This window comes from Streptomyces sp. MA5143a, from assembly GCF_900290235.1.
Classification (GTDB): domain Bacteria; phylum Actinomycetota; class Actinomycetes; order Streptomycetales; family Streptomycetaceae; genus Streptomyces.
In genome coordinates this window covers 1-56196 of sequence record NZ_OLMK01000020.1, presented here as the reverse complement: position 1 = coordinate 56196, position 56196 = coordinate 1, and the positions used below count along the sequence as shown (strand labels likewise).

Sequence of the window (56196 nt, the reverse complement as noted above, 5' to 3'; positions counted from 1 at the left end):
CGCGTCCACCGAGGTCGTCATCGAGGCCGCCCACTTCGACCAGGTCTCCATCGCGCGCACCGCCCGCCGGCACAAGCTGTCGTCGGAGGCGTCCCGCCGCTTCGAGCGCGGCGTCGACCCGCTGGCCGCGTCCGCCGCCGCCCAGCGCACCGTCGACCTGCTGGTGCTCCTCGCGGGCGGCACCGCCGACGCGGGCGTCACCGAGGTCATCGCCCCGTCCGCGCCGCACACCATCGCGGTCCCGGCGGACCACCCCGACAAGGTCGCGGGTGTCGTCTACGGCCGCGAGACCGTCGTACGCCGCCTCCAGGAGGTCGGCTGCGACGTCTACGGGCAGGACGAGCTGATCGTCACCGTGCCGTCGTGGCGGCCCGACCTCGCCGACATCAACGACCTGGCGGAGGAGGTCATCCGCCTGGAGGGCTACGAGAACCTGCCCTCAACGCTGCCCAAGCCCCCGTCGGGCCGCGGCCTCACCCACCGGCAGCGGCTGCACCGCCGGGTCGGCCGGGCGCTCGCCGGCGCCGGGTACGTCGAGGCGCCGAACTACCCGTTCATCAGCGAGCAGGTCTTCGACCAGCTCGGGCTGGACGCCGACGACCCGGCCCGCCGTGTCGTCCGGCTCACCAACCCGCTGAGCGACGAGGAGCCCGCGCTCCGTACGACGCTGCTCCCGGGCCTGCTCGGCGCGCTGCGGCGCAACGACGGCCGCGGCTCGCACGACCTCGCCCTCTTCGAGACGGGGCTGGTCTTCCAGCCGCGCGCCGAGCAGGGCGTCGCCGTCGCGCTGCCGGTCGACCGCCGGCCCACCGACGAGGAGATCGCGACGCTGGACGCCGCGCTGCCCGAGCAGCCGCGCCATGTCGCGGTCGTCCTCGCCGGGGCCCGCGAGCAGGCCGGCTGGTGGGGCAAGGGCCGTCCGGCCGACTGGGCCGACGCGGTCGAGGCCGGGCGCGCCGTCGCCCGCGAGGCCGGCGCGGAGCTGATCGTCCGCAAGGGCCAGTACGGGCCCTGGCACCCGGGCCGCTGCGCCGAGTTCGTGGTCGTCGTCGACGGCGCCGAGCGCGTCGTGGGCCACGCCGGTGAACTGCACCCGCGTGTCGTGAAGGCCCTCGGGCTGCCCGCGCGCACCTGCGCCGCCGAGCTGGACCTGGATGTGCTGGAGCGGGTCGGGGACGACACCCCGCAGGCGCCGAGCATCTCCTCGTTCCCGGTCGCCACGCAGGACGTCGCGCTGGTCGTCGACGAGTTCGTGCCGCACACCGAGGTCGAGGCCGCGCTGCGCGAGGGCGCCGGTGAACTGCTGGAGGCCATCCGGCTGTTCGACGTCTACGAGAACGCGGAGCAGCTCGGCGAAGGGCGGAAGTCGCTGGCGTACGCGCTGCGGTTCCGGGCCGGGGACCGGACGCTGACCGTGGACGAGGCGTCCGCGGCGCGCGACGCGGCGGTCGCTCTCGCCGGTGAGCGTACGGGGGCGGTTCTGCGGAGCTAGGGCGCCGTGGGCGCCTGGGGTGCTGAGGGTGCCTGGGGTGCCTGGGGTGCCTGGGGTGCTGAGGGTGCCTAGGGCGCCGAAGGGGCGGGGAGCTGCGCGTGTTCGGCGGCTGCGGGTGGTCCGTGGCTGGTCGCGCGGTTCCCCGCCCTCCTTTCACGTCCCCCTCCCTTCTTCTCACTCATTCGAGTGAGAACTTCGGGCGATCTGGCCCGAACGGGGCATTCGGTCGACAGAATCGGACCGGCCTCTCTGGGCCGTACCGCTGTCAGGGCCTGATGGGGGGCCAACGGCATGATTCGAATCAGGACTGGGGCACCTCCACGGGCATGGGTCCGAAGGCGCCGCCCGTCCGACCGGCGGTCTGTCCGACAGGCCCTCGCCATGGGGTTGCCGGCGGTGTGGGGCGCGACGGCCGTCACCTACAAGTGGGCCTGCCCGATGGCGCGGAACAACGGGCTCGGGGCCCGGCTCGCCAACAGCGCCGTGTTCCTCGCGGTCGGCGCCGGGCTCGTACTCCAGGTCAGACAGGTGATGCGGCAGGAGGTGCGGCAGGCGCGCCGGATCGCCGGTGCCGCGCAGAGCGTACTGCTGCGGCCGCTGCCCGCCCGGATCGACGGACTGGCCACCGCCGCCGCGCAGCTCTCCGCCGACCGGGGCGCGACCGTCGGTGGCGACCTCTACGAGGTGATCGCCACCGAACACGGCGTGCGCGTCGTGATGGGCGATGTGCGGGGCCACGGCCTCTCTGCCATCGGCACCGTCGCCGCCGTGCTCGGCAGCTTCCGCGAGGCCGTCCACGACGAGGCCGAGCTCACCGGCGTCCTCGCACGCCTCGACCGCGCCCTCGCCCGGCATCTGCGGGACCGCGCCCGCGCCGAGGACACCGAGGAGTTCGTGACCGTACTCCTGCTGGAGATCGCCCCCGACGGCGAGGTCCACGCCCTCAACTGCGGGCACCCCTGGCCGTATCTGCTGAGCGCGGGCCGGGCGGAACCGATGGTCGGCGCCGACCCACTGCCCCCGCTCGGGGTGTTCCCGCTGCCGGCGGAACTGCCCGCCACCCCGTGCGGCCGGCTCCTCCCCGGAGAGGCGCTCTTCCTCCACACGGACGGCGTGGAGGACGCCAGGGACGACGAAGGCCGCTTCTTCCCGCTGCCCGCGGCCCTGGCGGAGGCCGTGCGGGGCCGCCCGATCTCGCCGCACTCCGTCCTGCGCGCCGTCTTCACCCAACTCCTGCGCCACACCAGGGGACGGCCCAAGGACGACGTCGCGATACTGATCATCCGCAACGACCGGCTCGTGAGGGCCGCCGCCGCTTACCGATCCGCGGGGACCTGCACGATCGGACCGCCCGGCCCCGCGGCCGACACCCCACCCGTCGTCCCCGGGCCGTAGCCGCCGAGCGCCCTCGGTCCGTTCGTCCCGACGGGGCCACCGCGCTGTACGAGGGGGAGCCGGTGGCCCAGTCGGCCTCTTACGAGGCATTCCAGTCAAGCGGCCAACAACTCTCCGCAACAGCGCGCGTACAGCCCGAATTCGGGCATTCCCTTCACACCCCGTGTGAAGACGGACGCGCTACGCTGCCACACGCCGGCAACGAGCCACCGGAGGGCCCTTCATGCAGCCCAACACCCTGCTCGACGCGATCCTCGACGAGGCCGGTATCTCGCACGCCGGACTCGCCGCACACGTCAACCAGGCAGGGCGGACACGCGGTCTGGCGCTGAGATACGAACACACCGCCGTGGCCCGGTGGTTGAAGGGGCAGCGGCCGCGTGGTCAGGTGCCCGACCTGATCTGCGAAGTGCTCGCCGGGCGGCTGCACCGGACCGTCACCCTCGACGACATCGGTCTCGGCGTGCCGGGCGAGGCGACCTCCCAGCACGGCGCCGGGCTCTCCGGGTTCGTGGAGCGCGCCACCGCCCTGTGGCGCTCCGACGAACAGCAGCGCCCCCATGTCCTCGGCGCCCCCGCCGTCACCGGAACACCCGCCGTGATGCCGGTGTGGGAGTGGGAGAACCCGCCGGAGGACGTCGATGTCTCACGCGGCGGACGGCACCGCGTCAGCTTGGCCGACATCGAGATGCTGCGCGCCGCCCGATCGCACTACGAGCAGCTGTACCGCAAGGCGGGCGGAGTCGCGACCCGCGCCCGTATCGTCGGATTCCTCAACGCGGAGGCGGCGCCCCTGCTGCGCGGGAGCTACACCGACGCCACCGGACGCCAACTCCACCGGGCCACCGGCGGACTGGTCGCCATCGCCGGCATCTGCGCGTACGACTCCGACGCCCACGGGCTCGCGCAGCGCTACTTCCACCAGGCGCTGCGGCTCGCCAAGGCCAGCGGGGACCGGGGACTCGGCGCGTATGTGATCGCGCTGCTCGTCAACCAGTCGCTGTTCATGCGGGAGTACCGGCAGGCCGTCGCCTTCGCCGAGGCCGCGCTGCGGGCCGCGGGCAAGCACATCACCCCGGCACTCGCCGCGGACCTGTACGCGATGCAGGCCAAGGCGTACGCGCATCTCGGTGACGGCACGAGCGCGCTGTCCTGCATCCGGCGGGCGGAACAGGCCGCCGAGCGCATCCGGCGCGGCCATGAACCCGACGAGACCGGCTATGTCCAACCCGGCCTGGTCAATGTGCAGGTGGCGGAGGCGCTGCTCAGCCTCGGCGATCTGACGGCCGCGGCGGAGCACGCGGCGGCGGCCGTCGACACCCCGGCGCACGACCGGGGCCGGGTGCACCGGCTCGCCATGCTCAGCCAGATCGAACTACGGCAGGGCAACGCCGACAAGGCGGTCGAGACCGCCGTGGAAATGGCCGAGCGGGCGCGCGGAATGGAGTCCATGCGCCTGCGCGACAGACTGCGGGCGGTACGCGAACATCTCGTGCGAAACGGCTGCGCGGGGACCACGGAGGCCGCCGAACTCATCGACGGGGCACTGCGCGTACCGCTCTGACACCGCGTCCACGGTCCGGCCGTGCACCGCCTGTGCGCCTGCTGTCACCACGCTCCTGCTGCGATATTGCCACTTACTCGGCGGAAGGTGGCAGAACCGTGCAGTGGACGAAACAGAGCGAACAAACTGTGTATTCGAACCGCTGGTTCAGCGTCAATCTCGCAGATGTCGCATTGCCGGACGGGCGGCATCTCGATCACTTCCTGATACGGCTGCGGCCCGTCGCCGTGGCCACCGTGGTCAACGAGGCCAACGAGGTGCTGCTGCTGTGGCGGCACCGTTTCATCACCGACAGCTGGGGGTGGGAGCTGGCGGCCGGCGTCGTCGAGGACGGCGAGGGCATCGCCGACGCGGCCGCCCGGGAACTGGAGGAGGAGACCGGATGGCGGCCGGGACCGCTGCACCACCTGATGAGCGTCGAGCCCTCCAACGGGCTCACCGACGCCCGGCACCACATCTACTGGGCCGACGAGGGCGCGTATGTCGGTCACCCGGTGGACGACTTCGAGTCGGACCGCAGGGAATGGGTTCCCCTCAAGCTCGTGCCCGACCTGGTCGCCCGCGGCGAGGTCCCGGCCGCCAACATGGCGGCCGCACTGCTTCTCCTGCACCATCTGAGGCTCGGGCAGGACGCGGGGCGCTGATCCCTCCGGGCGTCCCACCCGTGCCGGTCAGCGGCCCACGGCCTGCCAGATGGCCACCACCAGTGCTCCCACGGCTGCGAGCGCCGCGACCGCGGGCAGCGGCCAGCGGGAGTGCTCCAGGGTGACGACCCGTGTGCTCAGGTCGTCCAGCTCCTTGGCGGTCTGTTCGGCACGGTGACTCAGCAGGGTGAGCCCTCCCTCGACGTGGGCGTGCGCCACGTCCAGGCGGCGGCGTAACTCTGCGAGTTCACCGTGGACCACGGGATGCTCGGGGTCGATGGCCACGAGTCCGCTCCTTTCTGTAGTCGTCTCGGTAGTCGTCACATCCCTTGCATGCGCACGGCAAGTCAACTCGCCTGGTGGGCGAGTGGGGAGCGTGTGCGAGCGGCATATGCGTGTCCGTCGCGCACACGGTGTGTGAATGCGACGGGCCCGGCGCCCTTTCCGGCGCCGGGCCCGTACGGGGAGCTGCTTCTCACGTTCCGTAGTCGTGGCGGCGTGCTCGGCCGGAGGAGACGCGACGCTGACTCAGGGATGTCAAGCCGTGTGCCTGTGCGGTACGGAGAGGTGGTGCCGGTCCCGGTGCGGCACCTGGTGATCGCGTGCCGGCAGGCTGAAGACCGCGCGGACGCCGGCGGGCCGGGTGGTGATGCTTGATCGCCGGCCGAAGGTGAGGCTGCCGTTGACCACATGCCGGCAGCCTGCGTCGTCCAGGGCGGTGATCAGCTCCGGGAGTTTCGCGGTCGAACCGGGCCAGAGGTCGCGCCCGTAAGCCGGCTCCCGGACGACGGAAAGACCCGCTCCCGGGAATTCGGGGAAGCGGGTCTCTCTCTTGTCGCGCGGGTCAGTCCTACGTGTCGTACAGGTCAGGGGTACGTGTAGAAGCCCGAGCCGGTCTTGCGGCCGAGGCGGCCCGCGTCGACCATGCGCTGGAGCAGCGGGGGAGCGGCGTACAGGGGCTCCTTGTACTCCTCGTACATCGAGTTGGCGATCGAGACGATCGTGTCCAGGCCGATCAGGTCGGACAGCTTCAGCGGGCCCATCGGGTGGGCGCAGCCCAGCTCCATGCCGTTGTCGATGTCCTCGCGGCCGGCGATGCCCGACTCGAACATGCGGATGGCGGAGAGCAGATACGGCACGAGCAGCGCGTTGACCACGAAGCCCGAGCGGTCCTGCGCGCGGACCGCGTGCTTGCCCAGGACCTTCTCGGCGAACAGCTGCGCCCGGCTGAGCGTGCCCTCGGAGGTGGTGAGGGCCGGGATCAGCTCGACGAGCTTCTGCACCGGGGCCGGGTTGAAGAAGTGGATGCCGATGACCTGGTCCGGGCGCGAGGTGGCGACCGCCAGCTTCACCAGGGGGATTGAGGAGGTGTTCGAGGCGAGGATGGCGTCGGGGCGGGTCAGCACCTGGTCGAGCACCTGGAAGATCTCGGTCTTCACCTGCTCGTTCTCCACGACCGCCTCGATGACGAGATCGCGGTCGGCGAACTCCCCGAGGTCGGTGGTGAAGCTCAGACGCGCCTGGGTGGCGTCCCGCTCCTCCTCGCTGATCTTGCCGCGCTCGGCCGCCTTGGACAGGGAGTTGAACAGCCGGGTACGGCCGATCTCCAGGGCTTCGCCGGTGGTTTCGGCGACCTTGACGTTCAGACCGGCGCGGGCGCACACCTCGGCGATGCCCGCTCCCATCTGGCCGCAGCCCACGACTCCGACTCGCGCGAGATCTCCCGTTGGGAAGTCCGTCACATCGTCCCTTTCACTGGTCTACGTGGCTGGCGGATACCCGGGGTAGGGGCCTGCGCCAAACCTGCACGTTACCTGCGGCCGCTACCGATCAGTATCGCGGGTACCACATGGAAGGCTGGCCCCACGAACGGTCCGCGACGAGGCGGGCACGAAGCGTACGCGGAGGTACGAGGATGCATCGCAAGCCACGGATGTCACGAAGGGCGTTCTGGGCGACCGCGGTGACCACAGTCGTGGCGGTGGGCGGCGTCGCGGCCGGCACCGCCCTCGCCGGTCAGGGTCCCGACCGCCGCAGGCGGGCCTCCGGCGAGCTGCGCGGCATGTGGCTCGCCACCGTCGGCAACCGGGACTGGCCCTCCAAGGCGGGCCTCACCGCCGCCCAGCAGCGCACCGAGCTGCTCGCCCACCTCGACACCGCCGTGGAGCGCCGCCTCAACACGGTGATCCTCCAGGTCCGCCCCACGGCCGACGCGCTCTGGCCCTCCCCGTACGAGCCCTGGTCGCAGTACCTCAGCGGCACCCAGGGGAGGAACCCCGGCTGGGACCCGCTGGGCACGGCGGTCGAGGAGGCCCACGCCCGGGGGCTGGAGCTGCACGCCTGGTTCAACCCGTACCGGGTCGCCAACCACACCGACCCGAGCCGTCTGGTCGCCGGCCACCCGGCCCGCGAGAACCCCGGCTGGGTCGTCCCCTACGGCGGCAAGCTCTACTACAACCCGGGCATCCCCGCCGTGCGCGCCTTCGTCCAGAAGGCCATGCTCGACGCCGTACGGAAGTACCCGGTCGACGCGGTGCACTTCGACGACTACTTCTACCCGTACCCGGTCGCCGGTCAGGTCTTCGACGACGACGCCGCGTACGACACCCACGGCGGGAGCTTCCCCAACCGGGCCGACTGGCGGCGCGACAACATCGACAAGCTGGTGAAGGAGATGGCGGCGCAGATCAAGGCCGTCCGGCCCGGCACCCAGTTCGGCATCAGCCCTTTCGGGGTGTGGCGCAACGCCGCCACCGACGCCCGCGGCTCCGACACGCGGGCGGGCGTGCAGACGTACGACGACCTCTACGCCGACACCCGCAAGTGGGTCCGCAAGAACTGGATCGACTACCTCGTCCCGCAGCTGTACTGGAACATCGGCTTCGCCGCCGCCGACTACGCCAAGCTGCTGCCCTGGTGGGCCGAGACCGCGCGCGACACCGGTACGCGCCTCTACATCGGCGAGGCCCTCTACAAGGCCGGCGACCCGGCGCAGCCCGCCGCCTGGCAGGACCCGGCCGAGCTGTCCCGGCACCTGTCACTGGCCCGTGACATCCCGGAGGTGCGCGGGCATGTGTTCTTCTCGGCCAAGGAGGTGACCGTCGACAAGATCGGGGCGATGGCGCGCGTGGTCGCCGACCACTACCAGCAGCCGGCGGAGCCACCGAGCTGAGCCACCGCCGGTCCGCTCCGCCGGTCTACCGCCGTGCTTCCCTGTGCCGGATCTCCGTGTCCGGGCCGGGCGAGCACACACCCTCGTGCCCGTCCTCGAACCGGACGCGGTACGGAGGATTGCCCTCCTGGCCCATGACTTCGACGATCTCGCCGACCTTGTCGTGTTGCCCGACCACCCTGCCGTGCTGGACAAGCTGGTCGCCCACGGTTGCACGCATCTTCGGGGCCTCCTCACCAGGCGCGGGAGCATCGGTCCGTGGCCTGAGTCTACGGCGGGCCGGTCCGATCGGATCCTGCCCGGACTCCGCTCAGCCCCGCGCCCGTTGGGTGACGGCGATGCACACGAGTACCGCCGCGGCCGTCAGGGGGGCGGCCACTGTCAGGTGCTCGCCCAGCAGCAGGACCGACCACACCAGTGTGAGCAGGGGCTGGGCCAGCTGCAACTGGCTGGCCCGGGGTATGCCGATGGCCGCCATGCCCCGGTACCAGACGACCAGGCCGAGGAACTGGGACCCGGCGGCCACCCACAGCAGCCCCGTCACACTGTGCGCGGTCAGCTGGACCGGCTCGTACGACAGGGCCAGCAGCGCGCCCGGCACGCTGAACGGCAGGCAGAACACCAGCGCCCAGCCGATGACGTGCCAGCCGGGCATCACCCGGGCCAGCCTGCCGCCCTCGGTGTAGCCGGCCGCGCACACCAGGAGCGCGGCGAAGAGGTAGAGGTCGGCGGTGCCGAGGGCGCCGCCGCTCTGCGTCACCGTGAACGCGAGGACGGCGACGGCCCCGGCGAGCGCCGCGCACCAGAACGTGCGCGAGGGCCGCGAGCCCATGCGCAGCGCCGAGAACAGGGCGGTGGTCAGCGGAAGCAGCCCGACGACCACGGCGGCGTGCGCGGTGGTCGAGGTCTCCAGGGCGAGCGTGGTGAGGAGCGGGAAGCCGACGACCACTCCCGCGGCGACCACGGCCAGCCCCGCCCAGTGCCGGCGGCCGGGCAGCGGCACCCGCAGGGCCAGCAGACAGCTGCCCGCGACGACGGCCGCGAGGACACTGCGCACGGCGACGAGGGACCAGGGGCCGAAGCCCTCCAGGCCCCAGGCGGTCGCCGGGAACGTGAGGGAGAAGGCGACCACCCCGAGGGCCGCCTGAAGGGTGCCGCGGCGACCCACGGAACGCGGCACCTCGGCCGGACCGGTGCCGACCGCTACTCTTCGCTGGTCGATAGCGCTACTCTGTGCTCTCATGCAAGAGCGTAGCAGCGTCGCAGAACTGGCGGAACGGCTCAGAAAGGAGCTGGACCGCTACTCACCCGGTGGAAAGCTGCCGTCGAGTCGGGCGCTCGTGGACCGCTTCCGGGTGAGCCCGGTGACCGTTTCGCGGGCCCTGGCCCAACTGGCCGCGGAGGGCCTGGTGGTGACGCGGCCCGGTGCGGGCGCGTTCCGGGCGCGGCCGTGCGAGAGCGGGGTGGCGGCGGTGGGGGACACCTCCTGGCAGGAGGTCGCGCTGAGCGCGGACGGGACCGCCGAGCCGACCCCGCGCACGGTCGACGCCTCGGGCGTCCTGGTCTCCCTCGCTTCCCCGCCGCCCGGCGTGATCGAGTTCAACGGCGGCTATCTGCACCCGGCGCTGCAACCGGAACAGGCCATGGGCGCCGCCCTGTCACGGGCCGGGCGCCGTCCCGGCGTCTGGGCGAGGCCCCCGGTCGAGGGCGTCCTGGAGTTGCGCGAGTGGTTCGCGCGGAGCATCGGCGGGGCGATCACGGCGGCCGAGGTGATTGTGGCGGCGGGCGGCCAGTCCGCGCTCACCACGGCCCTGCGGGCACTGGCGTCGCCCGGCGCGCCGGTGCTGGTCGAGTCGCCGACCTATCCCGGCATGCTGGCCATCGCCCGGGCCGCCGGTCTGCGGCCGGTCCCCGTGCCGGTGGACCCGGACGGGGTGCGGCCGGCCCTCCTCGCCGACGCGTTCAAGGCGTCCGGCGCCCGGGTCTTCGTCTGCCAGCCCCTCTTCCAGAACCCCACCGGGGCCGCCCTGTCCGCCGAGCGGCGGGGCGAGGTGCTGCGGATCGCGCGCGACGCGGGGGCCTTCGTGATCGAGGACGACTTCGTGCGCCGGCTCGTGCACGAGGACGCGGGCCCGCTGCCGCCGCCGCTGGTCGCCGACGACCCGGACGGCGTCGTCGTCCATGTGTCCTCGTTGACCAAGGCGACCTCGCCCAGCTTCCGGGTGGGCGCGCTGGCCGCCCGCGGACCGGTCCTGGAACGGCTGCGCGCCATCCAGGTCGTCGACACCTTCTTCGTGCCGCGCCCCCTCCAGGAGGCCGCCCTCGAACTCGTCGGCTCGCCCGCCTGGCCCCGCCATCTGCGGGCGGTGTCCAAAGAGTTGAAGAACCGTCGGGACGCGATGACCTCCGCGCTGCGGCTGCACCTCCCCGAACTCGCTCTGCCCCACATCCCCTCCGGCGGCTACCACCTGTGGCTCCGCCTCCCCGACGGCACCGGCGGCACCGACCGGGCCCTCGGCTCCGGGGGAGAGTCCGCGCTGGTCGCCGCCGCCCTCCGCGAGGGGGTCGCCGTCACCCCCGGTCGCCCCTACTTCAGCGCCGAACCCCCGGCCGCGCATCTGCGGTTGAGCTTCGCCGGTGTCAGTGGGGCGGGGGAGATCGTCGAGGGTGTCCGGCGGCTGCGGGCGGCGGTAAACGGTTCGACAGCGGGGCTCTGACCTGCGAACGTCCAGCCATGAACGACGCATTCCCCTTGCCCGAGGGCTACGAGATCTCCACCGACCCGACCCGACTCGACGTCGGACGTGTCCACCGCTGGCTGTCCTCCGACGCGTACTGGGCTCTCGGCCGGCCCCGCGAGAAGCAGGAGCGCGCCATCGCCGGGTCGCTCAACTTCGGTGTGTACGAGGCGACTTCGGGCGAGCAGGTGGCGTACGCGCGCGTCGTGACCGACGCGGCGACCTTCGCCTGGCTCTGCGACGTGTACGTGGATCCGGCCCTGCGCGGCAAGGGGATCGGCAAGGCACTGGTGGGCGCCGTCCGTACCCACCTGGAACCGCTCGGGCTGCGCCGTGTCCTGCTCGCAACCAAGGACGCGCACACCGTCTACGAGCAGCTCGGCTTCCGCCCCCTCGTGGAACCGGACCGGTGGATGGCTCTCGTGTCCGAGTGAGACGGGAGGGGGGCCTCCGGGGAGCGCGGGTGACTTCCGGGGAGCGCCCGGGTGGCTTCCGGCGAAGGGTGTGGGCGGCTTCCGATGAAGGGCGCGAGTGGCTTGCGGCGAAGGGCGTGGGCCGTGGCCCGTGAGGGTCCGACGGTGTCTCGTAACCTATGGGTAACACCTCTTGACCTGCTCAGTTTCGGCCACCACGATCACCGCATGCAACTTCGGGTCACGTTCGTCGCCGCGGCGCGCTGCTCCTCGCTGCTCGCTGAGCGTTTCGAGGACGACCGGCCGCTGGACCAGGCCGGCTGGGACGAGGTGCAGCGCGCCGCCCACGAACTGGTGCCGTTGGCGGCGGCCGAGCTGCGCTACTGCTCGCCGACGCCCCGCAGCCGGGCCACCGGCGACGCCCTCGGGTACGCGCCGCTGGCGCAGCCCGCGCTGCGCGACTGCGACATGGGCCGCTGGCGCGGCTTCACCCTGGGCGAGGCCATGGCCCGGGAGCCCTCGGCGGTGGACGCCTGGCTCGCCGACCCGCACTGCACCCCGCACGGCGGTGAGTCCCTTCTGTCCTTCATCGCCCGGATAGGGAGCTGGCTCGACACCCGGCCGAAGGACGACGGCGGCCGAATCGTCGCCGTGGCCGAGCCCTCCGTGCTCCGCGCCGCCCTCGTCTACGCGCTCAAGGCGCCGCCGTCGACGTACTGGCACATGGACGTCCGCCCCCTGTCGACGCTCACCGTCGCGGGCCTGCCGGGCCGCTGGAACCTGCGGCTGGGCGCAGCCTAGACCGACCGCGGCGCGCGGGCGGCGTCACGCCGTCCGCCCGGGGTGGCCGGGGTGCCCGGTCCGTGTGTAGTCAGTGACCAGGAGCTGCTGCTTCGTGGGGCCGCCGACGCGCCACGTCGTCCGCCAGTGGTCCTCGTCGTACACCTCGAACTCGCCCCGGTAGAGGTCGGCGGCGCACGGGTGGTCCGTCCGCCAGCGGCCCGAGGTCAGGTCCAGGTCGTGGAAGGGGCGGCCGTCGGCGAAGCGGACGTCCGCCGAGCCGGGGGTGGGGCCCGGCAGGAAGCGCAGGGTGCGTTCGGCGGGGCGGGGGACGCCCTGCCAGACGAAGATCCCGGCCTCCCGGTGGAGCAGCCCGCCGCCGTCCAGCGGGCCGAAAACCGTCGTCCCGGAGAACTCGCCCGTGGCACCGCTCGCCAGATCCCGCACCGAGCGGGTGACCCGCCAGCTCCCGGACAGATAGACCAGCACATCGGGCACTGACCGGAACTCGCCCATACCGGGCCTCCCTTGAGTCACAGGGGTGGCCGCACGCCCCATTGACGCCTTCCGGCCTCCTCCCTATCTTGCCGTCCGATGCGCTGATCATTGTCTGATATTTCGAACAACTCTCTGACCCCCCACCACGAGCCGCGGAGTATCCATGTCACGCAGCACCCGCACCCGCTGGAGACTCGGTCTCACCGCCACCGCCTTCCTGGTGGCGGCGGCCTCGGTCCCGGCTCCCGCCCACGCCGAGGACGTCAGCGACTACAGGATCACCGTCGACCCCACCGCCCAGGGCGCCAGGATCGACGACACGATGTACGGCGTCTTCTTCGAGGACATCAACCGGGCCGCCGACGGCGGCCTGTACGCCGAGCTCGTCCAGAACCGGTCCTTCGAGTACTCCACCGCGGACAACCGCGCGTACACCCCCCTCACCTCCTGGACGGTCGACGGCTCGGCCCAGGCTTTGAACGACAGCGGCCGGCTCAACGACCGCAACCGCGTCCACCTCTCCCTGGGCGCCGGTTCGACCGTCACGAACACGGGCTACAACACCGGCATCCGCGTCGAGAAGGGCAAGAAGTACGACTTCTCGGTGTGGGCGCGGGCCGCGAGCGGTACGACCCTGACCGTCACCCTGAAGGACGCCGACGGCACGCTCGCCAAGGCCCGCCGGGTGGCCGTCGCGGCCGGCGGCTGGGCGAAGTACCGCGTCGTGCTGAAGGCGACCCGGACCAGCTCCGTCGGCCGCCTCGCCGTCGCCACCTCCGGTGCCGCCGCCCTCGACGAGGTGTCCCTCTTCCCCCGCGACACCTACAAGGGCCGCCGGAACGGTCTGCGCAAGGACCTCGCCCAGAAGATCGCCGCCCTGAAGCCGGGCTTCCTGCGCTTCCCCGGCGGCTGCCTCGTCAACACCGGCTCCATGAAGGACTACAGCGAGGCCTCGAACTGGGAGCGCACCCGCGCCTACCAGTGGAAGGACACCATCGGTCCGGTCGAGCGGCGGGCCACCAACGCCAACGTCTGGGGCTACAACCAGTCCTACGGCCTCGGCTACTACGAGTACTTCCAGTTCGCCGAGGACATCGGCGCGATGCCGCTGCCCGTCGTGCCCGCCCTCGTCACCGGTTGTGGCCAGAACAAGGCCACCGACGACGAGGCCCTGCTCCAGCGGCACATCCAGGACACCCTCGACCTGATCGAGTTCGCCAACGGGCCCACGACCAGCGAATGGGGTCGGGTGCGGGCCCGGATGGGCCACCCGAAACCCTTCCACCTCACCCACCTGGGCGTCGGCAACGAGGAGAACCTGCCGAACGAGTTCTTCGCCCGCTTCCAGAAGTTCCGGGCCGCCATCGAGGCGAAGTACCCCGACATCAAGGTCGTGTCGAACTCCGGCCCCGACGACTCGGGCAGCACCTTCGACACCGCGTGGAAGCTGAACCGCGAGGCGAACGTCGACATGGTCGACGAGCACTACTACAACAGCCCCCAGTGGTTCCTCCAGAACAACGACCGCTACGACTCCTACGACCGCAAGGGCCCGAAGGTCTTCCTCGGCGAATACGCCTCCTGGGGCAACGCCTTCAAGAACGCCCTCGCGGAAGCCGCGTTCATGACCGGCCTGGAACGCAACGCCGACGTCGTCAAACTGGCCTCCTACGCACCGCTCCTCGCCAACGAGGACTACGTGCAGTGGAGCCCCGACATGATCTGGTTCAACAACCACGCGTCCTGGGGGTCGGCCAACTACCAGATGCAGAAGCTGTTCATGAACAACGTCGGGGACCGGGTCGTCCCCTCGACGGCCACCGGCACCCCCGCGGTCAGCGGCCCCATCTCGGGAGCCGTGGGCCTGTCCACCTGGGCCACGACCGCCGCGTACGACGACGTGAGGGTCACGGGCGCCGACGGGGCGACCCTCCTCAGCGACGACTTCAGCGGGGACGCCTCGCAGTGGACCCACACCGGTGGTGGCAGCTGGTCCGTGCAGGACGGGCAGTACGTGCAGACCGACGTGGCCGCCGAGAACACGATGGTCTCGGCCGGTGACCCCTCCTGGCACGACTACGACCTGAAGGTGAAGGCCACGAAGAAGTCCGGCAAGGAGGGCTTCCTCGTCGCCTTCGGCGTCAAGGACACCGGCAACTACTACTGGTGGAACCTCGGCGGCTGGAACAACACGACCAGCGCGGTGGAGCAGGCCGTCGACGGCGGCAAGTCGTCGCTGATCTCCAAGCCGGGGACGATCGAGACGGGCCGCGCGTACGACATCGAGGTCAAGGTGCGGGGCCGCGAGGTGACCCTGCTGCTCGACGGCCAGGAGTGGGGCAGCTTCACCGACGACAAGCCGGCGGAGCCGTTCCGGCAGGTGGTGACACGGGACGCCAGGACCGGTGACCTGATCGTCAAGGTCGTCAACGCGCAGCCGGTCGCGGCGCGTACGGCCGTCGACCTCGGGAGTGCGAAGGTGCGGGGGACCGCGCGGGTGACCACGCTCGCGGCGGCGCCGGATGCCGTGAACACGGAGACGGCCACGCCGGTCGCGCCGGTGACGTCGACGTTCCGTGGGGTGGCGAGGAAGTTCAGCTATACGTTTCCGGCCAACTCGGTGACGTTCCTGCGGATCAAGAAGCGGTGAGGAAGGGAGGCCGCTGGGCTTGAGGTCCGGCCGCCGGTGCGTGGGGGCTGGTCGCGCAGTTCCCCGCGCCCCTTTTCGGGCCTGCGGCCCGATCCAGGGGGCTGCGGTCCAACGTGAGGGCCGCGGTTCGTGGGTTACGAGCGGCGGCGGGGCTTTCCTGGCCTGCCGCCGCTCTTCGACGTTCGGGTGCCGCCTGAGCCGGATCGGGGGTTGCGGGTGGTCGGCTTACCGGTGGTGGGCTGGCGGCGGGTGCCGGCGGCGGGTTGGCGCTTCGGCTTCGGCTGCTGCTTGTCCTCGGCCGGCTTGGAGCGGCCCCGGGAGCTGTTGACCGTGCGGCCCCGCACGATGCCGATGAAGTCCTCGACCATGTCCGTGGTCGCGTCCTGCGGCCAGGACAGGGCGACCCGGGACTCGGGGGCGTCGGTCAGCGGGCGGTACGTCAGGTCCTTGCGGTGGTGCAGGCGGGCCAGTGACTGCGGCACGACGAGGAGCCCGATCCCGGCCGCCACCAGCTCGATCGCGTCCGCCGTGGTGGCCGGGCGCTCGAACGCCGGCTGCCCCGGCGGGCGCTCCCAGTCGAGGGTGTCGTCGAGGGGGTGCAGCACGATCTCGTCCGCCAGATCGTCCGTGGACACCTCGTCGACGGCCGCGACGACATGGTCCTTGGGGACCACCACCACCGTGGCCTCGGTGTAGAGGGGGATCGCGCTGAGGTCGGCCCCGTCCACCGGCAGCCGGACGAACCCGGCGTCCGCCTCGCCACCCCGCAGAGCGCCCAGCGCCTCGGCGGCGGACACCTGGACCAGGGTGAGGGGAATGTCGGGCAACCGCTCGTTCCAGATCCGCACCCACTTCGTGGGCGTCACTCCCGGAACGTACGCGAGCCGGAACGAGGGCGATGCATCCGAACCTGTCACACGACCAGGCTATCGGGCCGGGCCGTCGCCCCCGCTCTCCGGGCGTGGTCAGCGTTGGCGCACATGCTCGATACCCTGGACACCATGACGTCGCACCAGACCGCACCCCAGACCATGAAGCCCGCGACCGCGGCGAAGAAGCTGGGTGTGTACCTCGAAGCCACCCCCGTCGAGTTCCGGGAGGGCGTCGTCTCGCGCGCCGAACTGAACGCGCTCCAGGCCGACCCACCGGCCTGGCTTCAGGAGCTGCGCCGCAACGGCCCGCACCCCCGCCCGGTCGTCGCCGCCAAGCTGGGCGTCTCCATCGCGGGACTGGCCCGCGCCGGTGTCACCGAGGCGCTCACCACCGAGCAGATCGAGGCGCTGAAGGACGAGAGCCCCGAGTGGCTCCAGCGTGAGCGCGCCACCCAGGCCGAGGTCCGCAAGGAAGGCGCCCGCATCAAGAAGCGCAACGCGGAGCGGGCCGCGGAACGCCCCTGAGGACACAGCCGGAGGCACGGCGGCGGGCCGCTCTCAGAGGGTGAGCACCGGCCGTACGGTGAAGTCCTCGTAGAGGTCCTCGCCGTCCTCCCCGTACACGAACTCCGCCATCGACGGGTTGACGTTCGCCGTGGCCAGGGGCAGCCAGCCGAGCAGATGGCCGTAGCCGCCGCACACGGACTCGCCGCCGTCGCCGCCGCGCACCACCGAGGGGTCGCTCGTCAGCTCCGTCGTGTACGTGTCGTACGCGATGCGCAGGCCGAAGGCGTTCGGTTCGTGCTGGGGGCCCGTGGGGTCGTCGTAGGGGACGCGGTCCAGGGGGCAGTCGTCGCCCCAGCGGAACAGGGTGCCGGCCCCGGCACCGCAGGCGTGCTCCCACTCGTCCGAGGTGGGCATGCGCAGACCGCGCGCCGCCAGGACGGCCGGTGTCTCCGCGGGCGGCTCCGTCAGATGCTCGCCCTCCACCGCCATGAGCACGGTGTCCAGCACCACGTCACGGCGGGGACTGAGCACCTGCGCGAGGTGTCCCCGAAGGTCGCTGTCGTACCCGTATCCCTCGGCCACGCTCCGGGCGTAGTCCGCCGACTGCTCGGGCGTCGGCCGCCAGGCGGCGGCGTCGAAGCCGAGCGTGACCCGGCCGCCCGGTATCAAGGCGAACTCCTGCCCGTCCCGCTCGATCAGGGCACGGTTCAGCGGGGCACCGAGGTGCTCGACGCTGTCGACGCGGACCAACCGGCCTCCCACCCGGGCGGCCGCCTCCTGGGCGACCTGCCGCGCGATGGCCGGCGCGAAGGAGCGCCATGCGTCGAGAGTGAGACCGGCGAGAGACATGCGACGCAGTGTGACACGGGGGTCTGACAGCGACAGGAGCATCCATGCCCCGGCGGACGGCTGTGGCCGCGATCGGCTGGTCGAAAAGTCGTTCGGCGGCGACTGTGCTTGGTGACAGCATGATGGCCGGGACCACGGATGAACACGGGGCACGAGGTCATGGGGGGCGCGGGTGGCGGGTTTCGCGGTGGAGGCGTTGGACGACGTGCCGTGGGAGCGGCTGGAGCCAGTGTGGGAGCATCGGACGACGACGACGCGCGCGGTCCTGCGAAGGCTCGCGCTGAAGGGCGAGTCGGCGACCGAGGAGGACTGCTACCCGCTGGACGACTGCTTCGCGTCCGGCACCGGACGCCTGCCCTCCATCAGGACCGCCGCGCTGCCGTTCGTCGCCGCCCTCGCCGGCGATCCGGCCTGCGGCGCGCGCCGCGCACTCGTCGGGACTCTGGTGAGCTTCGCCCGGTTCGCGGCCGAAGCCGAGCCGGACCAGGTCGACGAGGCGTGGCACGAGGCATGGCGGCTCCAGCGGCCGGTGTTCCTGGCGCTGCTGGCGGACCCGGACCCCGAGCTGCGCAGGGAGGCCCTCCCCCTCGCCGGGGACGTCGGCCCGCTGCTGGACCGCTGGCGGGCGGAGACGGACCCGACAGTGCGGCCCGCCGTCCTGCTGGAACTGGGGGCGGCCGCAGGCGCCGCCGGCCCGGAGGCGGCGGACCTGGTACGGGCGGTGGTGACCGAGGTGCTGCGGACGGACGACCCCGTCCTGCGGGTCGCGGCCGTGCACGCCTGGGCCGCGTTCGATCCCGAGGCACCGGTGCGGGAACAGGGCCTGCTGACGGAGATCCTCACCGACCCGGCGGTACGACCGCTGTTCGAGGCCGCGTGGTACGTCTCCGATGTCGAGACGGCCTTCACCCGCGAGGACGTCGTCTCCTGGACGGTGGGCCTGTTCGCCCCCGTACCCCCGACGATGCTCGACTTCGTCCTCGACCTGATCGAGGCGGCCCGCCGCAACGGCGACGCCCTGCTGTGCCGCATCGCGCTCCACGAGGCGTGGCGGCTGCTGGTCCTCCGGCCGTCCGTGGCCGAGCGGCTGCTGCCGCACGCCGGTGCGCTGCTCGCCGACCGGGACGACGGCGTCCGCTACCTGGCCGCCCACCTCCTCGCGGTACTGGGCCGCCGCGCGGCCCCCTACGCCGACGAACTCGCCGCCCTCCTCGACGACCGGGGTGAGGACGAGCCCGACTTCCTGGAGGGCACCGTCGGCGATCACGCCCGCTGGGCCCTGGCCCGCATCGGCGACCCACGCGCCCTGCCGGGCCTGGTCGCCCGGCTGTACGCGCCCTACGAGGGGCAGTACTCGCGCGCCTATTGCTCGGGCGACCCCCGCCTGCCGGAGGTCGAGGACGTCCTGACCCCGCTCGCGGCGCACGCGGAGAGCCTGGTGCCGGACATCCGCGCACTGCTCCGCAAGGACGGCAAGGGCGGCGGGCTGACCGGCTGCCTGCTCGGCGTCCTCACCGCGTGGGGTGAGGCGTCCGCGCCCGCCCTGCCGGAGGTGGTGACCCTGCTGGACGACGCCCGGTACTCGCTGAGCGCGATCGACGCGCTCGTGGCGATGGGACCGGCCGCGGCGTCCGCCGCACCCGAGGTGCGCCGCGCCACCGTCCTCGACCACCCGGCCAACCACCAGAAGGTGGCGTGGGCCGCCTCGGTCCTCGACGGTGACAGCACATCGGCGCTGCGGCTCGTGGGCGAGGCGGTGCTGACCGAGGAGGAGCCCTTCTACGGTCCCGTCCACCTCATCGGTCACTTCGGGCCGGCTGCCGCGCCCTACGCCGACCGGGTACGACAGCTCATGGAGCGCGGCGACGGCTGGCTGCGACTGCGCTCCGCGATCGCGCTCGCGTCGATCACGGGCGAGGCGGAACCGAGCGTGTCCGTCCTCGGGGAGTACCTGCGGCCCCTGGCCGACGGCGACGACTCCTACGGCTACTTCGTCGACGCGCTGCGCGCCCTGGTCGCCATCGGCACGGTCACCGACGAAACCCGTGCGGTGCTGCGCCGGGTGCGGGACACCGACCGGCGACTGGCGCCCCACGGGGACTACCGGACGATCCTGTTCGACGAGGAGATGCGGTCCCTGATCGACGCGGTCCTGGACCTGCCGTGACGCGGGGACGGCCGGAGCTCGCGTTCATGACGCCGCTTCGCTCCAGCGGGCGAGCGTGCCGCTCGTGTCGTCGTAGGTGAGCCAGGTCCCGTCCCCGAGCGGGCGCACATAGCTGTCGACGTGGCCGGTGGGGTACGTGATCGCGCCGCGTATCTCCAGGATGTGCGCGTCGAGCAGCCAGTGGCGGCCCTCCGCCGGGTCGTCGGCGGCGTCGATCGTCGACGCGATGACGGTGTCCGCGTCGACGAAGCCGCCGCCGTGGTCCCAGCAGGGCGACTCGTCCTCGTCGTCGAGGTCGTCTTCATCTTCGTCGCCCTCGTCGCCCTCGTCGCCCTCGTCGCCCTCGTCGCCCTCGTCGCCCTCGTCGTCCTCGTCGTATGCGCCGTCGAGGTCCGCCTCGTCACGGGACTCCGGTCCGGCCTCCGCCGCTGCTCCCTCGGCGAGCACCGTGCCGTCGAGGGCGTGCAGCCGCAGGTCCGTGCCGTGGTGCTCGGCGGTCAGGAAGCCGGGATGCGCCGGGTGGACATCCGTCAGGTCGCGGTCCAGGGTCTCGTTCAGGTCCCAGGCGGTCAGCTCCTCGCCGTCCCAGCGGGCCCAGTGCAGCAGGAGGCCGTCCTGGCCCATGCCGATGCTCAGCCCCATGTGGACGCCGTCAGGGTGGGAGACGTGGTGGGAGCCGGAGGCCGCGCTGTCCAGCGGCAGCCGGGCCAGCTCACTCCCGGTGCGCGCGTCCAGGACGGCCCAGTACTCCTGCCCGCCGTGCTCCTCCGGCGCCACGACATGTGCCCAGACGAGCCGGCCGTCGTCGGATACGCGGCAGGACCCGTGCTCCAGCCCGTCGCACACCTCCTGTTCGTCCCCGGTGTGCGGGTGGCCGAGGAGGGGGCTCCAGCAGCCGTGCCGGTACTCCCACAGCGTCGCTCCGCCGGGGGCCACGGCCCGCACCGCCCGCTGGCCCGAGAACACCGCGAACGACGCGTCGGCGCTCACCGAGTGGACGCCCCCGCGCCAGCCGGGCCAGGGCAGCGGGAAGACGGCGGTCGGCGCAGGGTCATCTGTGAACAGCCCGGCCAGGTCGTGGACCTCCAGTGTGGGCCCGTTCCTCAGGAGGGCGCGATGCGGGCGGTCGGCTCGGCTGTCGAGGGCGAAGCCGTTGACCAGGGATGCACCGTTCGGCAACTGCACCGAGTCGCGCAGGCGGGCTGTGATCGACATGGCCCGAAGGTACGGCACCCCGCTGACATCGGGACCGGCCCTCAGGTCTCTGTCCGCGCGGACACCGCGCGGAAGCGGGCCAGCAGGGTCCGGGCCGGTGGGGCCGCCGGGTCGAAGAACTGCTTGGCCAGCGGGGGTGGCACGGCCGGTCCGTGCATGCGGACCTCCTGGCACGTGAAGCAGAACGCGGCTTCGAACAGTGCCGTGTCGAGGGCGTCCCCGTAGGCCCGGACGCTCCACCCGGGAGAGAACCCGCACCGGTGCTGTTCGCCCCCCGACAGTTCCTCGATCAGCGCCAGGGCGTCCGCGACCTCGGCCCCGGCCCAGTGCGCGACCACACGGCCGGGATAGGGGTCGCCCTTCTTCACCGGAAGCGCCGAGATCCTGACGACCTCGATCAGCGCGGTGGCGGCGACGGCCTCGGCGGGGAGTCGCATGCGCGCAGTCTGCCGTGGCCGGCCCCACCGAGACGTCTGAACTCGGAAAGCGGACCATCGAGGGCCTGAACTTCATGCGTCCGGACCGGTGCAAGGCCGGGTATCCACCCACCTCCGCCGTGTGTCCTTGACACAACGTCCGAACACGGTGTCCGCAATGGACAGTTCATGCATGGGCTCCGTGCGGAATGCCGGGGACACTCGACGTCTCCAGAGCCTTGTCGGTCCGTGGGCCATAAGCAGTTCCGTGGGCCATAGCAGTAGAGGAACAAGCATGTCGCTCCTGAAGACCATCGACACCGATCCCTCCTTCGTGCCCAAGGAGTCCGGCCCGCTGCCGGGACGCCTGATCTCCGGCGATCCGACGTACAAGACCTGGGCACAGGACGACGCCCGCGGGGAAACGATCCATACGGGAGTCTGGGAGGCGACGCCCGGGGAGACGCGCTCGATCAAGGGCGAGACCTTCGAGTTCTGCCACATCCTTTCCGGCGTCGTCGAACTCACGCCGGAGGGCGGCGAGCCGGTGATCTACAAGGCCGGCGACAGCTTTGTCATGAAGCCGGGCTACGTGGGTGTCTGGAAGACCATCGAAACCGTGCGCAAGATCTACGTGACCGTGTCCTGAGCCCGATGGCGCACGTTGCTCTCACCCGTGGAGACCACTGGGGAGGCAGCCTGCCCCGAGGACACACCGCTCGATGACTCCCGCGGCCGGTTGCCCCGCGCCCTCCGGCCGCGACGGCATCCTCACGCGCTGTCGCCTCGGCGGCCGCGGTAGTCGTTCAGCCAGCCAAGACCCTCGCTCGTGCCGGCGCGGGGGCGGTACTCGCAACCGATCCACCCGTCGAAGCCCAGCTCGTCGACCACGTCGAGCAGATGGCGGACGTTGAACTCACCCCGGTCGGGCTCACTCCGGTCGGGCACACCCGCGATCTGCAGATGACCGACCCGGCCGGTCGGCAGGTCGCGGCGCAACGTCGTGGTGAGGTCGCCCTCGACGATCTGGCAGTGGTAGAGGTCGAGCTGCACCTTGAGATGCGAGGCGCCCACCTCCCGCGTCACGCCATGGGCCTCGGCCTGGGTACTCAGGAAGTATCCGGGCATGTCGCGGCCGTTGATCGGCTCGATCAGGATGTCGACGCCCGCGGAGGCGGCCCGTTCCGCGGCCCAGGCCAGGTTGGTCAGGTAGGTGCCCCGGTGCCTGGCCCACTCCGCCGGTGTCGCGTCCGGTCGCACCAGTCCGGCCATCAGGTGCACCCGCGGGCAGTCCAGCGCCGCCGCGTACTCCAGCGCCCGGTCGACCCCGGAACGGGTCTCCGCCTCGCGTCCGGGCAGCGCCGCCGTCCCGCGCTCCCCGGACTCCCACGCTCCGGGAGGCGCGTTGAAGAGCACCTGCTCCACGCCGTGGTCGTCGAGCCGGCGGCGCAGCTCGGCGGCGTCATGGGCGTAGGGGAAGAGGTACTCGACGGCCTGGAAGCCGTCGGCCGCGGCCGGTGCGAAGCGGTCGAGGAAGTCGTACTCGGTGTACATCATGGACAGGTTCGCTGCGAACCTCGGCATGCTGGCTCCTGTGGTTCAGCCGGGGACGGCAAGGATCAATGGTGGACGGCCGGGTGCAGTGGTGGAAGACGCGCTGGTCGCTGGAGAGCACGGGTTGGAGAGCACGGGTTGGAGAGCACGGGCTTGCCGATCGCGTCGGCGGTCTCCACCACGGACGCGGTCATCGCGTCGTCGAAGATCACGTCGGCGCCCGGTCGTCCCGCTCACGACGGCACCACTCGCCCGCAGTGCCCCCACCGACGCGAAGGCGTGCCCCCGTGATCACTGATTGCATAAACGTGCAGCGAAACGTATAGTCATGCCATCCAGGAGGAGGGTTTTCCATGGCGGTACGTGCAGCGGTGGCGGGAGCGAGCGGTTATGCGGGCGGCGAAGTGCTGCGCCTGCTGCTCGCGCACCCCGAGGTCGAGATCGGCGCCCTGACCGGCAACTCGAACGCGGGTCAGCGCCTCGGCGCCCTTCAGCCGCACCTGCTGCCGCTGGCCGACCGGGTCCTCCAGGAGACCACGGCCGAGGTCCTCGCCGGACACGACGTCGTGTTCCTGGCCCTGCCGCACGGGCAGTCCGCCGCCGTGGCCGAGCAGCTCGGCCCGGATGTCCTCGTGATCGACATGGGCGCCGACTTCCGGCTGAAGGACGCGGCCGACTGGGAGAAGTTCTACGGCTCCGCGCACGCCGGGACCTGGCCCTACGGCCTCCCCGAACTGCCGGGCGCCCGCGCCGCGCTGGAGGGGTCCAAGCGCATCGCGGTGCCCGGTTGCTACCCCACGGCCGCCACCCTGGCCCTCTTCCCCGCGTACGCGGCGGGTATCGCCGAGAACGAGGCCGTGATCGTCGCCGCGTCCGGGACGTCCGGCGCGGGCAAGGCCCCCAAGACGCACCTGCTCGGCAGCGAGGTCATGGGCTCGATGAGCCCGTACGGCGTCGGCGGCGGCCACCGCCACACCCCCGAGATGATCCAGAACCTCGGCGGGGTCGCCGGCGAGCAGGTCTCCGTGTCCTTCACCCCGACCCTCGCGCCCATGTCCCGCGGCATCCTCGCCACGTGCAGCGCCAAGGCCAGGGAGGGCGTCACCGCCGAGTCCGCGCGCGCCGCGTACGAGAAGGCCTTCGCCGACGAGCCCTTCGTCCACCTCCTCCCGGAGGGGCAGTGGCCCGCCACGGCGTCCGTCCACGGTTCGAACGCTGTTCAGGTGCAGGTCGCGTACGACGAGGCGGCGGGCCGCATCATCGCGATCAGCGCCATCGACAACCTCACCAAGGGCACCGCCGGTGGTGCCGTCCAGAGCATGAACATCGCCCTCGGGCTCCCCGAGTCCACCGGGCTGACGACGATCGGAGTGGCGCCGTGAGCGTGACGGCAGCACAGGGATTCACGGCGGCCGGGATCGCCGCCGGGATCAAGGAGAACGGCAACCCGGACCTGGCCCTCGTGGTCAACAACGGGCCCCGCCTCGCCGCTGCGGGCGTCTTCACCTCCAACCGGGTCAAGGCCGCGCCGGTGCTCTGGTCCGAGCAGGTGCTGAAGGGTGGCCAGGTCTCCGCCGTCGTCCTCAACTCCGGCGGCGCCAACGCCTGTACGGGCCCCAAGGGCTTCCAGGACACCCACGCGACCGCCGAGAAGGTGGCCGACGTCCTCGGCCTGAACGCCGCCGAGGTCGCCGTCGCCTCCACCGGCCTCATCGGCGTCCTGCTCCCCATGGACAAGCTGCTCCCCGGTGTCGACACGGCCGCCGCCCAGCTGTCCGAGCACGGCGGCGAGAAGGCCGCCATCGCCATCAAGACCACCGACACCGTGCACAAGACGTCCGTCGCCCAGGGCGAGGGCTGGACCGTCGGCGGCATGGCCAAGGGCGCGGGCATGCTCGCCCCCGGCCTCGCCACCATGCTCGTCGTCCTCACCACCGACGCCGACGTCGACGCCGAGACCCTCGACCAGGCCCTCCGGGCGGCCACCCGGGTCACCTTCGACCGGGTCGACTCCGACGGCTGCATGTCCACCAACGACACCGTGCTGCTGCTCGCCTCCGGCGCCTCCGGGATCACCCCGGAGTACGCCGAGTTCGCCGAGGCCGTGCGCACCGTCTGCGACGACCTCGGGCAGCAGCTCGTCCGGGACGCCGAGGGCGCCAGCAAGGACATCAGGATCGAGGTGGTCAACGCCGCGACCGAGGACGACGCCGTCGAGGTGGGCCGCTCCATCGCCCGCAACAACCTCCTCAAGTGCGCCCTCCACGGCGAGGACCCCAACTGGGGCCGCGTGCTGTCCGCGATCGGCACCACGAAGGCCGCGTTCGAGCCGGACCGGCTGAACGTCGCCATCAACGGCGTCTGGGTCTGCAAGAACGGCGGCGTCGGAGAGGACCGCGACAACGTCGACATGCGCTACCGCGAGGTGCACATCGTCGCCGACCTCGCCGCCGGGTCCGAGACCGCCACCGTCTGGACCAACGACCTCACCGCCGACTACGTCCACGAGAACAGCGCCTACTCCTCATGAGCACCACGCGGAAACACACCGCTCTCCCCAAGGCCCAGATCCTCATCGAGGCCCTGCCCTGGCTGACCCGCCACAACGGCAAGACGGTCGTCATCAAGTTCGGCGGCAACGCCATGATCGACGAGGAGCTGAAGGCGGCGTTCGCCCAGGACGTCGTCTTCCTGCGGCACGCCGGCCTGAACGTCGTCGTCGTGCACGGCGGCGGCCCGCAGATCAGCGCCGCCCTCGACAAGCACGGCATCGTCAGCGAGTTCAAAGCCGGGCTGCGCGTCACCACCGAGGACGCCATGGACGTCGTACGCATGGTGCTCGCCGGGCAGGTGCAGCGCGAACTGGTCGGCCTGCTCAACCAGCACGGACCGCTCGCCGTCGGTCTGACCGGCGAGGACGCGCACACCATCACCGCCATCAAGCACCAGCCGGAGATCGACGGCGAACGCGTCGACATCGGGCGGGTCGGCGAGATCACCGACATCGACACGGGTGCGATCGAGGCGCTGCTCGCCGACGGCCGCATCCCGGTCGTCTCGTCGATCGCCCGGAGCGAGGACGACGGACATGTCTACAACGTCAATGCTGATACGGCGGCTGCGGCACTCGCTGCCGCGCTGGGCGCCGAGACCCTCATGGTCCTCACCGATGTCGAGGGCCTCTACGAGGACTGGCCGAACAGCGACGAGGTGATCAGCCGCCTCACCGCTTCCCAGCTGGAGAAACTCCTGCCGGAGCTGTCCTCCGGCATGGTGCCGAAGATGGAGGGCTGCCTGCACGCCGTGCGCAACGGCGTGAATACCGCCCGCGTCATCGACGGCCGGGTCCAGCACTCGATCCTGCTGGAGATCTTCACCGACGAGGGCATCGGCACGATGGTCGTGCCCGACGCCGTGACCGAGGGGGACGCCGAATGACCGGGACCGCGAGCAACGCAGAGCTGACCCAGCGGTGGCAGGGCTCGCTCATGAACAACTACGGCACCCCGAGACTGCCCCTCGTCCGCGGTGAGGGCAGCACCCTGTGGGACGCCGACGGCAAGGAGTACCTGGACTTCGTCGGCGGAATCGCGGTCAACGCCCTCGGCCACGCCCACCCGGCGGTCGTCGAGGCCGTCAGCAGGCAGATCGCCTCTCTCGGACATGTCTCCAACCTGTTCGTCGCCGAGCCGCCCGTCGCGCTCGCCGAACGGCTCCTGGAGACCTTCGGCCGGGACGGCAAGGTCTTCTTCTGCAACTCCGGCGCCGAGGCCAACGAGGGCGCCTTCAAGATCGGCCGGCTGACCGGGCGGACCCATATGGTCGCCACCACGGGCGGCTTCCACGGCCGGACCATGGGCGCCCTCGCCCTGACCGGCCAGCCCGGCAAGCAGACCGGTTTCCACCCGCTGCCCGGCGACGTCACCCACGTGCCCTACGGCGACGCCAAGGCCTTGGCCGCCGCGGTCACCGAGGAGACGGCGCTCGTCATCATCGAGCCGATCCAGGGGGAGAACGGCGTCGTCGTCCCGCCCCCCGGCTATCTGAAGGCGGCCCGCGCGATCACCGCGGCCACCGGTTCCCTGCTGGTCCTCGACGAGGTGCAGACCGGCGTCGGCCGGACCGGGCACTGGTTCGAGTACCAGGCCCACGAGGGCGTCCTGCCGGACGTCGTCACCCTCGCCAAGGGCCTCGGCGGCGGACTCCCGCTCGGCGCGACCGTCGCCTTCGGCCGGGCCGCGGAGTTCCTGCGGCCCGGTCACCACGGGACCACCTTCGGCGGCAACCCCGTCGCGTGCGCCGCCGGGCTCGCCGTCCTGGAGACCATCCGGGCCGAGGGCCTGCTGGAGAACGTGAAGCGGCAGAGCGAGCGGCTGCGGGAGGGCATCGAGTCCCTCGGCCACCCGTTGATCGCCCATGTCCGTGGCGCGGGCCTCCTGCTGGGTATCGTGCTCACCGAGCCGCTCGCGCCCCAGGCGCAGCAGGCGGCTCAGGACGCCGGTCTCCTGGTGAACGCGCCCGCCCCCGATGTCGTACGGCTCATGCCGGCGCTGAACATCGGTGACGCCGAGGTGGACGCCTTCCTCCGGGCGCTGCCCGGTGTCCTGGACGCGACCAAGGGGGACGGATGATCCGGGGAATGGGACGACGATGAGCCAGGCGCAGGAGCACGACCAGGCGGGGCCCGCGGTGCCGCAGACCCGTACGGCACGCCACCGGCGGATCGTGGACATCCTCAACCGGCAACCGGTGCGCTCGCAGAGCCAGTTGGCGAAGCTGCTGTCCGACGACGGGCTGAGCGTCACCCAGGCGACGCTCTCCCGGGACCTGGACGAGCTGAACGCGGTGAAGATCCGCAACACCGACGGCGACCTCATCTACGCGGTGCCGAGCGAGGGCGGTTTCCGTACGCCCCGGGCACCGCTCGGTGGGTCCGCGAAGGAGGAGCGGATGCGGCGGCTCTCGGCGGAGCTGCTGATCTCCGCGGAGGCCTCCGCGAACCTGGTGGTGCTCCGTACGCCGCCGGGCGCGGCCCAGTTCCTGGCCTCGGCCATCGACCAGGCGGAGCTCCACGATGTGCTGGGCACCATCGCCGGCGACGACACGCTGCTGCTGATCAGCCGTGACCCGGTGGGCGGTCAGGCCCTCGCGGACCATCTGCTGCGGCTGGCCCAGAACGGCCACTGACGGCGACGGCGGGACGGTGCGGTCCAGGTCTGCCCGGTGACACCAGGCAGGCCCGGTCATCCCAGGCGTGCCCCGGTCATCCCAGGCGTGCCCCGGTCATCCCAGGCGTGCCCCGGTCATCCCAGGCGGGAGGCCAGCCCTCCCGTGCACCGCACCTCGTCGCCCGCCGTGATCAGCAGGGCCTCCACGTCCGGCAGTGACTCCAGCCAGGCCAGACCTTCCCGCGACCCCATCGCGAACGCCGCCGTCGCCCAGCAGTCCGCCCAGGTCAGCCGGGGAGCGACCACCGTCACCGACACCAGGTCGGTGACCGCGGACTTCCCGGTGCGCGGGTCGACGATATGGGCGCCCCGTTCGGCCGTGCCCGAGGTGGCGACGGCCAACCGGTCCGCGCCCGCCGCGGTGACGACCGCGGCCAGCCCACCCGGCCGCAGCGGATCGGCCACACCCACCCGCCAGGGCCGGTCGGGGCCGGGCACACCGCACAGCTGGACGTCGCCGCCGCCGTTGACGCTCACCCCGGCCGCGCCCGCCTCGACCAGACGCAGAGCGGCCCGCTCCGTCGCCCACCCCTTCACCAGGCCGGTCGGATCGAAGCGGCCCTCGTAGGTCGCGCTGAACCAGCCGTTGCTCACCCGCTCCGCCTCGGCACACAGTCCGAGCACCTCCGCGACCTCCGGGTCGCACTCCTCGATGGTGGTCTCGGCCCGCGCCAGCCGGGAGATCTGGCTCTGCTCGCGGTAGGTGCTGAACACCTCGTTCACGGTGTGCAGCCCGGCCACCGCCTCGTCGAGCGCGGCCCTGATCGCCGCCGGCTCGCCTCCCCGGACGTCGAAGGAGAAGACGGTGCCCATGACCTCCTCGGCGTGCCGCAGCTGGGCGGGCGCGGCGGCCCCGGCGGGTTCGGCCACCGGATCAGCCCGCCTGGTCGAGGGCGGACTGCACGGACTTCTTGTATCCCTCGCTGGTGTAGGTGGCACCGGAGACAGCGTCGATGTCGGCGCTCCCCGCCGCGACGGCGTTCTGGTTGAGCTTGGGGATGGCGGTGCCGCTGATCTGGGTGGAGCGACCGCCGCTCGGCTGTTGGAGCGCCTCGGCGTTGGTGATCCTGCCGTCGGTGACGGTGATACGGACCTGGACCGGCCCGTAGTCCGTCTTGACGGCCGAGCCCGTGAGCACCTGCGTGCCCGTCGACTTCCCGGCCGCGGAGTCCGCCGCGCCGCCGCCCGCGTCCTGCGAGCCGCCCGCCTCGGCCCCGCCGCCCGAGCCCTCGCCGCCCGAGCCCTGCGCCTTGCCGGCCTGGTCGAGGGCGGACTGGAGGGACTTCTTGTAGCCGTCGCTGGTGTAGGTGGCGCCGGAGACGGCGTCGATGTCGGCGGAACCGGCGGCCACAGCGGCCTGGTTGAGCTTCGGGATCGCGGTGCCGCTGATCTGCGTGGACCGGCCGCCGCTGGGCTTCTGGACGGCGTCGGCCTGGGTGATCTTGCCGCCGTCGACGGTGATACGGACCTGGACCGGGCCGTAGTCCGTCTGCACGGTCGTACCCGTGAGCGTCTGCCCGCCCGAGCCCTGCGCCTTGCCGGCCTGGTCGAGGGCGGACTGGAGGGACTTCTTGTAGCCGTCGCTGGTGTAGGTGGCGCCGGAGACGGCGTCGATGTCGGCGGAACCGGCGGCCACGGCGGCCTGGTTGAGCTTCGGGATCGCGGTGCCGCTGATCTGCGTGGACCGGCCGCCGCTGGGCTTCTGGACGGCGTCGGCCTGGGTGATCTTGCCGCCGTCGACGGTGATACGGACCTGGACCGGGCCGTAGTCCGTCTGCACGGCGGTGCCCGTGAGGGTCTGCGCGCCCGCCACCACCCCGCCCTGGGCCGACGGAGCGCCCCCGGCCGCTCCGGCTTGTACCGATCCGGCCGGGTCCGAGGCGGGCTTCAGCGACAGCAGCAGCACGATGCCGGACACGGTGGCGGCGGTGGCGAGCAGGGTCCGCCGGATGGGGTGGCTCTTCTTCATCGCTCCTTCAGCTCCTGAAGTGAGAAGGCAGGTAGGGGGAAGCCCCGTGGGGCAGTCCCATGGGCAGGGGTCGGTGGGGGACGGCCCCGTGGAGAGTGGGAGACGGCCCGCGGGCCGTCGCTCACATCTCGAACGACTCGTGGTGGATACGGCGGGTGGGGACACCCGCCCCGCGCAGTGCCGCGTACACGCCCTGGGCGAACCCGGGCGGACCGCACAGGAAGACGTCGTGGCGCTCGATGTCCGGGATCTTCCGGCGCAGGGAGTCCGCCGAGATGTCGGGGCGCTCGCCCTCCGGGCTGTTCACCGCGTACATCAGGCGCGCCCCGCGCTCCTCCGCGATCTGCGCGAGCTCGTCCCACAGCGCCAGGTCCTGGGTGCTGTTGGCCCGGTAGAGCAGGGTCAGATCACCGGCCGCGCCGGGCAACGTCTCGAACAGCGCCCGCATCGGCGTGATGCCCACGCCACCGGCCACCAGCAGCACCTTGCCCCGGCTGCGCTTGGCGGCCGTGAGCGCCCCGTACGGGCCCTCGGCCCACACCCGGGTGCCGGGCTCCAGGTCACGCAGGGCGGAGCTGTGGTCGCCGATCGCCTTGACGGTGATGCGCAGCATGTTGGGGCGCGGCGCCGCCGACAGCGAGTACGGGTGTGAGCTGAACCGCATACCGGGGGCCAGGAACCGCCAGCGGAAGAACTGTCCGGCCTCCGCGCCCATGCGGTGCAGCTTGCGCCCGCTCATCAGCACCGAGACGATGCCGGGCGACTCCTCGATGACCGCCTCGACCCGCAGCCGGTGCCGCATGTTCAGCCGGATCGGGGTGAGGATCCGGTACCAGACGACCAGCGCGGTCACCGATCCGTACAGCGCGTACCAGCCCGTCTTCGCCTCGGGGGTGGCGGCGAACTCGTTGCCGGTGGTGATCTGGTGCCAGAACGTCAGGAACGTCGCCGCGTACGTCAGCAGGTGGGTGTGGTACCAGAGGTCGTACGGGATCCGCTTGCGGACCGGGCCGATCGAGATCAGCCCGATGAACACCAGCAGACCGGTGCCGATGGCGGCCTTGCCCATGTCCGGCAGCTGGTTGATGGAGTCGATGGTCTGCTGGAGGATCGCGGTGTGGGTCAGACCGGCCTGGAGGGCGTACCCGTACATCGTGAGGACGACGTGCGCGACGACCAGGCAGAGCGTGTAGCGGCCGGTCATCGCGTGCCAGCGGGCGACCCGGTCGGAGCCGACCCGGCGTTCCAGCGCGGGCACCCGCGCCATCTGGAGCACCACCAGCGCCATCAGGTATCCGCCGAGCAGGCCGGTGATCCGGCCGGCGTTGACCATCTGGCTGCCCTGATCCGCGATGGAGGGCGTGTTGTCCCACCACAGCCACACCACCGCCGCCGCGCCCGCCCAGAAGGCGATCAGCAGCGGGACGGCGGGGGAGCGGCGAGGTCGGATGCGGCGCATCGTCTGGCGGCGCGCGGCGCGACCTCCGGCGATCGTGGACACGGTTCCTCCGTGGTGGGCTGGACCCTTGGCCCACACGTACGTGCAGGGAGTGCCGTGTGTTCAACGTGGTGGGGAAACCGCCCGGCGAACGGGATGTTCCGTTTCAGCCGGCCGACGGCGGCAGTGGCAACGGCAGCCCGGGCAGTCCGTCCAGGCTGCTCTCGATGTGCTCCTTGGAGCGGAAGTACGCGGTGAGCGAGTCGTCGTCCTCGCGCGCGAAGCGGCGCCCGTGCAGATCGCGGTCCTCCTCGTACGCCATGAAGGGAACCGCGTAGCCGCAGCTGTCACGGACGAGTTCGGCCCGCACCACGATGACGGCGCGCAGACCGTGCTGGGCGGGGTCGATGTCGGGGAAGTGCGCCAGGAGCTCCGGGAAGCGTGGGTCGTCACGGAAGACGGCCTCGCCCTTGCCGTGGACGCGCACGATGGTGGGCGGGCCCTGGAAGGCGCACCACATGAGGGTGATCCGGCCGTTCTCCCGCAGATGCGCGATGGTCTCCGCGTTGGAGCCCGCGAAATCCAGATAGGCGACGGTGAGTTCGTCGAGGACCACGAACGAACCCCGCAGGCCCTTGGGGGAGAGGTTGACCGTGCCGTCGGCCGACAGGGGCGCCGAGGCCGTGAAGAAGAGGGGCTGCGCCTCGATGAAGGTACGGAGGCGGCCGTCGATGCGCTCGTAAGTCTTTCCCATGTCTAACGATTATTGACGGAAAAACTTCGCCTGTCTAAGGAATTCGCGGGGAAGCGGGTACGGCGTCGGGGAGGTTGATCAGGTGCGGGAACGCGAATTCCGGGTGGGTCCCCTTGCGGGGATCCACCCGGAACCGGGTCTTCCGTGGCCGCCCCGGCCGGCGCGCGGGGCGGCCACGGCCCCTGTCGCCCCCGATCAGGAGCGCAGGAGGTCACTCCGGCCGAGCCGGAGGACTACTGGTTGAGCTGGCAGGGGGCGAGCTTCTCCAGGCCCTCGGGCTTGGCGGCGGCGCGGCCGATGGCGGTCTCGATGCGGTTCAGCGCGGCGACGCGCTTGTCCTCCAGCGGGCCGAGGATCGCGTTGTTGACGAAGTTCGGACCGCCCTGGCCGACGGTGTCGACGAGGCGCTTGTTGGCCTCCTGGATCTGGGTCTGAAGCAGCTCCAGGTTGCGCGTGACCTCGGCCTGCGCGGACGCGGGGATCGCGGGGAGGCTGCCCTCGACGGCCGGGCAGGAGATGGTGCCCGGGGCACCCGCGTTGTTCTCGGCACCGGCGTTGTCGGCGTTGCCCGCGCCCTCGCCCGCACCGGCCTCGGCGCCGGCCTCCTCGCCCGCACCGGCCTCCTCGCCCGCGCCCGCCTGGTCGCCGGCGCCCGCGGCGCCGCCCTGGTTGAGCTGGCAGGGGGCGAGCTTCTCCAGGCCCTCGGGCTTGGCGGCGGCGCGGCCGATGGCGGTCTCGATGCGGTTCAGCGTCGCGACGCGCTTGTCCTCCAGCGGGCCGAGGATCGCGTTGTTGACGAAGTTGGGGCCGCCCTGGCCGACCGTGTCGACGAGGCGCTTGTTGGCCTCCTGGATCTGGGTCTGAAGCAGCTCCAGGTTGCGCGTGACCTCGGCCTGCGCGGACGCGGGGATCGCGGGGAGGCTGCCCTCGACCGCCGGGCAGGAGATGGTGCCCGGGGCACCCGCGTCGTTCCCCGCACCGGCGTCGCCCGCTCCGGCCTCGGCGCCGGCTCCGGCCTCCTCGCCCGCGCCCGCCTGGTCGCCGGCGCCCGCGGCGCCGCCCTGGTTGAGCTGGCAGGGGGCGAGCTTCTCCAGGCCCTCGGGCTTGGCGGCGGCGCGGCCGATGGCGGTCTCGATGCGGTTCAGCGCGGCGACGCGCTTGTCCTCCAGCGGGCCGAGAATGGCGTTCTGGACGAAGTTGGGGCCGCCCTGACCGACCGTGTCGACGAGGCGCTTGTTGGCCTCCTGGATCTGGGTCTGAAGCAGGGCGAGGTTGCGGTCGACCTCGGCCTTGGCGGACGCGGGGATCGCGGGCAGGCTGCCCTCGACCGCCGGGCACGCGATGGTGCCGGGGGACGCGGCGTCCTGTCCGTCGTTGTTGGCACCCTCACCGGCGAGAGCGGAACCCGCGATGACCGCTCCGGAGAGCACGACCGCGGCGGCGCCGCCGATGATCCCTACGCGACGCTTGTTGTACTTCGGAAGAGCCCTGGACATGCGGATGCCTCACTCGGGTCGGGTGTGGTCGGTGTGATCTGACGCGGCGCCTGCGTTCGGGGAGAGGTACGGGTAAGCGGTTTCGAGTGTTCAAGGCTTCTTGCTTTTCTCTTGAACTTCTCTCACATTGACGATTCATGCAGGACTCTGCATAATCATGCATAGCAACCGTCGGTCGCCGAAGGCCGCGGCAGACGCACGTGGAAGATCCACACCTCTCTAGGAGCAGCGCAAGTGAGCAGCAACAGCGGTGACGTTCGGCTCTGGGGCGGCCGTTTCGCCGACGGTCCCGCCGAGGCCCTGGCGAAGCTGTCCGCGTCCGTCCACTTCGACTGGCGGCTGACGCCCTACGACATCGCGGGCTCCCGCGCCCACGCGCGCGTGCTGCACAAGGCGGGTCTGCTCACGGACGGCGAGCTGACCGACATGCTGGCCGGCCTCGACCGGCTGGAGGCGGACGTCGCCGACGGCTCCTTCGTCGGCACCATCGCCGACGAGGACGTGCACACCGCCCTGGAGCGGGGTCTGCTGGAGCGCCTCGGCCCCGACCTCGGTGGCAAGCTGCGCGCCGGCCGTTCCCGTAACGACCAGGTCGCGACCCTCTTCCGCATGTACCTGCGCGACCACGCCCGCGTCATCGCCGGCCTGATCGCCGAACTCCAGGACGCGCTGGTCGGCCTGGCCGAGGCCCACCCGGACGTGGCGATGCCCGGCCGCACCCACCTCCAGCACGCCCAGCCGGTGCTGTTCGCCCACCATGTCCTCGCGCACGTCCAGTCGCTGTCCCGGGACGCCGAGCGGCTGCGCCAGTGGGACGAGCGCACGGCGGTCTCCCCGTACGGTTCCGGCGCCCTCGCCGGCTCCTCCCTCGGCCTCGACCCGGAGGCGGTCGCGAAGGACCTCGGCTTCGAGCACGGCAGCTCGGGCAACTCCATCGACGGCACGGCCTCCCGCGACTTCGTCGCCGAGTTCGCCTTCATCACCGCGATGATCGGGGTGAACCTCTCCCGGATCGCCGAGGAGGTCATCATCTGGAACACGAAGGAGTTCTCCTTCGTGACGCTCCACGACGCGTTCTCCACCGGCTCGTCGATCATGCCGCAGAAGAAGAACCCGGACATCGCCGAGCTGGCCCGTGGCAAGTCCGGCCGCCTCATCGGCAATCTGACCGGTCTCATGGCGACCCTGAAGGCCCTCCCGCTCGCCTACAACCGGGACCTCCAGGAGGACAAGGAGCCGGTCTTCGACTCCATCGACCAGCTGGAGGTCCTCCTGCCCGCCTTCACCGGGATGATGGCCACCCTCACCGTCCACCGCGAGCGCATGGAGGAGCTGGCCCCCGCCGGCTTCTCCCTCGCCACCGACATCGCCGAGTGGCTGGTCAAGCAGGGCGTGCCGTTCCGGGTCGCGCACGAGGTCGCCGGCGAGTGCGTCAAGGTCGCCGAGTCCGAGAACAAGGAGCTCGACGAGCTGACGGACGACCAGTTCGCCAAGATCTCCGCCCACCTCACCCCCGAGGTCCGCACGGTCCTGAACGTCCCCGGCGCGCTCGCCTCCCGCAACGGCCGAGGCGGCACGGCCCCCTCCGCGGTCGCCACCCAGCTGGCGGAGGTCAAGGAGAACCTGGCCGTCCAGCACGCCTGGGCGACGGCGAAGCAGGGCTGACACCGGCGCCGGTGCCCCCGCACCGCACAACCAAGGTCATCGCGGGTTACGTTGGTCGGAAGCCGTAAGGAGCCGACCGAACGGAGCCCGCGATGCCCTTCGCCCGACTGGCCTCAGCGACCACCCCCACCTGCCACCTCGGACTCGGCCTCGCCGCCGTCGGCCGTCCCGGCTACATCAACCTCGGCCGGGACGAGGACCTCGGCCCCGACCGCGGCGTCGACGCGCTGCGCACCCGCACCCACGAACTCCTCGACGCCGCCTACGCGCAGGGCGTCCGCTACATCGACGCGGCCCGCTCCTACGGCCGCTCCGAGGAGTTCCTCGCCGACTGGCTGAAGGCCCGCCCCGACCTCGACGACATCGTCGTGGGCAGCAAATGGGGCTACACCTACACCGCCGACTGGACCACTGACGCCGAGCACCACGAGGTCAAGGACCACGGCGTCGCCACGTACGAGCGGCAGCGCGCCGAGACCGCCGCACTGCTCGGCGACCGGCTCGACCTCTACCAGATCCACTCGGTCACCCCGGACAGCCCGGCCCTCACCGACAAGGAACTCCACGCCAAGCTGGCGGAAGCGGCCGCCCGCGGCGTCACGATCGGCTTCTCCACGAGCGGCCCGGCGCAGGCCGACGCCATCCGGGCCGCCCTCGCCGTGACGGTCGACGGCGAGCCCCTCTTCCGTACCGTCCAGTCGACGTACAACGCGCTGGAGACCTCCGCCGCCCCCGCCCTCGCCGAGGCGCACGACGCCGGGCTCACCGTGATCGTCAAGGAGGGCATGGCCAACGGCAGGCTCGCCGAGCCGCACGCCCCGGAGGCGCTGCGGGCCGTGGCCGCCGAGACGTCCCTCGGCTGCGACGCGGTCGCCCTCGCGCTGATCCTCCGTCAACCGTGGGTGGGCGTCGTGCTGTCCGGCGCCGCCACCGTCCACCAGCTCGCCTCCAACCTGCACGCGGCGGTCGTGGACCTCGACGAGGGCCAGCTGACCCGGCTCGCGACACTCGCCGAGGAGCCCCGCGCCTACTGGGAGAAGCGCGCCAGCCTGCCCTGGCACTGACCTGCACGGGCCGAGCGGCGCGCCGGTCGAGAAGCACGTAGGCCGAGCGGCGCGCCGACCCAGGGGCACCCACACGTGAGACATGAGACACGTGTGCCTGCGCTGAGACAATCATGTCTCATGTGGTCTATGGTTGTCTCATGGCTGTCGATCGTGACCATGTGCTGCGCAGTGCCGCGGCCCTGCTGACCCGCAGATCCACCGCGACCATGGACGAGGTCGCCAGGGCCGCCGGGATCAGCCGGGCCACGCTGCACCGCCATTTCGCGGGGCGGGACGCACTCGTCCTGGCACTGGAGGCGCTCTGCATCGCGGAGTGCGACACCGCGCTCGACGCGGCCCGCCTCGACGACGGCCCGGCGCACGACGCCGTACGCCGCCTCGTGCGCGAGATCGAACCGGCCGCCGGCCTGCTCGCCTTCCTCTACACCGAGAGCCAGTTGTTCGAGGGGGACGCGCAGAACAAGGGCTGGACCAGGATCGACGACCGCGTCGCGGCCCTTTTCAAACGCGGCCAGGCGGCCGGCGAGTTCCGCATCGACCTGACCCCGGCCTGGCTCACCGAGGCGCTGTACGGCCTGCTGGCCTCCGGCGCCTGGGCGGTCTCGGAGGGCCGGGTCGCCGGCAAGGACTTCACCCACATGATCGCCGAGCTGCTGCTCGGCGGAGCGGTACGGAGAGAGGAATCATGACCAGCACCCTGCGGCCGGCGTCCACGAGCGAGGCGGTGAAGCGGCCGGGCCGTTGGCTCGCGCTCGCCGTCCTCGTGCTCGCCGTGCTGCTGGTGGCCGTCGACGCGACCGTCCTCGGCCTCGCGACCCCCTACATCAGCGAGGACCTCAACCCCTCGGGCACCCAGCTGCTCTGGATCGGCGACGTCTACTCGTTCGTCATCGCGGGCCTGCTCGTGTCGGCCGGCAGCCTCGGCGACCGCATCGGCCGCAAGAAGCTGCTGCTGATCGGCGCCACCGCGTTCGGCGCGATATCCGTGCTGAACGCCTACGCGACGACGCCCGAGATGATGATCGTCGCGCGGGCGCTGCTCGGTGTCGCGGGCGCGACCCTGATGCCCGCGACCCTCGCGCTGATCCGCAACCTCTTCCACGACCCGCGTGAGCGCAGCCTCGCCATCGGCATCTGGGGCGCCACCGCCTCCGCCGGCACGGCGGTCGGCCCGGTGGTCGGCGGTTTCCTGCTGGAGCACTTCTGGTGGGGCTCGGTCTTCCTGATCAACCTGCCCGTGATGATCGTGCTGGTCGTCGTCGGCAGCAAGCTGCTCCCCGAGTCCCGCCACCCCAACCCCGGCCCGTGGGACCTGCTCAGCGTCGGCCTGTCCCTCGTCGGCATGATCGGCGTCGTGTACGCCGTGAAGGAGATCGCCAGTCACGGCGTCGACGGCAACGCGCTCGCCGCGGGCCTGTTCGGCGTCGCGGCCCTGTTCTTCTTCGTACGCCGCCAACTGGTCCTGCCGCAGCCGCTGCTGGACATGCGGCTGTTCCGTGACCGCGGGTTCTCGGGTGCCGTCCTCGCCGACCTGCTGACCGTGTTCGGCCTGTCCGGCCTCGTGTTCTTCCTCTCCCAGTATCTGCAGCTCGTCCAGGGCAGGCGGCCCTTCGAGGCCGGCCTCGCGGAACTCCCCGCCGCCGTGGGCGCGGTCGTGGCCGGTCTCGTCGCCGGCCGGGTCGCCCGGCGCTACTCGGTACGGGCCGTCGTCGCCGGTGGCCTGGCCGCGATCGGCCTGGCCCTGGGCGTCCTGACGGTGATCGACGAGTCCACCGGCTATCCGCTGCTGGGAACCGCCCTCCTGGTCGTCGGCGTCGGCGCGGGCTTCTCCTTCACGGTGACCGCCGACGTCATCCTCTCCTCGGTCCCCAAGGAACAGGCCGGGGCGGCCTCGGCGGTCTCCGAGACGGCGTACGAACTCGGCGCGGCCCTCGGCATCGCCCTGCTCGGCTCGATCGTGACCGGCGTCTACCGGGGCTTCGCGGCACCGGCGGGCACCCCGGCCGGGGCGCACGAGTCGCTGGGCGGAGCGGTGGAGGTGGCCGGCGGTCTCCCGTCGGACAGCGCCCAGGCCCTGCTGGCGTCCGCCCGGGAGTCCTTCGTCGAGGGCCTCACCCTCGCGGCCGGCGTCGGAGCGGCGGTCCTGCTGGTGACGGCTGCCGCGGCCTGGTTCATGCTGCGCGGGCAGCGGCTCGACAGCAAGGCGTAGCTCCCGCCGGGACGGCCGGGACAGGCACGACGGCCGGGACAGGCACGACGGCCGGGACAGCCGAGGCGTCGCCGGGGCCATGAGCGGCGGGCCCGGCGACGCCCCGGCCCACACGATGCCCCGCACGCCCGCCCCGGCTCATGCGCGGCGGGAGCCGACCTCGGGCGCACGCCCCCGAACGAGCCCCTCCGTGTTCCCGTCACGGCCGCATCAGATGGAGGCCAAGGACGGCCGGATCGGCGGTGGCGAGCCGGCCGAACGCGTCCCGGGTGAGCGGCTGCTGCGCGGTCCTGGTGCGGATCTTTGGTGGTGTGACGACGGGTATGCCCGAGGGGCGGCCCCGTCAGGGAGCCGCCCCGCACCGTCTGCGGCAGCACACGGCTGCCGCGCGGAAGATCAACGCACACCGGGACCCTGTCGCCCGACCGGGCGGCGGGTCGGGTTCTCTACGCCGCTTCCTTGGCCTTCGAGGCGTACATGTCCACGTACTCCTGCCCGGACAACCGCATGACCTCGGTCATCACCGAGTCGGTCACCGCCCGCAGCACGTACCGGTCCCGGTCCATGCCCTCGTAGCGGGAGAACTCCATCGCCTCACCGAACCGCACGGTCACCCGGTGCGGTCGGGGCAGGCCCGCGCCCCCCGGCTGGATCTTGTCCGTGCCGATCATCGCGAACGGCACGACGGGCGCGCCGGTCATCAGGGTCAGCCGGGCGATACCCGTACGCCCCCGGTACAGACGCCCGTCGGGCGACCTCGTGCCCTCGGGGTAGATGCCGAACACCTTGCCCTCGTCGAGGACGCGACGCCCGGTCATCAGCGCGGCGACACCCCCGCGCCCTCCGTCGCGGTCGACGGGGATCATGCCGACGCCGGTGAAGAACCACGCCATCAGCCGCCCCTTGAGGCCCTTGCCGGTGACGTACTCGTCCTTGCCGATGAAGCAGACCTGCCGGTCGCAGACCAGCGGCAGGATCATCGAGTCGATGAAGGTCAGATGGTTGCCGGCGAGGATCACCGGGCCGTCCCCCGGAATGTGCTCCGCACCCTCCACCCGGGGGCGGAACATCAGGCGCATGATCGGTCCGAGCACTGCCTTGATGAGCGCGAAGCGGGACAACGGGCCCTCCCATGTCAAGCGTTCCGGAACAAGTCTGTGCAGGTGAGGACGATACTCCCGCGTCCGAGGCCCGCGCACATCGGCTTCACCGAGTGGATACGCACTGTTGACATAGCTTTACCTGCGGTATCGCCCGGATGGCGGGTCGTCACCGCCCCGGACCGTGTGACGGACATCGCGCCCCGCGTCCGACACCCCGTCAAATTCCGCCACTCGTACGACACGAGGCGTCACCCGTGTGTTCGGTCCCAGGTCTCCCACCGGTCACCTCAGGGCACCTACGATCAACCCGGTTTGACAGGTGCAGGGCACAGCGGTGGGAGGAGCCGACATGGGGACGCAGGAGTCGCGTCAGTCGCAGGACCCGAGCGGGCAGGGGCGCGGGACGGGCAGGCGGGCGCTGCTCGGGGCCGCGGTGCTCGGCGCGGGCGGAGCCGTCCTCGGGCTGCCGGGAACGGCGGGGGCCGAGGAGGCGAAGGTGGCCGGCACGTCGTCGCACGGCGGCTACCGGAGCCTGCCGGTGCCGACGATCATCGCGCACCGTGGGGCCAGCGGCTACCGGCCGGAGCACACGCTCGGCTCGTACCAGCTCGCCCTCGACATGGGCGCGCACGTCATCGAGCAGGACCTCGTACCCACCAAGGACGGCCACCTGGTGTGCCGTCACGAGAACGACATCACCGGCACCACCGACGTGGCGTCCCACACCGAGTTCGCCGACCGGAAGACCACGAAGGTCGTCGACGGCGTCTCCTACACCGGCTGGTTCACCGAGGACTTCACCCTCGCCGAACTGAAGACCCTGCGCGCCAAGGAGCGCATCCCCGGCACCCGGCAGGAGAACACGCTCTACGACGGCCGCTGGGAGATCCCCACCTTCGAGGAGGTCCTGCGCTGGGCCGAGAAGGAGGGCAGGAAGCGCGGCCGGCGGATCTGGCTGCACGTCGAGACCAAGCACCCCACCTACTTCCGCAAGCTGGGCCTCGGCCTGGAGGAACCGCTCGCCAAGCTGCTGCGCAAGTACGACCGCCACCGCAAGAACGCGCCGGTGTTCCTCCAGTCGTTCGAGCCGAGCAGCATCCAGCGCCTCGACCGCCTGGTGGACAGCCCTCTCGTCGTCCTGCTGTCCGGCGCCGCCACCCGCCCCTGGGACTTCGTCGAGGCCGGAGACCCGCGGACCGTCGCCGACCTGGTCAAGCCCGAGGGACTGGCCTGGATCGCCTCCTACGCCAACGGCATCGGCCCCACCCTCGACCTGATCATCCCGCGCGACTCCGGCGGCAGGCTCACCACGCCGACCACGCTCGTCGCGGACGCGCACGCCAAGGGCCTGATCCTGCACCCCTACACCATGCGCAACGAGAACAGCTTCCTGCCCGCCGACTTTCGCAAGGGCACCGACGCCAACGCCTACGGCGATGCCTTCGGCGCGTTCAAGGTGTACTTCGACACCGGCATCGACGGCATCTTCACCGACAACACGGACACGGGCCTGCTGGCGCACGCGGACTTCGTGGGCGACTGACCCGCGCCCCCGCGCCCCCTCCCGCTCCGACGCGCCCCGCGTCAACGGAGGCGCCGCATGCCCCGATTGGGGTGACACTCCGCCGCCCCGGCAACCCTCCGCCGGGGCGGCGGCGTCCCGGCGCATATGACACCCGACATGCTCACCACCCTCCGCCCCCTGCTCGTCGCGGAGGCGTCGGCCGAGGCGTACGCCGCCGGCGCCGAGGCGGGGGACCTGGAGCAGGCGGTCTGGCTGCGTCTGCTGGAACGGCTCGACGCCGACGGCCCGCCGACCGATCCCGAGAGCTGGCTGCGCAGCGCCGTCCGCTTCGAGGCCCGCCTCAGCCGCCGGACGGCCCGAGCCGAACAGCCCTACAAGGCGGAGCCCGTGGACGTCCACGCGCCCGGTCCGGAACAGCAGGCGCTCACCGCGGCCCGCCGCCGGGCCCTGTACGCCGCCGTCCGCCGACTCCCCGGCCGCTGCCCCCGGCTGCTCGCGGCCCTGCTGTCACCACGGGACCTCACCTATCGCGAGATCGCGGGCGAGTTGGGTATCTCACAGGGCAGCCTCGGTCCGGAACGTTCCAGATGCCTGGGTTGTCTTCGGCGAATGCTGACGACGGAGGTTGCGGCACGCGAACCGCGGGGATAGGAGTGGGGGACAACAGGTGAGCAGGTGAGCGGGAGGCGTGCACACATGGGCATGAGCGTGACCATCTCGGTGGCGACCGAGCAGGACGCCGAGCAGATCTTCAGGCTGCAGTACCTGTGCTTCCAGAGCGAGGCGGCGCTGTACGGCAACTACCGCATCGATCCGCTCGTCCAGAGCCTCGACTCGGTCCGCGCGGAGGTCACCTCGGACTGTGTGTTCGTGGCCCGCCTCGGCGACGAGGTGGTCGGCTCCGTACGCGGCGCCCTCGACGAGGACGGTGCCGCCTCCATCGGCAAGCTCTGCGTCCACCCCCGCCTCCAGGGCCACGGCATCGGCGCCCGACTGCTCCGAGCGGCCGAGTCGGCCCTCGCGGAGGAGCGCGGCGCCACCAAGTTCCGCCTCAGCACCGGTCATCGCAGCGAGGGCAACCTCCGGCTGTACCGCCGGGTGGGCTACGAGGCGGTGGGCACCAGCCAGGGACGCGACGGCGTACCGATGGTGATCCTGGAGAAGCCGGCCCAGGCGTACGTGGCCACGGCCTGACGCACGTCAGGCGGCGTCCTTCTGCCGCGCGCTCTCGCGCAGCCAGTACATCGCGGTGATCGGCAGGATCACCGGGATGAACAGATAGCCGATCCCGTAGTCCGACCACACCGTCTTGTCGGGGAACGCCGACGGCTCGACCAGCGTCCACGTCCCCACGATCAGCACGCCCGCCAGCTCGACGGCGCAGCACACCCGCGCCGCCTTCCGGGCGAACTCCCCGCCCCGCACCAGCGAGTACGTGATGAAGCCGTACACGACACCCGCGACCGCGGAGAGCGAGTAGGCGAGTGGCGCGTGCTCGAACTCGGTGGAGATCTGCACGACGGACCGCGACACCGCGCCGACGACCATCACGCCGTACAGCCAGACGAGCAGCATCCCGGGCCCGCTGATGAGGCGGGCCCGCTTCCTCTCCCTCGGCTCGTCGTTCAGGTCGTCGTTCAGTTCGTCGTTCATTTCGCGCGGGGTGCCGTCCGTGGCCGTCACCTCAGCCTCCCCAGATGTCGTAGAGCCGTACCTGAAGCACCGCGAGCACCACACCGCCGGCCGCGACGGTCACGCTGCCCCAGCGGGTGCGCTCCGCCAGGGACATGAACCCCGCCACCGGGACGCAGGCGAAGGAGCCGAGCAGATAGGAGACGAAGATCGTGGTGCCCTGCTCGGGCTTCTCGCCGCGCGCCAGCAGCACGACCCCGACCACCAGCTGCACCAGGGTCAGCACCGTCACCACGGCCATGCCGATGAAGTGCCAGTCCTTGGTCGGCTGGTCCCGATACGCGGCCCAGCCGCACCACGCGGCGAGCAGAAGCGCGGCGACGGCGGTCGCCACCGTCAGGGCAACAAGCATGCCGCGACCCTATTACGGCGAAAAACACCCGCCGCGCCCGGCCCCGCGCGAGAACGCGTCTCCGCCGGGCGCCGTGGCCTTCACCACAGTCAGCGGTGCCCAGGGAGTGGACAGCACGCGCTTGACCTGCTTCTCCGCCGACCTGAGCTGTCCGTAATGCGGACAGCCGTCTCTCGCCCCCGGTATACGTCTGCTTTACTGATCTCATGACCACGACGAGCTGCCGCATCTGTGCGACCGAGGCGACCATGACGCCCGGTGCTCGTTGTATGTGTCGAATGTGCGCCTTCTAGAGGGCCCCCGCACCACCCCTTGAGTCTCGCGCCCCGAAGCGAGCACCTGTGGCACGTCCGTACGCCGCACGCCGTACGTGACCTTGATGCCCCGCGCACACCTTTGTCTCCCGTACCCGGGCACATCCACGCCCGCGTACTCGACAGTGATGGAAACCCAGTGATCACCACATCGGGCCTCACCAAGGTCTACCGCGGCCGTGGCCGCGAGGTCACCGCCCTCGACGGAGTCGACCTGCACGTACGCGAGGGCGAGGTGTACGGCGTCATCGGCCAGTCCGGCGCCGGCAAGTCCTCGCTGATCCGCTGCGTCAACCTCCTCGAACGCCCCACCTCCGGCACCGTCACGGTCGACGGCCAGGACCTCACCGCCCTCGCGGGCCGCGGCCCCCGCGCCGGCCGGGAGCTGCGCCGGGCGCGCAGCCGCATCGGCATGGTCTTCCAGCACTTCAACCTGCTGTCCACGCGCACCGTCCAGGACAACGTCGAGCTGCCGCTGGAGATCCTCGGCACCTCCGGCAGGGAGCGCTCCCGCAAGGCCCTGGAACTGCTCGACCTCGTCGGCCTCGCCGACAAGGCCAAGGCGTACCCGGCCCAGCTCTCCGGCGGCCAGAAGCAGCGCGTCGGCATCGCCCGCGCCCTGGCCGGCGACCCGAAGGTCCTCCTCTCCGACGAGGCCACCAGCGCCCTCGACCCGGAGACCACCCGCTCGATCCTGACGCTGCTGCGCGACCTCAACCGGCAGCTCGGCCTGACCGTCCTGCTCATCACGCACGAGATGGACGTCGTGAAGTCGATCTGCGACTCGGCCGCCCTCATGGAGAAGGGCCGCGTCGTCGAGTCCGGCACCGTCAGCGAACTCCTCGCCACCCCCGGCTCCGAGCTGGCCTCCGCGCTCTTCCCGGTCACCGGCGAGGCGTCCGGCGACGACCGCACCGTCCTCGACGTCACCTTCCAGGGCGAGGCGGCCACCCAGCCGGTCATCTCCCAGCTGTCCCGCACCTACAACATCGACATCTCGATCCTCGGCGCCGCCATCGACACCGTCGGCGGCCTCCAGATCGGCCGGATGCGCATCGAGCTGCCCGGCCGCTACGAGGACAACGTCGTCCCCATCGGGTTCCTGCGCGAACAGGGACTCCAGATCGACGTGCTCGGCCGCGCCGGCCAGGAGTCCGTACTCGCGAAGGAAGGTGCCAAGTGAACTGGACCGAGACGCGGCCCCTGCTGGAGCAGGCGTGTTGGGACACCCTCTACATGGTCGGCTGGTCCACACTGATCGCGGTCGTCGGCGGACTCCCGCTCGGCCTGCTGCTCGTCCTCACCGAGCGCGGCGGGCTCCTGCAGAACGTCCTCGCCAACAAGGTCGTCGGGCAGATCGTGAACATAGCCCGCTCGATGCCCTTCATCATCCTCATGGTCGCCCTCATGGGCTTCACCCGCTGGATCACCGGCTCGACCATCGGCCGTGAGGCCGCGATCGTGCCGCTCGCCATCGGCGCCATCCCGTTCTTCGCGCGCCTCGTCGAGACGGCCGTCCGCGAAGTGGACCACGGGCTCGTCGAAGCCGTGCAGGCCATGGGCGGCAACACCTGGACCGTGGTCCGCAAGGTCCTCGTCCCGGAAGCGCTGCCCTCGCTGATCTCCTCCGCGACCACGACCGTCGTCGCCCTCATCGGCTACTCCGCCATGGCCGGCACCGTCGGCGCCGGCGGCCTCGGCGACATCGCCATCCGGTACGGCTACCAGCGCTTCGAGACCGACCTCATGTGGATCACCGTGGCGGTCCTGGCGGTCGTCATCTCCGTCATCCAGTTCGCCGGCGACTACGCGGCCCGCGCCCTCCACCGCCGCGGCGGCCGCTCGGGAGCCGCCCCGAGGCTCCGGCTGCTGAAGGCCGAGGCCGCCGCCCCCGAGGTCACCAAGGTCTGACCTCCACGTACCTCTCCCGGCACCCGCAGACTTCCCGTCCCACCCATGACGGGACAGCTCCACCCAAAAGGAAAGGCACTTTTCGTGCGTAACACCGCAAAGCTCACCACCGCCGTCCTCGCCGCCGGAGCCCTCACCTTCGGGCTCACCGCCTGCGGCTCCGGCGCGGCCGACACCGCGTCCGACACCAGCGGACCGCTCGTCGTCGCCGCCAGCCCCACCCCGCACGCCGAGATCCTCACCTTCGTCAAGGACAACCTGGCGAAGAAGGCCGGGCTGGACCTGGAGGTCAAGGAGTTCACCGACTACGTCCTGCCGAACACGGCCACCGAGGACGGCTCCGTGGACGCCAACTACTTCCAGAACCAGCCCTACCTCGACGACTTCAACAAGAAGCAGGGCACCCACATCGTGCCCGTCGTCACCGTGCACCTGGAGCCGCTCGGCCTCTACTCCGCCAAGGTCAAGAGCAAGGACGACCTGAAGACCGGCGCCACCGTCGCCGTCCCGAACGACACGGTCAATGAGGCAAGGGCGCTCAAGCTCCTCGACGCCGCCGGGATCATCACGCTCAAGGACGGCGCCGACAACGCGGCGACCCCCGCCGACATCGCCGAGAACCCGAAGAAGCTGAAGTTCAAGGAGCTGGAGGCGGCCCAGACCCCGCGCTCCCTGGAGGACGTCGACGCGGCCGTCATCAACGGCAACTACGCCATCGAGGCCGACCTGTCGCCCGCCGACGACGCCCTCGCCGTGGAGCCCGCCAAGGGCAACCCGAACGGCAACTTCCTCGCCGTGAAGGAGGGCAACGAGGACGACCCGCGCGTGAAGAAGCTCGCGAAGCTCCTCACCTCCCCCGAGGTGAAGAAGTTCATCGAGGAGAAGTGGAGCAACGGCTCGGTCATCCCGTCCTTCTGAGCCGTCCCGTCGAATCGGCGGCACGTATACGGCGTATCGCCACGCATGGGGTCCGCTCCCTCACAGGGAGTGGGCCCCGTGGTGCGATTCAGTGCTTTCATGCTGCATGCTGGGCAGTTCAGCAGCCCCCCAAGGTTTTCGAAGGTTACGGAGCGGCGCATGACGAGCACCTTTCCCGACATCTCCATCAGCACGGAGCGGTTGGTCCTGCGCCCGTTCGACGAGGACGACGTCCAGGCGCTCACCGAGATGATGAACGACGAGCAGGTGATGGCCTGGACCGACGTCCAGCAACCCTTCACCGAGGCCGGCGCCCGCACCTGGATCACCGAGTACGCGCCCGCCGAACGCACCTCCGGCCGCGGCCTCGACCTCGCCGTCACCGAGTTCCTCACCCAGCGCCTCGTCGGCGTCATCCAGCTGACCGGCACGAACTGGCACGTCCGGTCCACCGAACTGTCGTACGTCGTCGCCCCCTGGGCACGCGGTGAGGGCTACGCCTCCGAAGCGGCCCTCGCCACCGCCCAATGGCTGTTCCGCGAGCAGAAGTTCGAACGGATCGAGCTGCGCACCGCCGCCGACAACACCGCCTCCCAGCAGGTCGCGCAGAAGATCGGCTGTATCAGCGAGGGCGTCCTGCGCAACGCCTGTATAGCGCGCGCCCGCACCCCCGAGGACGGCTGGACCGAGGTCCGCACCGACTACATCGTGTGGAGCCTCCTCCCGGAGGACATCGAGGGCGTCAGCGAGGAACTCGCCGACAGCGGCGGTTTCGGCGCGTACTCGGACTGGAACTGAACCACCCACGGGCGCACAACGGCCGCAGCCCGGCCACCGGACCCCGCCCCGTCACCAGGTACGCTCACGGGACCCCGTGCGGGCTTCCCTGACGAGCTGCGAAAACCTTCTGGAGACTGACGACGATGGCCGACCGGGTCACGGTGATCGGCTGGGACGGCTCCCCCCTGACCGCCGCGGCGCGCTCCGCCCTCGCCGCCGCCACACTCGTCGCCGGCGCCGCCCACCATCTGGCCCTGCCCGAAGTGCCCCCGGCCGCCGAACGCATCCGGCTCGGCAGCGTCGCCCTAGCCGCCCGCCGCATCGCCGCCCACCGCGGCACCGCCGTGGTCCTCGCCGACGGCGATCCCGGCTTCTTCGGCGTCGTCCGCACGCTCCGGGCCCCCGAGTTCGGCCTGGAGGTCGAGGTCGTCCCGGGTGTCTCCTCCGTGGCCGCCGCCTTCGCCCGCGCCGGAATGCCCTGGGACGACGCACAGGTGGTCGTCGCGCACCGCCGCACGCTCAGGCGCGCGGTGAACGTGTGCCGCGCCCACACCAAGGTCGCCGTGCTCACCTCACCCGGCGCCGGCCCCGCCGAACTCGGCCTGCTCCTCGAAGGGGTGCACCGCACCTTCGTGATCTGCGAGGAACTCGGCACCGAACGCGAACGCGTCACCGTCGTCACCTCCGAAAAGGCCGCCGACCACACCTGGCGCGACCCCAACCTCGTCATCGTCATCGGCCCGGCGGGCACCACCGAGGACGGCGGCTGGATCGCCGGCCGCGACCCCGGCGCCGGACCCCGCGGCTGGTCCCTGCCCGCCGACGTCTACGGCGGCGCCCTGGGCGAGGGGGAGGGCGAGCTGCTGCGCTCGGCCCAACTGGCCCGCCTCGGACCGCGCGTGGGTGACCTCGTGTGGGACATCGGATCCGGCAGCGGGGCCTTCGCCACCGAGGCGGCCCGCTGCGGCGCCGGTGTCATCGCCGTCGACCGCGACCCCGGGGCCTGCGGCCGGACGACCCTCGCCGCCCGCCGCTTCGGCGTACAGCTCCAGGTGGTCCACGGCATCGCCCCGCACATCCTGGAGAACCTCCCCGAACCCGACGTCGTACGCGTCGGCGGCGGGGGAGCGGCGGTGGTCTCCGCCGTCGCCGACCGGCGCCCCCGGTGCATCGTCACCCACGCCCTCACCCGCCCCGCCGCCGAGCGCGTCGGCCGCGACCTGACCGAGCACGGCTACGACGTTCGGTGCGAGTTCGTCCAGTCCGTCGAACTCGACACGAGGGCCTGGACGGAGCGGGAACGGAGCGTCGCGTTCCTGCTCAGCGGGACTTTGCCCGATCGTTCCCAGTGATCCGGTTGTCGTACCGGCGCGGTAGGCTGGCCGACTGTCGTACCGCACTCCGGCACCCGATACTTCGTCGGTCAATGTCCGGAAAGCGCGCCCGTTTTGAGGGCGTGTGTGGTACGGCGGAACCGGAGGACGCGCAACGTGGCGCAGTCCACAGTGGACCGTCGCCGATCAAGCTGTCGCGACGGCGGGACGACCGCGACAATGGCCGTTGAACGGTTTCACCGAATGGCTTTGTCGACATGCAGGCGGGTCGTCACGTGCCGCTGGGCACGCACGCTCGTTCTCCACATGTGGAACGGTCGGTGCGCCGTTCCGGGCCAGCTGGCATAGAGGCACTAACCGATGGGCGAGGGGTACGCATGACCGACACCGGCCAGGTCCCGGGCGAGGGGCAGCCGGAGAGCGCAGGCATGGTGGAACAGCCGGGCGTCGCCGCGCCGGGTGCGTACACCTACCTCTCCGAGACCCCCGTCGAGGACGACGAGCTGCTGCTGCCGGGTGCCCAGGGCGCATGGGGCAACGAAGTGCCCCCGCCCGCCCCCGAACCCGTCGTCCAGGTCGTCCACGAGCCCGGCCCGCACGAGACGTCCGGCCGGGACAGCGGCTCGATCGACCTGGGAGCGGTACGCCACCCCGTCGCCACCGCGGTGCCGCAGCCGCCGGTGGCCCGCCGACCGCTGCACCTCGGCCCGCCCACCCCGGACGCCTCCGCCAGCCCGGTCCGCTCCCTCGCCGACCGCGGCCCCGCCGGAGCCCCCGTCCCGCCCTCCGCCGTACGCCACCCCGGTCCGCCCACCTCCGGGCCCGAGTACCTCGACGTGCCCCCGCAAGGCGTGACCCCGTGGGGCACCCCTGCGCCCGCGGCCGTGACGACGCAGCCCGCGCCCGTCGCCCAGGGGCAGGCTGCAGAAACGGTCGTTCCGCAGGAGGCGCAGCCCGGCGCCGCCACGGAGGCGGAGCAGGACGCCGAAGCCCTCCATGACGCCCAGGACGCCGCCTACGCCCAGGCCCAGGAAGCCGCGGTCGCCCAGTTCGCCACCGGTCAGGTGCAGGTCGCGGAGGCCGTCGCCCAGGCCACCGCCCCGCAGCCGACCGAGGTGCCGGTCGTCCCCGAGGTCGCGGAGGCCCAGCCGGTCGAGGTGGTGGCTGTGCCGGAGGCTGCGGAGGCCCAGCCGGCGGGGGAGGCTGCCGAGGTTCACCCCGTCGCCGAGTCGGCTGAGGCCCAGCCGGTCGTCGAGGCCGCCGAGGCCCAGGCGGTCGTCGAGGCTCAACCTGTCGTGGAGGAGGTGCCTGCCGCCGAGGCGGAGACGGGTGCCCCCGCCGCTGACGCCCAGGCGGTGGCTGAGCCCGCCACCGACGCTCAGCTTGTGGCGGAACACGCCACCGACGCGCAGTTTGTGGCGGAACCCGCCGCCGACGCACCCCAGAGCCCCGAGCCCGCCGAGTCGGCACCGGACGCGCAGGCACCGGAGGAGCTCGCCGCCGTCGCTCCGGGCGCTGCCGAGTCGGCCGCCGCCGGGACTCCCACCGAGTCCGCCCTCGACGCCCTGGTCGCCCGCGAGGCCCAGGCCCCGGAGGCCACGCCGTTCCCGCCCGCCGCGCAGGGCCCGGAGCCCATCCAGGCCCAGGCGCCCGTCGACGCCCAGGACGTCTCCCCGGTCCCGCAGCAGAACGAGGACGCCGCCCAGCCGATCGACGCCCCCGCCCCGCCGCAGGCCGAGTCCGGTGCCGCCGCACCGCAGGCCGCGCCGGACGACGCCGCCGAGCCGGTCGCCGAGACCTCCGCCCCCGAGGCGGCGCCCGTTGCCCCCGAGGCACAGACGGCGCCCACGGCTCCGGTCGCCGAGACGGCCGCCCCCGCCGAGGAGCAGCCGTCTCCTGCCGCCGAGGGCGAGCAGCCCGCGGCCGACGCGTCGGCCGAGCAGACCGCCGGTGAGGCCTCGCCCGCCGAGGACGCGCAACCGCTGCCCGAGGCGCCCAACGCCCAGGGCGCCGTGCGGCCGGGGGAACCGCAGGAGGGGCAGGAGCCGCAGGCGGCCGAGGCCCCGGCAGCGGCAACCGAGAAGCCGCGGTCGGCCGACACCGCCGAGCCGGTCGCTGCCGAGGCCGCAGCCGCCCCCGCCGAGCCCCAGCCTGACGAGCCCTCGGCAGCGGAGCCCGCACAGGCCGAGCAGTCGGCTGCCGTCGCGGAGAAGCCCGCCGCCGAGCAGGCCGCCGCCCGGGAAACCGCCGAGGAGGCACCGACCCCGGAGTCCGGGCAGTCCGAGCCCGAGTCCGAGCACCCGCAGCCCCCTGCACAGGGCCCTCAGGCCACCGAGCCGGTCGCCCCCGCCGCGGACGCCGCCGAGCAGGCCCCCGAGATGGCCGCCCCTCCGTCGCAGACCGAGCCGGAGGCCGAAGACGTAACCGTGGAAACGCGGGAGCCGGACCAGCACGACGAGGCCGTTCCCGCCGAGCCCGTCACCGTCGAGGGGTCCGCCGTCGAGGGGTCCGCCGTCGAGGAGCCGCCCGCCGACGAGTCTGCCGTCGCGCAGCCCGCCGAGCCGGTCGCCGCCACGGCCGCCGAGGCCCCCGCGCAGCCCACCGGCCCGGTCGTCGCCGACGCCGTGGCCGCCGAGGCCCCCGTGGCCGTGACGCCCTCCCCGCTCGACGCGCCCCAGGGCGCCGTCCTCCAGCCCTCGGCGGGGACCCCGGCCGACGCCCCGCACGCCGCCGACGCGGCCCAGGCGCCCGGCACCGAGCAGCCGATGGGTGAGTTCGTGCCGGTGGACGGCTCGGTGCCGACCACCCCGCACCTGGCCACGCCCCCGCCCCAGGGCATGGTCGTACCGCCGCTGTCCGCCGACGACCGGTCGACGCCCGCCACCGCGGCGGCGCCCGGCGAGACCGCCGCTGACGAGGCACCGGAGCAGGAGCCGCAGGCGGAACCCGTCGCCACGGTCCCCGCCCCCCGCGACTCCGAGGCCGAGACGATCGTCGTACCGCAGCCGGTCGCCGCCGCGGCCCCGGAGCGTCCCGACGTCACCCAGAACGCGGAGGACCTGGACACCAGGGCCGCCGACCAGGAGGACGGCGAGGAGGCCGAGGCAGTGGAAGCAGCCGACGAGAGCGTGGCCGCGGTGGACGAGGTGTCCGAGGAGGCAGACGCGGGGCAGCCCGCCGGCCCGGCCGCGCCGCCCTACGACGACGCCGAGCGCGAGGCCGTCCTCAAGGTCATGCGCGAGCGCCGCGACATCCGCAACGGCTTCCGCGGCGACCCCATCCCGCACGACGTCCTGCTCCGCGTCCTCGAGGCCGCGCACACGGCGCCGTCCGTGGGCCACTCCCAGCCGTGGGACTTCGTCGTCATCCGCTCCGCCGAGACCCGCCGGACCATGCACGAACTGGCCCAGCGTCAGCGTGAGGCGTACGCCAAGTCGCTGCCCAAGGGCCGGGCGAAGCAGTTCAAGGAACTGAAGATCGAGGCCATCCTCGACACCCCGGTGAACATCGTGGTCACCGCCGACCCGACGCGCGGCGGTCGGCACACCCTGGGCCGCCACACCCAGCCGCAGATGGCCCCGTACTCCTCGGCCCTCGCCGTCGAGAACCTCTGGCTCGCGGCCCGCGCCGAGGGCCTCGGCGTCGGCTGGGTCAGCTTCTTCGACGAGCGCGAGATGGTCCGCGCCCTCGGCCTGCCCGAGCACCTGGAGGTCGTGGCGTACCTGTGCGTCGGGTACGTCGACGAGTTCCCGGCGGAGCCCGAGCTGATGCAGGCGGGCTGGGCCAAGCGCCGCCCGCTGTCCTGGGTCGTCCACGAGGAGACGTACGGCCGTCGCGCCCTGCCCGGGGCGGAGCCGCACGACCTGCTCGCCGAGACCGTCGCCGGGATCCGCCCGCTGGACGCCAAGGCGCTGGGCGAGGCGTGGGAGCGGCAGAAGCGCATGACCAAGCCGGCCGGCGCGCTCGGCATGCTGGAGATCATCTCCGCGCAGCTGTCGGGCCTGTCCCGCCAGTGCCCGCCGCCCATCCCGGAGCCCGCGGCCGTCGCGATCTTCGCCGGTGACCACGGCGTCCACGCCCAGGGCGTCACCCCCTGGCCGCAGGAGGTCACGGGCCAGATGGTCGCCAACTTCCTCGGCGGGGGAGCGGTCTGCAACGCCTTCGCCAACCAGGTGGGCGCCGAGGTGTGCGTCGTGGACGTGGGGGTGGCGAGCGACCTGCCCGCGACCCCCGGTCTGCTGCCGCGCAAGGTGCGCGCCGGTACGTCCGACATGACCACCGGTCCCGCGATGACCCGCGAGGAGGCCAAGAAGGCCATCGAGGTCGGCATCGAGACGGCCCGCGATCTGGTCGCCGCCGGGAACAAGGCCCTGCTCACGGGTGAGATGGGCATCGCCAACACCACGGCGTCCGCCGCCCTCATCTCGGTCTTCACCGGCGCCGACCCCGTCGAGGTCACCGGCCGGGGCACCGGCATCAACGACGAGACCCTCGCCCGCAAGACCGAGGTCGTCCGCCGGGCCATCGAGCTGCACCAGCCGGACCCGGCCGACCCCATCGGCGTGCTGGCCGCGATCGGCGGCTTCGAACACGCCGCGATCGTCGGTCTGCTCCTCGGCGGCGCCTCCCTGCGTACGCCGGTGATCCTCGACGGTGTCAGCGCCGGCGCCGCCGCCCTGGTCGCCCGCGCCATCGCCCCCGAGGTCCTCGCCGCGTGCATCGCGGGCCACCGCAGCGCCGAACCGGGCCATGTGGCGGCCCTGAAGAAGCTCGGCCTCCGTCCCCTGGTCGACCTCGACCTTCGCCTCGGCGAGGGCACCGGCGCCCTCCTGGCCCTGCCGGTCGTCCAGAGCGCGGCGAGGGCGATGCACGAGGTGGCGACCTTCGACTCGGCGGGCGTCACCGAGAAGTAGAGACCTGCCGCCGGGGCTGAACGGAAAGGGGCGGGGCCGGGGAGAGATATCCCACCCCGCCCCCGCCACGCCCTCGCCCGCGCAATAAAATCGCACGTCAGGGGCCGCTCCAACGCCGCAGGGGCTCCGTCCCGCACCGCCGCCACCAGAGGAGCCGCACCCTCATGGCCGAACATCCCGCCTACCCCGTGGGCCTCCGCCTCACCGGCCGCAAGGTCGTCGTCCTCGGCGGCGGCCAGGTGGCCCAGCGTCGTCTGCCCGCCCTGATCGCCGCGGGCGGCGACATCCTCCTCGTCTCCCCGACGGCCACCCCCTCGGTGGAGGCCATGGTCGACGCCGGTGAACTGACCTGGGAGAAGCGGCCCTACGCGGAGGGCGACCTCGCTGACGCCTGGTACGCCCTCATCGCGACCAGCGACACCGAGGCGAACACCCTGGCCTCGGCGGAGGCGGAGCGGCACCGCGTGTGGTGCGTCCGCTCCGACGACGCCGACGCGGCCACCGCCTGGACCCCGGCCACCGGGACCAGCGAGGGCGTCACCATCGCCGTCCTCACCAGCGACGCCAGGGGCCGCGACCCCCGCCACACCGCCGCGATCCGCGACGCCGTGGTCGAGGGCCTCCGCGACGGCACCCTGGTCGCCCCGCACCATCGCACCCGTACCCCCGGAGTCGCCCTCGTCGGCGGCGGGCCCGGCGACCCGGACCTGATCACCGTGCGGGGCCGCCGTCTCCTCGCCGAGGCCGACGTGGTCATCACCGACCACCTCGGCCCGCGCGACCTGCTCGCGGAACTGCCGCAGAGCGTCGAGGTGATCGACGCGGCGAAGCTGCCGTACGGCCGGTTCATGGCTCAGGAGGCCATCAACGACGCCCTGATCGAGCACGCGCGGAAGGGCAGGTCGGTCGTCCGCCTCAAGGGCGGCGACCCGTTCGTCTACGGCCGCGGCATGGAGGAGGTCCAGGCACTGGCCGAGGCGGGCATCCCCTGCACGGTCGTCCCCGGCATCTCCAGCTCGATCTCGGTCCCGGGCGCCGCCGGCATCCCCGTCACCCACCGGGGCGTGGCCCATGAGTTCACCGTGGTCAGCGGGCACATCGCCCCCGACGACGAGCGCTCCCTGGTCGACTGGCCTGCCCTGGCGAGGCTCACCGGAACGCTGGTGATCCTCATGGGCGTCGGCACGATCGGCAGGGTCGCCGAGACGCTGATCGCGCACGGCAAGTCCCCCGACACGCCCGTCGCCCTGGTCCAGGAGGGCACCACCGCGGCGCAGCGCCGGGTCGACGCCACCCTCGCGACGGTCGCCGAGACGGTCGTCGCCGAGGAGATCAAGCCGCCGGCGGTCATCGTCATCGGCGAGGTCGTGACCGTGGGCCCGAACCCCAGCAAGTAACCGCGGGTAACCCAACCCGTACCGAGCCGTTGGCACCACACCCAGGACAAGGCAGTATCACCCTGTGGCCGAACTCATCACCGTCGAGGACCCCGCCGACCCGCGCCTGCGTGACTACACGGGCCTGACCGACGTCGAACTGCGCCGCAGACGCGAACCCGCCGAGGGCCTGTTCATCGCCGAGGGCGAGAAGGTCATCCGTCGGGCCAAGGACGCCGGGTACGAGATGCGCTCGATGTTGCTCTCCGCCAAGTGGGTCGACGTCATGCGCGATGTCATCGACGAGCTCCCCGCCCCCGTCTACGCGGTCAGCCCGGAGCTCGCCGAGCAGGTCACCGGCTACCACGTGCACCGCGGCGCCCTCGCCTCCATGCAGCGCAGACCGCTGCCGACGGCGGTGGACCTGCTGGGCTCCGCCCGCCGCGTCGTGATCATGGAGTCGGTCAACGACCACACCAACATCGGTGCGATCTTCCGCTCGGCCGCCGCCCTCGGCATGGACGCGGTCCTGCTCTCCCCGGACTGCGCCGACCCGCTCTACCGCCGCAGCGTCAAGGTCTCCATGGGCGCGGTCTTCTCCGTGCCGTACGCGCGCCTGGACGCCTGGCCGAGGGGTCTCGACGCGGTACGCGACGCCGGCTTCACCCTGCTCGCCCTGACCCCGGACGAGAAGGCGAAGTCCCTCGACGAGGCGGCCCCGCACAGGATGGAGCGTGTCGCCCTGATGCTCGGCGCCGAGGGCGACGGCCTCTCCACCAAGGCGTTGATGGCCGCCGACGAATGGGTCCGCATCCCCATGGCACACGGCGTCGACTCCCTCAACGTGGGCGCGGCGGCGGCCGTGGCGTTCTACGCGGTGGCGACGGGCCGACCGCAGGCGTGACGGCGCGGCCGGGCGGCTGCGACCAACCACCGGCACGCGGGGCCGCGCTGTACGAAGCGGTCGCGGCCCCGAACCAGTCCGTCCCCGGGGGCCGCGCGACGGTCAGTCGCCGTCCGGCTCCAGGACCGTCCGCTCGTGCCGCACCTCGTCCACGCCGAGTCCGCGCGCCGGACCCTGACACCCCTGGGCCGCGGCGATGCCGAGTGCCGCCAGCAGCGTCACCACGACGAACACCACGAGCCGCTGACGCAGCAGCCGCGGATTGGCGGGCCTGCGCCCGGTGCCGTTGGTGCGGGGGCCCGGACGTCCGGCGCCGCTGCGG

The 56196-nt window shown here is 72.0% G+C and carries 49 protein-coding genes and 2 pseudogenes (1 of these 51 only partly in view); 32 read left to right on the top strand and 19 right to left on the bottom strand.

Going from position 1 to position 56196, the window contains the following annotated elements; all coding sequences use genetic code 11:
- From pheT to SMA5143A_RS10130, 4 genes are all read left to right on the top strand, one after another.
- Positions 1 to 1492, top strand: partial view of a phenylalanine--tRNA ligase subunit beta gene (pheT, locus tag SMA5143A_RS10145; RefSeq protein WP_107462551.1) — the 3' portion only. Its footprint begins 1031 nt before the window's first position; 1492 of the gene's 2523 nt are visible here — the last part of the coding sequence; its start codon lies off the left edge, out of view; the stop codon is at positions 1490 to 1492.
- A gap of 381 nt (positions 1493 to 1873) precedes the next feature.
- Positions 1874 to 2887: a PP2C family protein-serine/threonine phosphatase gene (locus SMA5143A_RS10140; RefSeq protein WP_107462550.1), complete on the top strand. Its 1014-nt coding sequence runs from the start codon at positions 1874 to 1876 to the stop codon at positions 2885 to 2887.
- Between the two features lie 223 nt (positions 2888 to 3110).
- Entirely contained in the window at positions 3111 to 4451 is a 1341-nt protein-coding gene (locus tag SMA5143A_RS10135) for a transcriptional regulator (protein WP_107462549.1), read from the top strand.
- Between the two features lie 98 nt (positions 4452 to 4549).
- Positions 4550 to 5095, top strand: a complete 546-nt coding sequence (locus SMA5143A_RS10130; protein ID WP_107462548.1) for an NUDIX hydrolase — start codon at positions 4550 to 4552, stop codon at positions 5093 to 5095.
- Between the two features lie 27 nt (positions 5096 to 5122).
- Here the strand turns inward: SMA5143A_RS10130 and SMA5143A_RS10125 are convergent, their stop codons facing one another.
- Together SMA5143A_RS10125 and SMA5143A_RS10115 are read right to left on the bottom strand one after the other, a co-directional pair.
- Positions 5123 to 5380: a hypothetical protein gene (locus SMA5143A_RS10125; protein WP_107462547.1), complete on the bottom strand. Its 258-nt coding sequence runs from the start codon at positions 5378 to 5380 to the stop codon at positions 5123 to 5125.
- Positions 5381 to 5961: 581 nt separating this feature from the next.
- Positions 5962 to 6837, bottom strand: a complete 876-nt coding sequence (locus SMA5143A_RS10115) for a 3-hydroxybutyryl-CoA dehydrogenase (protein WP_107462546.1) — start codon at positions 6835 to 6837, stop codon at positions 5962 to 5964.
- Between the two features lie 191 nt (positions 6838 to 7028).
- Here SMA5143A_RS10115 and SMA5143A_RS10110 point away from each other — a divergent pair, with 191 nt between their 5' ends.
- On the top strand, positions 7029 to 8267 hold the full coding sequence (locus tag SMA5143A_RS10110; protein ID WP_107462545.1) for a glycoside hydrolase family 10 protein: 1239 nt from the start codon (positions 7029 to 7031) through the stop codon (positions 8265 to 8267).
- A 25-nt stretch (positions 8268 to 8292) separates the two neighbouring features.
- On the opposite strand, the gene SMA5143A_RS10105 is transcribed toward SMA5143A_RS10110, so the two are convergent.
- Together SMA5143A_RS10105 and SMA5143A_RS10100 are read right to left on the bottom strand one after the other, a co-directional pair.
- Entirely contained in the window at positions 8293 to 8487 is a 195-nt protein-coding gene (locus SMA5143A_RS10105; protein ID WP_107462544.1) for a DUF1918 domain-containing protein, read from the bottom strand.
- Positions 8488 to 8577: 90 nt separating this feature from the next.
- The gene (locus tag SMA5143A_RS10100; protein WP_107462543.1) at positions 8578 to 9510 is read right to left on the bottom strand and encodes a DMT family transporter; all 933 of its coding nucleotides are present in this window, start codon (positions 9508 to 9510) and stop codon (positions 8578 to 8580) included.
- Here SMA5143A_RS10100 and SMA5143A_RS10095 point away from each other — a divergent pair.
- From SMA5143A_RS10095 to SMA5143A_RS10085, 3 genes are all read left to right on the top strand, one after another.
- A complete protein-coding gene (locus tag SMA5143A_RS10095) occupies positions 9509 to 10984 on the top strand; it encodes an aminotransferase-like domain-containing protein (RefSeq protein WP_107462542.1) in 1476 nt (491 codons plus the stop codon). The two genes, SMA5143A_RS10100 and SMA5143A_RS10095, sit on opposite strands and share 2 nt — an antisense overlap.
- Before the next feature lie 17 nt (positions 10985 to 11001).
- Positions 11002 to 11439, top strand: a complete 438-nt coding sequence (locus SMA5143A_RS10090) for a GNAT family N-acetyltransferase (protein ID WP_107462541.1) — start codon at positions 11002 to 11004, stop codon at positions 11437 to 11439.
- A 207-nt stretch (positions 11440 to 11646) separates the two neighbouring features.
- A complete protein-coding gene (locus SMA5143A_RS10085; RefSeq protein ID WP_107462540.1) occupies positions 11647 to 12219 on the top strand; it encodes a histidine phosphatase family protein in 573 nt (190 codons plus the stop codon).
- A gap of 24 nt (positions 12220 to 12243) precedes the next feature.
- Here SMA5143A_RS10085 and SMA5143A_RS10080 read toward each other — a convergent pair whose 3' ends face one another.
- Positions 12244 to 12714 carry a DUF6314 family protein gene (locus SMA5143A_RS10080; protein ID WP_107462539.1) on the bottom strand — a complete coding sequence of 157 codons (471 nt, stop codon included), beginning with the start codon at positions 12712 to 12714 and terminating at the stop codon, positions 12244 to 12246.
- A 145-nt stretch (positions 12715 to 12859) separates the two neighbouring features.
- On the opposite strand from SMA5143A_RS10080, the gene SMA5143A_RS10075 reads away from it, so the two are divergent.
- Positions 12860 to 15346 carry an alpha-L-arabinofuranosidase C-terminal domain-containing protein gene (locus tag SMA5143A_RS10075; RefSeq protein WP_107462538.1) on the top strand — a complete coding sequence of 829 codons (2487 nt, stop codon included), beginning with the start codon at positions 12860 to 12862 and terminating at the stop codon, positions 15344 to 15346.
- Between the two features lie 134 nt (positions 15347 to 15480).
- On the opposite strand, the gene SMA5143A_RS10070 is transcribed toward SMA5143A_RS10075, so the two are convergent.
- On the bottom strand, positions 15481 to 16263 hold the full coding sequence (locus tag SMA5143A_RS10070; protein WP_107462537.1) for a LysR substrate-binding domain-containing protein: 783 nt from the start codon (positions 16261 to 16263) through the stop codon (positions 15481 to 15483).
- An 84-nt stretch (positions 16264 to 16347) separates the two neighbouring features.
- Between SMA5143A_RS10070 and SMA5143A_RS10065 the strand changes: the two genes are divergently transcribed.
- On the top strand, positions 16348 to 16743 hold the full coding sequence (locus SMA5143A_RS10065; RefSeq protein WP_107462589.1) for a DUF5997 family protein: 396 nt from the start codon (positions 16348 to 16350) through the stop codon (positions 16741 to 16743).
- A gap of 33 nt (positions 16744 to 16776) precedes the next feature.
- On the opposite strand, the gene SMA5143A_RS10060 is transcribed toward SMA5143A_RS10065, so the two are convergent.
- On the bottom strand, positions 16777 to 17574 hold the full coding sequence (locus SMA5143A_RS10060; RefSeq protein ID WP_107462588.1) for a hypothetical protein: 798 nt from the start codon (positions 17572 to 17574) through the stop codon (positions 16777 to 16779).
- Positions 17575 to 17746: 172 nt separating this feature from the next.
- Here SMA5143A_RS10060 and SMA5143A_RS10055 point away from each other — a divergent pair, with 172 nt between their 5' ends.
- Positions 17747 to 19741 carry a hypothetical protein gene (locus tag SMA5143A_RS10055; RefSeq protein WP_107462536.1) on the top strand — a complete coding sequence of 665 codons (1995 nt, stop codon included), beginning with the start codon at positions 17747 to 17749 and terminating at the stop codon, positions 19739 to 19741.
- Between the two features lie 24 nt (positions 19742 to 19765).
- Here the strand turns inward: SMA5143A_RS10055 and SMA5143A_RS10040 are convergent, their stop codons facing one another.
- On the bottom strand, positions 19766 to 20956 hold the full coding sequence (locus SMA5143A_RS10040) for a hypothetical protein (RefSeq protein WP_181361799.1): 1191 nt from the start codon (positions 20954 to 20956) through the stop codon (positions 19766 to 19768).
- A 41-nt stretch (positions 20957 to 20997) separates the two neighbouring features.
- Complete coding sequence (locus tag SMA5143A_RS10035; RefSeq protein WP_107462535.1) at positions 20998 to 21393, bottom strand: hypothetical protein; 396 nt, start codon at positions 21391 to 21393, stop codon at positions 20998 to 21000.
- Between the two features lie 274 nt (positions 21394 to 21667).
- Here SMA5143A_RS10035 and SMA5143A_RS10030 point away from each other — a divergent pair, with 274 nt between their 5' ends.
- Positions 21668 to 22021 (top strand): cupin domain-containing protein, encoded by a 354-nt coding sequence (locus SMA5143A_RS10030; RefSeq protein WP_107462534.1) that lies wholly within the window; start codon positions 21668 to 21670, stop codon positions 22019 to 22021.
- A 122-nt stretch (positions 22022 to 22143) separates the two neighbouring features.
- Here SMA5143A_RS10030 and otnI read toward each other — a convergent pair whose 3' ends face one another.
- Positions 22144 to 22956 carry a 2-oxo-tetronate isomerase gene (gene otnI / locus SMA5143A_RS10025; RefSeq protein ID WP_107462533.1) on the bottom strand — a complete coding sequence of 271 codons (813 nt, stop codon included), beginning with the start codon at positions 22954 to 22956 and terminating at the stop codon, positions 22144 to 22146.
- A 323-nt stretch (positions 22957 to 23279) separates the two neighbouring features.
- Between otnI and argC the strand changes: the two genes are divergently transcribed.
- From argC to SMA5143A_RS10000, 5 genes are read left to right on the top strand one after another with little or no spacing between them, the layout of a single operon-like run.
- The gene (gene argC, locus SMA5143A_RS10020) at positions 23280 to 24308 is read left to right on the top strand and encodes an N-acetyl-gamma-glutamyl-phosphate reductase (protein ID WP_107462532.1); all 1029 of its coding nucleotides are present in this window, start codon (positions 23280 to 23282) and stop codon (positions 24306 to 24308) included.
- Entirely contained in the window at positions 24305 to 25456 is a 1152-nt protein-coding gene (gene argJ / locus SMA5143A_RS10015) for a bifunctional glutamate N-acetyltransferase/amino-acid acetyltransferase ArgJ (protein WP_107462531.1), read from the top strand. Before argC ends, argJ begins: the two co-directional genes overlap by 4 nt.
- Complete coding sequence (gene argB / locus SMA5143A_RS10010) at positions 25453 to 26364, top strand: acetylglutamate kinase (protein WP_099965542.1); 912 nt, start codon at positions 25453 to 25455, stop codon at positions 26362 to 26364. Before argJ ends, argB begins: the two co-directional genes overlap by 4 nt.
- The gene (locus SMA5143A_RS10005; protein ID WP_107462530.1) at positions 26361 to 27557 is read left to right on the top strand and encodes an acetylornithine transaminase; all 1197 of its coding nucleotides are present in this window, start codon (positions 26361 to 26363) and stop codon (positions 27555 to 27557) included. Before argB ends, SMA5143A_RS10005 begins: the two co-directional genes overlap by 4 nt.
- Before the next feature lie 19 nt (positions 27558 to 27576).
- Positions 27577 to 28113, top strand: a complete 537-nt coding sequence (locus SMA5143A_RS10000) for an arginine repressor (RefSeq protein WP_107462529.1) — start codon at positions 27577 to 27579, stop codon at positions 28111 to 28113.
- A 116-nt stretch (positions 28114 to 28229) separates the two neighbouring features.
- Here the strand turns inward: SMA5143A_RS10000 and SMA5143A_RS09995 are convergent, their stop codons facing one another.
- The 5 genes and pseudogenes from SMA5143A_RS09995 to SMA5143A_RS09975 all read right to left on the bottom strand — a co-directional run.
- The gene (locus SMA5143A_RS09995) at positions 28230 to 29024 is read right to left on the bottom strand and encodes an FAD:protein FMN transferase (protein ID WP_055536665.1); all 795 of its coding nucleotides are present in this window, start codon (positions 29022 to 29024) and stop codon (positions 28230 to 28232) included.
- Between the two features lie 4 nt (positions 29025 to 29028).
- Positions 29029 to 30123, bottom strand: a complete 1095-nt coding sequence (locus SMA5143A_RS09990) for an FMN-binding protein (RefSeq protein ID WP_107462528.1) — start codon at positions 30121 to 30123, stop codon at positions 29029 to 29031.
- A gap of 121 nt (positions 30124 to 30244) precedes the next feature.
- On the bottom strand, positions 30245 to 31582 hold the full coding sequence (locus tag SMA5143A_RS09985) for a ferredoxin reductase family protein (RefSeq protein WP_107462587.1): 1338 nt from the start codon (positions 31580 to 31582) through the stop codon (positions 30245 to 30247).
- Between the two features lie 145 nt (positions 31583 to 31727).
- Positions 31728 to 32315, bottom strand: a complete 588-nt coding sequence (locus SMA5143A_RS09980; RefSeq protein WP_107462527.1) for a pyridoxamine 5'-phosphate oxidase family protein — start codon at positions 32313 to 32315, stop codon at positions 31728 to 31730.
- 665 nt (positions 32316 to 32980) lie between these two features.
- A pseudogene (locus SMA5143A_RS09975) lies at positions 32981 to 33811 on the bottom strand (hypothetical protein); the annotation flags it as partial.
- A gap of 234 nt (positions 33812 to 34045) precedes the next feature.
- On the opposite strand from SMA5143A_RS09975, the gene argH reads away from it, so the two are divergent.
- The 4 genes from argH to SMA5143A_RS09955 all read left to right on the top strand — a co-directional run bounded on the left by argH (position 34046) and on the right by SMA5143A_RS09955 (position 38752).
- A complete protein-coding gene (argH, locus tag SMA5143A_RS09970; RefSeq protein ID WP_107462525.1) occupies positions 34046 to 35476 on the top strand; it encodes an argininosuccinate lyase in 1431 nt (476 codons plus the stop codon).
- A gap of 92 nt (positions 35477 to 35568) precedes the next feature.
- Complete coding sequence (locus SMA5143A_RS09965) at positions 35569 to 36540, top strand: aldo/keto reductase (protein ID WP_107462524.1); 972 nt, start codon at positions 35569 to 35571, stop codon at positions 36538 to 36540.
- 140 nt (positions 36541 to 36680) lie between these two features.
- Positions 36681 to 37232 (top strand): TetR/AcrR family transcriptional regulator, encoded by a 552-nt coding sequence (locus SMA5143A_RS09960; protein ID WP_219923581.1) that lies wholly within the window; start codon positions 36681 to 36683, stop codon positions 37230 to 37232.
- Positions 37229 to 38752 carry an MFS transporter gene (locus tag SMA5143A_RS09955; RefSeq protein WP_107462522.1) on the top strand — a complete coding sequence of 508 codons (1524 nt, stop codon included), beginning with the start codon at positions 37229 to 37231 and terminating at the stop codon, positions 38750 to 38752. The genes SMA5143A_RS09960 and SMA5143A_RS09955 overlap by 4 nt, the downstream gene beginning before the upstream one ends.
- Before the next feature lie 446 nt (positions 38753 to 39198).
- Here the strand turns inward: SMA5143A_RS09955 and SMA5143A_RS09950 are convergent, their stop codons facing one another.
- Positions 39199 to 39873 (bottom strand): lysophospholipid acyltransferase family protein, encoded by a 675-nt coding sequence (locus SMA5143A_RS09950; protein WP_107462521.1) that lies wholly within the window; start codon positions 39871 to 39873, stop codon positions 39199 to 39201.
- Positions 39874 to 40204: 331 nt separating this feature from the next.
- Between SMA5143A_RS09950 and SMA5143A_RS09945 the strand changes: the two genes are divergently transcribed.
- The 3 genes from SMA5143A_RS09945 to SMA5143A_RS09935 all read left to right on the top strand — a co-directional run bounded on the left by SMA5143A_RS09945 (position 40205) and on the right by SMA5143A_RS09935 (position 42574).
- Positions 40205 to 41398 carry a glycerophosphodiester phosphodiesterase gene (locus SMA5143A_RS09945; RefSeq protein ID WP_107462520.1) on the top strand — a complete coding sequence of 398 codons (1194 nt, stop codon included), beginning with the start codon at positions 40205 to 40207 and terminating at the stop codon, positions 41396 to 41398.
- 126 nt (positions 41399 to 41524) lie between these two features.
- The gene (locus SMA5143A_RS09940; RefSeq protein WP_107462519.1) at positions 41525 to 42031 is read left to right on the top strand and encodes an RNA polymerase sigma factor; all 507 of its coding nucleotides are present in this window, start codon (positions 41525 to 41527) and stop codon (positions 42029 to 42031) included.
- 45 nt (positions 42032 to 42076) lie between these two features.
- Positions 42077 to 42574, top strand: coding sequence for a GNAT family N-acetyltransferase (locus SMA5143A_RS09935; RefSeq protein WP_107462518.1), 498 nt, complete (start codon positions 42077 to 42079; stop codon positions 42572 to 42574).
- Positions 42575 to 42580: 6 nt separating this feature from the next.
- Here the strand turns inward: SMA5143A_RS09935 and SMA5143A_RS09930 are convergent, their stop codons facing one another.
- Together SMA5143A_RS09930 and SMA5143A_RS09925 are read right to left on the bottom strand one after the other, a co-directional pair.
- Positions 42581 to 43033, bottom strand: coding sequence for a hypothetical protein (locus tag SMA5143A_RS09930; protein ID WP_107462586.1), 453 nt, complete (start codon positions 43031 to 43033; stop codon positions 42581 to 42583).
- 31 nt (positions 43034 to 43064) lie between these two features.
- Entirely contained in the window at positions 43065 to 43424 is a 360-nt protein-coding gene (locus SMA5143A_RS09925; RefSeq protein WP_107462517.1) for a hypothetical protein, read from the bottom strand.
- 453 nt (positions 43425 to 43877) lie between these two features.
- Here SMA5143A_RS09925 and SMA5143A_RS09920 point away from each other — a divergent pair, with 453 nt between their 5' ends.
- The 8 genes from SMA5143A_RS09920 (at position 43878) to SMA5143A_RS09885 (ending at position 55874) form a co-directional block, all read left to right on the top strand.
- Positions 43878 to 44921: a methionine ABC transporter ATP-binding protein gene (locus SMA5143A_RS09920; RefSeq protein WP_107462516.1), complete on the top strand. Its 1044-nt coding sequence runs from the start codon at positions 43878 to 43880 to the stop codon at positions 44919 to 44921.
- 53 nt (positions 44922 to 44974) lie between these two features.
- On the top strand, positions 44975 to 45649 hold the full coding sequence (locus tag SMA5143A_RS09915) for a methionine ABC transporter permease (RefSeq protein WP_375136473.1): 675 nt from the start codon (positions 44975 to 44977) through the stop codon (positions 45647 to 45649).
- An 84-nt stretch (positions 45650 to 45733) separates the two neighbouring features.
- Positions 45734 to 46567: a MetQ/NlpA family ABC transporter substrate-binding protein gene (locus SMA5143A_RS09910; RefSeq protein ID WP_107462514.1), complete on the top strand. Its 834-nt coding sequence runs from the start codon at positions 45734 to 45736 to the stop codon at positions 46565 to 46567.
- Between the two features lie 159 nt (positions 46568 to 46726).
- Positions 46727 to 47365: a GNAT family N-acetyltransferase gene (locus SMA5143A_RS09905; RefSeq protein ID WP_107462513.1), complete on the top strand. Its 639-nt coding sequence runs from the start codon at positions 46727 to 46729 to the stop codon at positions 47363 to 47365.
- Between the two features lie 125 nt (positions 47366 to 47490).
- The gene (gene cbiE / locus SMA5143A_RS09900) at positions 47491 to 48699 is read left to right on the top strand and encodes a precorrin-6y C5,15-methyltransferase (decarboxylating) subunit CbiE (RefSeq protein ID WP_107462512.1); all 1209 of its coding nucleotides are present in this window, start codon (positions 47491 to 47493) and stop codon (positions 48697 to 48699) included.
- A 359-nt stretch (positions 48700 to 49058) separates the two neighbouring features.
- Positions 49059 to 53594: a nicotinate-nucleotide--dimethylbenzimidazole phosphoribosyltransferase gene (gene cobT / locus SMA5143A_RS09895; RefSeq protein WP_107462511.1), complete on the top strand. Its 4536-nt coding sequence runs from the start codon at positions 49059 to 49061 to the stop codon at positions 53592 to 53594.
- 164 nt (positions 53595 to 53758) lie between these two features.
- The gene (cobA, locus tag SMA5143A_RS09890) at positions 53759 to 54991 is read left to right on the top strand and encodes a uroporphyrinogen-III C-methyltransferase (RefSeq protein WP_107462510.1); all 1233 of its coding nucleotides are present in this window, start codon (positions 53759 to 53761) and stop codon (positions 54989 to 54991) included.
- A gap of 64 nt (positions 54992 to 55055) precedes the next feature.
- A complete protein-coding gene (locus SMA5143A_RS09885; RefSeq protein WP_107462509.1) occupies positions 55056 to 55874 on the top strand; it encodes a TrmH family RNA methyltransferase in 819 nt (272 codons plus the stop codon).
- 102 nt (positions 55875 to 55976) lie between these two features.
- Here the strand turns inward: SMA5143A_RS09885 and SMA5143A_RS09880 are convergent.
- Positions 55977 to 56196: pseudogene (locus SMA5143A_RS09880) on the bottom strand (serine/threonine protein kinase); the annotation flags it as partial.

What these genes read in the sequence shown, in the direction of transcription:
- SMA5143A_RS10140 (WP_107462550.1), top strand. Translation starts at nt 1,874, where the DNA reads ATGGGGTTGCCGGCGGTGTGGGGCGCGACGGCCGTCACCTACAAGTGG.
- SMA5143A_RS10135 (WP_107462549.1), top strand. Translation starts at nt 3,111, where the DNA reads ATGCAGCCCAACACCCTGCTCGACGCGATCCTCGACGAGGCCGGTATC.
- SMA5143A_RS10110 (WP_107462545.1), top strand. Translation starts at nt 7,029, where the DNA reads ATGTCACGAAGGGCGTTCTGGGCGACCGCGGTGACCACAGTCGTGGCG.
- SMA5143A_RS10105 (WP_107462544.1), bottom strand. Translation starts at nt 8,487, where the DNA reads ATGCGTGCAACCGTGGGCGACCAGCTTGTCCAGCACGGCAGGGTGGTC.
- SMA5143A_RS10095 (WP_107462542.1), top strand. Translation starts at nt 9,509, where the DNA reads ATGCAAGAGCGTAGCAGCGTCGCAGAACTGGCGGAACGGCTCAGAAAG.
- SMA5143A_RS10100 (WP_107462543.1), bottom strand. Translation starts at nt 9,510, where the DNA reads ATGAGAGCACAGAGTAGCGCTATCGACCAGCGAAGAGTAGCGGTCGGC.
- SMA5143A_RS10090 (WP_107462541.1), top strand. Translation starts at nt 11,002, where the DNA reads ATGAACGACGCATTCCCCTTGCCCGAGGGCTACGAGATCTCCACCGAC.
- SMA5143A_RS10085 (WP_107462540.1), top strand. Translation starts at nt 11,647, where the DNA reads ATGCAACTTCGGGTCACGTTCGTCGCCGCGGCGCGCTGCTCCTCGCTG.
- SMA5143A_RS10080 (WP_107462539.1), bottom strand. Translation starts at nt 12,714, where the DNA reads ATGGGCGAGTTCCGGTCAGTGCCCGATGTGCTGGTCTATCTGTCCGGG.
- SMA5143A_RS10075 (WP_107462538.1), top strand. Translation starts at nt 12,860, where the DNA reads ATGTCACGCAGCACCCGCACCCGCTGGAGACTCGGTCTCACCGCCACC.
- SMA5143A_RS10065 (WP_107462589.1), top strand. Translation starts at nt 16,348, where the DNA reads ATGACGTCGCACCAGACCGCACCCCAGACCATGAAGCCCGCGACCGCG.
- SMA5143A_RS10060 (WP_107462588.1), bottom strand. Translation starts at nt 17,574, where the DNA reads ATGTCTCTCGCCGGTCTCACTCTCGACGCATGGCGCTCCTTCGCGCCG.
- SMA5143A_RS10040 (WP_181361799.1), bottom strand. Translation starts at nt 20,956, where the DNA reads ATGTCGATCACAGCCCGCCTGCGCGACTCGGTGCAGTTGCCGAACGGT.
- SMA5143A_RS10035 (WP_107462535.1), bottom strand. Translation starts at nt 21,393, where the DNA reads ATGCGACTCCCCGCCGAGGCCGTCGCCGCCACCGCGCTGATCGAGGTC.
- SMA5143A_RS10030 (WP_107462534.1), top strand. Translation starts at nt 21,668, where the DNA reads ATGTCGCTCCTGAAGACCATCGACACCGATCCCTCCTTCGTGCCCAAG.
- otnI (WP_107462533.1), bottom strand. Translation starts at nt 22,956, where the DNA reads ATGCCGAGGTTCGCAGCGAACCTGTCCATGATGTACACCGAGTACGAC.
- argC (WP_107462532.1), top strand. Translation starts at nt 23,280, where the DNA reads ATGGCGGTACGTGCAGCGGTGGCGGGAGCGAGCGGTTATGCGGGCGGC.
- argB (WP_099965542.1), top strand. Translation starts at nt 25,453, where the DNA reads ATGAGCACCACGCGGAAACACACCGCTCTCCCCAAGGCCCAGATCCTC.
- SMA5143A_RS10005 (WP_107462530.1), top strand. Translation starts at nt 26,361, where the DNA reads ATGACCGGGACCGCGAGCAACGCAGAGCTGACCCAGCGGTGGCAGGGC.
- SMA5143A_RS10000 (WP_107462529.1), top strand. Translation starts at nt 27,577, where the DNA reads ATGAGCCAGGCGCAGGAGCACGACCAGGCGGGGCCCGCGGTGCCGCAG.
- SMA5143A_RS09990 (WP_107462528.1), bottom strand. Translation starts at nt 30,123, where the DNA reads ATGAAGAAGAGCCACCCCATCCGGCGGACCCTGCTCGCCACCGCCGCC.
- SMA5143A_RS09985 (WP_107462587.1), bottom strand. Translation starts at nt 31,582, where the DNA reads ATGCGCCGCATCCGACCTCGCCGCTCCCCCGCCGTCCCGCTGCTGATC.
- SMA5143A_RS09980 (WP_107462527.1), bottom strand. Translation starts at nt 32,315, where the DNA reads ATGGGAAAGACTTACGAGCGCATCGACGGCCGCCTCCGTACCTTCATC.
- SMA5143A_RS09965 (WP_107462524.1), top strand. Translation starts at nt 35,569, where the DNA reads ATGCCCTTCGCCCGACTGGCCTCAGCGACCACCCCCACCTGCCACCTC.
- SMA5143A_RS09960 (WP_219923581.1), top strand. Translation starts at nt 36,681, where the DNA reads ATGGCTGTCGATCGTGACCATGTGCTGCGCAGTGCCGCGGCCCTGCTG.
- SMA5143A_RS09955 (WP_107462522.1), top strand. Translation starts at nt 37,229, where the DNA reads ATGACCAGCACCCTGCGGCCGGCGTCCACGAGCGAGGCGGTGAAGCGG.
- SMA5143A_RS09945 (WP_107462520.1), top strand. Translation starts at nt 40,205, where the DNA reads ATGGGGACGCAGGAGTCGCGTCAGTCGCAGGACCCGAGCGGGCAGGGG.
- SMA5143A_RS09940 (WP_107462519.1), top strand. Translation starts at nt 41,525, where the DNA reads ATGACACCCGACATGCTCACCACCCTCCGCCCCCTGCTCGTCGCGGAG.
- SMA5143A_RS09935 (WP_107462518.1), top strand. Translation starts at nt 42,077, where the DNA reads ATGGGCATGAGCGTGACCATCTCGGTGGCGACCGAGCAGGACGCCGAG.
- SMA5143A_RS09930 (WP_107462586.1), bottom strand. Translation starts at nt 43,033, where the DNA reads ATGAACGACGAACTGAACGACGACCTGAACGACGAGCCGAGGGAGAGG.
- SMA5143A_RS09925 (WP_107462517.1), bottom strand. Translation starts at nt 43,424, where the DNA reads ATGCTTGTTGCCCTGACGGTGGCGACCGCCGTCGCCGCGCTTCTGCTC.
- SMA5143A_RS09915 (WP_375136473.1), top strand. Translation starts at nt 44,975, where the DNA reads ATGGTCGGCTGGTCCACACTGATCGCGGTCGTCGGCGGACTCCCGCTC.
- SMA5143A_RS09905 (WP_107462513.1), top strand. Translation starts at nt 46,727, where the DNA reads ATGACGAGCACCTTTCCCGACATCTCCATCAGCACGGAGCGGTTGGTC.
- cbiE (WP_107462512.1), top strand. Translation starts at nt 47,491, where the DNA reads ATGGCCGACCGGGTCACGGTGATCGGCTGGGACGGCTCCCCCCTGACC.
- cobT (WP_107462511.1), top strand. Translation starts at nt 49,059, where the DNA reads ATGACCGACACCGGCCAGGTCCCGGGCGAGGGGCAGCCGGAGAGCGCA.
- cobA (WP_107462510.1), top strand. Translation starts at nt 53,759, where the DNA reads ATGGCCGAACATCCCGCCTACCCCGTGGGCCTCCGCCTCACCGGCCGC.